The sequence below is a fragment of the Candidatus Gastranaerophilales bacterium genome, from assembly GCA_028696075.1.
Lineage (GTDB): Bacteria > Cyanobacteriota > Vampirovibrionia > Gastranaerophilales > JAILCC01 > JAQVHS01.
In genome coordinates this window covers 153,044-210,714 of sequence record JAQVHS010000002.1, presented here as the reverse complement: position 1 = coordinate 210,714, position 57,671 = coordinate 153,044, and the positions used below count along the sequence as shown (strand labels likewise).

60 protein-coding genes (2 of these 60 running past the window's edge) are annotated in these 57,671 nt (G+C 36.9%); 38 read left to right on the top strand and 22 right to left on the bottom strand.

The annotated features are described in order from the left end of the window. From PHX18_02475 to PHX18_02460, 4 genes are all read left to right on the top strand, one after another. Positions 1–638, top strand: the 3' portion of a protein-coding gene (locus PHX18_02475; GenBank protein ID MDD3593472.1) for a PBP1A family penicillin-binding protein. 1,429 nt of this gene lie to the left of the window's left edge; the window shows 638 of its 2,067 coding nt (coding positions 1,430–2,067); the start codon falls outside the window, past its left edge; its stop codon occupies positions 636–638. 89 nt (positions 639–727) lie between these two features. Continuing rightward, positions 728–1,756 carry a hypothetical protein gene (locus tag PHX18_02470; GenBank protein ID MDD3593471.1) on the top strand — a complete coding sequence of 343 codons (1,029 nt, stop codon included), beginning with the start codon at positions 728–730 and terminating at the stop codon, positions 1,754–1,756. A gap of 76 nt (positions 1,757–1,832) precedes the next feature. After that, a complete protein-coding gene (gene hisG, locus PHX18_02465) occupies positions 1,833–2,699 on the top strand; it encodes an ATP phosphoribosyltransferase (protein MDD3593470.1) in 867 nt (288 codons plus the stop codon). A gap of 10 nt (positions 2,700–2,709) precedes the next feature. Further along, positions 2,710–5,367: a valine--tRNA ligase gene (locus PHX18_02460; protein ID MDD3593469.1), complete on the top strand. Its 2,658-nt coding sequence runs from the start codon at positions 2,710–2,712 to the stop codon at positions 5,365–5,367. Here PHX18_02460 and PHX18_02455 read toward each other — a convergent pair. After that, positions 5,364–5,504, bottom strand: coding sequence for a hypothetical protein (locus PHX18_02455; GenBank protein MDD3593468.1), 141 nt, complete (start codon positions 5,502–5,504; stop codon positions 5,364–5,366). The two genes, PHX18_02460 and PHX18_02455, sit on opposite strands and share 4 nt — an antisense overlap. Before the next feature lie 87 nt (positions 5,505–5,591). Here PHX18_02455 and PHX18_02450 point away from each other — a divergent pair, with 87 nt between their 5' ends. The 5 genes from PHX18_02450 to PHX18_02430 all read left to right on the top strand — a co-directional run bounded on the left by PHX18_02450 (position 5,592) and on the right by PHX18_02430 (position 10,067). After that, positions 5,592–5,807 (top strand): helix-turn-helix transcriptional regulator, encoded by a 216-nt coding sequence (locus tag PHX18_02450; GenBank protein MDD3593467.1) that lies wholly within the window; start codon positions 5,592–5,594, stop codon positions 5,805–5,807. Between the two features lie 100 nt (positions 5,808–5,907). Next, positions 5,908–6,639 (top strand): hypothetical protein, encoded by a 732-nt coding sequence (locus PHX18_02445; GenBank protein MDD3593466.1) that lies wholly within the window; start codon positions 5,908–5,910, stop codon positions 6,637–6,639. 90 nt (positions 6,640–6,729) lie between these two features. Further along, positions 6,730–8,067 (top strand): diaminopimelate decarboxylase, encoded by a 1,338-nt coding sequence (lysA, locus tag PHX18_02440; GenBank protein ID MDD3593465.1) that lies wholly within the window; start codon positions 6,730–6,732, stop codon positions 8,065–8,067. A 96-nt stretch (positions 8,068–8,163) separates the two neighbouring features. Further along, a complete protein-coding gene (gene cdaA, locus PHX18_02435; protein ID MDD3593464.1) occupies positions 8,164–8,946 on the top strand; it encodes a diadenylate cyclase CdaA in 783 nt (260 codons plus the stop codon). A 2-nt stretch (positions 8,947–8,948) separates the two neighbouring features. Next, the gene (locus tag PHX18_02430) at positions 8,949–10,067 is read left to right on the top strand and encodes a glycosyltransferase family 4 protein (protein MDD3593463.1); all 1,119 of its coding nucleotides are present in this window, start codon (positions 8,949–8,951) and stop codon (positions 10,065–10,067) included. On the opposite strand, the gene PHX18_02425 is transcribed toward PHX18_02430, so the two are convergent. Then, positions 10,057–10,359, bottom strand: a complete 303-nt coding sequence (locus PHX18_02425) for a hypothetical protein (GenBank protein ID MDD3593462.1) — start codon at positions 10,357–10,359, stop codon at positions 10,057–10,059. The genes PHX18_02430 and PHX18_02425 overlap by 11 nt on opposite strands. A 68-nt stretch (positions 10,360–10,427) precedes the next feature. Next, complete coding sequence (gene cysK, locus PHX18_02420) at positions 10,428–11,390, bottom strand: cysteine synthase A (GenBank protein MDD3593461.1); 963 nt, start codon at positions 11,388–11,390, stop codon at positions 10,428–10,430. 80 nt (positions 11,391–11,470) lie between these two features. Here cysK and nadA point away from each other — a divergent pair, with 80 nt between their 5' ends. The 12 genes from nadA (at position 11,471) to mnmA (ending at position 21,540) form a co-directional block, all read left to right on the top strand. After that, positions 11,471–12,391, top strand: a complete 921-nt coding sequence (gene nadA / locus PHX18_02415; protein ID MDD3593460.1) for a quinolinate synthase NadA — start codon at positions 11,471–11,473, stop codon at positions 12,389–12,391. A gap of 105 nt (positions 12,392–12,496) precedes the next feature. After that, positions 12,497–13,081, top strand: a complete 585-nt coding sequence (gene rpsE, locus PHX18_02410; GenBank protein ID MDD3593459.1) for a 30S ribosomal protein S5 — start codon at positions 12,497–12,499, stop codon at positions 13,079–13,081. Between the two features lie 13 nt (positions 13,082–13,094). Next, positions 13,095–13,283, top strand: coding sequence for a 50S ribosomal protein L30 (gene rpmD / locus PHX18_02405; protein ID MDD3593458.1), 189 nt, complete (start codon positions 13,095–13,097; stop codon positions 13,281–13,283). A gap of 19 nt (positions 13,284–13,302) precedes the next feature. After that, positions 13,303–13,752 (top strand): 50S ribosomal protein L15, encoded by a 450-nt coding sequence (gene rplO / locus PHX18_02400; protein MDD3593457.1) that lies wholly within the window; start codon positions 13,303–13,305, stop codon positions 13,750–13,752. Positions 13,753–13,763: 11 nt separating this feature from the next. Further along, positions 13,764–15,092, top strand: coding sequence for a preprotein translocase subunit SecY (gene secY, locus PHX18_02395; GenBank protein MDD3593456.1), 1,329 nt, complete (start codon positions 13,764–13,766; stop codon positions 15,090–15,092). After that, a complete protein-coding gene (locus tag PHX18_02390; protein MDD3593455.1) occupies positions 15,089–15,739 on the top strand; it encodes an adenylate kinase in 651 nt (216 codons plus the stop codon). The genes secY and PHX18_02390 overlap by 4 nt, the downstream gene beginning before the upstream one ends. A 125-nt stretch (positions 15,740–15,864) precedes the next feature. Next, positions 15,865–16,320, top strand: a complete 456-nt coding sequence (locus tag PHX18_02385; protein ID MDD3593454.1) for an Hsp20/alpha crystallin family protein — start codon at positions 15,865–15,867, stop codon at positions 16,318–16,320. A 96-nt stretch (positions 16,321–16,416) separates the two neighbouring features. Beyond that, the gene (locus PHX18_02380) at positions 16,417–17,202 is read left to right on the top strand and encodes an alpha/beta hydrolase (protein MDD3593453.1); all 786 of its coding nucleotides are present in this window, start codon (positions 16,417–16,419) and stop codon (positions 17,200–17,202) included. 29 nt (positions 17,203–17,231) lie between these two features. Continuing rightward, a complete protein-coding gene (locus PHX18_02375; protein MDD3593452.1) occupies positions 17,232–19,733 on the top strand; it encodes a DUF3536 domain-containing protein in 2,502 nt (833 codons plus the stop codon). Continuing rightward, positions 19,730–19,873 (top strand): hypothetical protein, encoded by a 144-nt coding sequence (locus PHX18_02370; protein ID MDD3593451.1) that lies wholly within the window; start codon positions 19,730–19,732, stop codon positions 19,871–19,873. Before PHX18_02375 ends, PHX18_02370 begins: the two co-directional genes overlap by 4 nt. A 7-nt stretch (positions 19,874–19,880) precedes the next feature. Next, entirely contained in the window at positions 19,881–20,495 is a 615-nt protein-coding gene (locus tag PHX18_02365) for a hypothetical protein (protein MDD3593450.1), read from the top strand. Continuing rightward, positions 20,485–21,540, top strand: a complete 1,056-nt coding sequence (mnmA, locus tag PHX18_02360; GenBank protein MDD3593449.1) for a tRNA 2-thiouridine(34) synthase MnmA — start codon at positions 20,485–20,487, stop codon at positions 21,538–21,540. Before PHX18_02365 ends, mnmA begins: the two co-directional genes overlap by 11 nt. A gap of 1 nt (position 21,541) precedes the next feature. Here mnmA and PHX18_02355 read toward each other — a convergent pair whose 3' ends face one another. Further along, positions 21,542–22,387, bottom strand: coding sequence for an alpha/beta fold hydrolase (locus tag PHX18_02355; protein MDD3593448.1), 846 nt, complete (start codon positions 22,385–22,387; stop codon positions 21,542–21,544). 124 nt (positions 22,388–22,511) lie between these two features. Here PHX18_02355 and PHX18_02350 point away from each other — a divergent pair, with 124 nt between their 5' ends. After that, positions 22,512–23,327, top strand: coding sequence for a 1-acyl-sn-glycerol-3-phosphate acyltransferase (locus PHX18_02350; GenBank protein ID MDD3593447.1), 816 nt, complete (start codon positions 22,512–22,514; stop codon positions 23,325–23,327). On the opposite strand, the gene PHX18_02345 is transcribed toward PHX18_02350, so the two are convergent. The 7 genes from PHX18_02345 to PHX18_02315 are packed head-to-tail and all read right to left on the bottom strand — an operon-like array spanning position 23,320 to position 29,450. Beyond that, positions 23,320–24,093, bottom strand: a complete 774-nt coding sequence (locus PHX18_02345) for a hypothetical protein (protein ID MDD3593446.1) — start codon at positions 24,091–24,093, stop codon at positions 23,320–23,322. The genes PHX18_02350 and PHX18_02345 overlap by 8 nt on opposite strands. Before the next feature lie 2 nt (positions 24,094–24,095). Next, positions 24,096–24,725 carry a hypothetical protein gene (locus PHX18_02340; GenBank protein ID MDD3593445.1) on the bottom strand — a complete coding sequence of 210 codons (630 nt, stop codon included), beginning with the start codon at positions 24,723–24,725 and terminating at the stop codon, positions 24,096–24,098. A gap of 15 nt (positions 24,726–24,740) precedes the next feature. Continuing rightward, positions 24,741–25,580 carry a hypothetical protein gene (locus PHX18_02335; protein MDD3593444.1) on the bottom strand — a complete coding sequence of 280 codons (840 nt, stop codon included), beginning with the start codon at positions 25,578–25,580 and terminating at the stop codon, positions 24,741–24,743. A 57-nt stretch (positions 25,581–25,637) separates the two neighbouring features. After that, positions 25,638–26,474 (bottom strand): pantoate--beta-alanine ligase, encoded by an 837-nt coding sequence (gene panC / locus PHX18_02330; protein MDD3593443.1) that lies wholly within the window; start codon positions 26,472–26,474, stop codon positions 25,638–25,640. Further along, the gene (gene panB / locus PHX18_02325; protein ID MDD3593442.1) at positions 26,461–27,303 is read right to left on the bottom strand and encodes a 3-methyl-2-oxobutanoate hydroxymethyltransferase; all 843 of its coding nucleotides are present in this window, start codon (positions 27,301–27,303) and stop codon (positions 26,461–26,463) included. Before panB ends, panC begins: the two co-directional genes overlap by 14 nt. An 8-nt stretch (positions 27,304–27,311) precedes the next feature. Continuing rightward, the gene (locus PHX18_02320) at positions 27,312–28,631 is read right to left on the bottom strand and encodes a YvcK family protein (GenBank protein ID MDD3593441.1); all 1,320 of its coding nucleotides are present in this window, start codon (positions 28,629–28,631) and stop codon (positions 27,312–27,314) included. Between the two features lie 9 nt (positions 28,632–28,640). Continuing rightward, entirely contained in the window at positions 28,641–29,450 is an 810-nt protein-coding gene (locus tag PHX18_02315) for a LamB/YcsF family protein (protein ID MDD3593440.1), read from the bottom strand. Between the two features lie 111 nt (positions 29,451–29,561). On the opposite strand from PHX18_02315, the gene bioA reads away from it, so the two are divergent. Further along, positions 29,562–30,896 carry an adenosylmethionine--8-amino-7-oxononanoate transaminase gene (bioA, locus tag PHX18_02310; protein ID MDD3593439.1) on the top strand — a complete coding sequence of 445 codons (1,335 nt, stop codon included), beginning with the start codon at positions 29,562–29,564 and terminating at the stop codon, positions 30,894–30,896. Between the two features lie 152 nt (positions 30,897–31,048). Further along, positions 31,049–32,704 (top strand): tetratricopeptide repeat protein, encoded by a 1,656-nt coding sequence (locus PHX18_02305; protein ID MDD3593438.1) that lies wholly within the window; start codon positions 31,049–31,051, stop codon positions 32,702–32,704. Here the strand turns inward: PHX18_02305 and PHX18_02300 are convergent, their stop codons facing one another. Beyond that, entirely contained in the window at positions 32,705–33,430 is a 726-nt protein-coding gene (locus PHX18_02300) for a hypothetical protein (protein MDD3593437.1), read from the bottom strand. Positions 33,431–33,599: 169 nt separating this feature from the next. Between PHX18_02300 and PHX18_02295 the strand changes: the two genes are divergently transcribed. Together PHX18_02295 and PHX18_02290 are read left to right on the top strand one after the other, a co-directional pair. After that, a complete protein-coding gene (locus tag PHX18_02295) occupies positions 33,600–33,809 on the top strand; it encodes a hypothetical protein (GenBank protein MDD3593436.1) in 210 nt (69 codons plus the stop codon). A gap of 297 nt (positions 33,810–34,106) precedes the next feature. Next, entirely contained in the window at positions 34,107–34,466 is a 360-nt protein-coding gene (locus tag PHX18_02290) for a hypothetical protein (GenBank protein MDD3593435.1), read from the top strand. On the opposite strand, the gene PHX18_02285 is transcribed toward PHX18_02290, so the two are convergent. Further along, positions 34,463–35,842, bottom strand: a complete 1,380-nt coding sequence (locus PHX18_02285) for a hypothetical protein (protein ID MDD3593434.1) — start codon at positions 35,840–35,842, stop codon at positions 34,463–34,465. The two genes, PHX18_02290 and PHX18_02285, sit on opposite strands and share 4 nt — an antisense overlap. A 199-nt stretch (positions 35,843–36,041) precedes the next feature. On the opposite strand from PHX18_02285, the gene PHX18_02280 reads away from it, so the two are divergent. The 7 genes from PHX18_02280 (at position 36,042) to PHX18_02250 (ending at position 41,997) form a co-directional block, all read left to right on the top strand. Continuing rightward, on the top strand, positions 36,042–37,073 hold the full coding sequence (locus PHX18_02280) for a hypothetical protein (GenBank protein MDD3593433.1): 1,032 nt from the start codon (positions 36,042–36,044) through the stop codon (positions 37,071–37,073). Between the two features lies 1 nt (position 37,074). Further along, positions 37,075–37,299 carry a hypothetical protein gene (locus PHX18_02275; GenBank protein ID MDD3593432.1) on the top strand — a complete coding sequence of 75 codons (225 nt, stop codon included), beginning with the start codon at positions 37,075–37,077 and terminating at the stop codon, positions 37,297–37,299. An 83-nt stretch (positions 37,300–37,382) separates the two neighbouring features. Next, complete coding sequence (grpE, locus tag PHX18_02270) at positions 37,383–37,964, top strand: nucleotide exchange factor GrpE (GenBank protein ID MDD3593431.1); 582 nt, start codon at positions 37,383–37,385, stop codon at positions 37,962–37,964. An 8-nt stretch (positions 37,965–37,972) separates the two neighbouring features. Continuing rightward, positions 37,973–39,109, top strand: coding sequence for a molecular chaperone DnaJ (gene dnaJ / locus PHX18_02265; protein ID MDD3593430.1), 1,137 nt, complete (start codon positions 37,973–37,975; stop codon positions 39,107–39,109). A gap of 19 nt (positions 39,110–39,128) precedes the next feature. Further along, positions 39,129–41,168, top strand: a complete 2,040-nt coding sequence (locus PHX18_02260; protein ID MDD3593429.1) for a YncE family protein — start codon at positions 39,129–39,131, stop codon at positions 41,166–41,168. After that, positions 41,152–41,724: a class I SAM-dependent methyltransferase gene (locus PHX18_02255; protein ID MDD3593428.1), complete on the top strand. Its 573-nt coding sequence runs from the start codon at positions 41,152–41,154 to the stop codon at positions 41,722–41,724. Before PHX18_02260 ends, PHX18_02255 begins: the two co-directional genes overlap by 17 nt. A 93-nt stretch (positions 41,725–41,817) precedes the next feature. Beyond that, positions 41,818–41,997, top strand: coding sequence for a ferredoxin (locus PHX18_02250; GenBank protein ID MDD3593427.1), 180 nt, complete (start codon positions 41,818–41,820; stop codon positions 41,995–41,997). Between the two features lie 102 nt (positions 41,998–42,099). On the opposite strand, the gene PHX18_02245 is transcribed toward PHX18_02250, so the two are convergent. After that, complete coding sequence (locus PHX18_02245) at positions 42,100–42,324, bottom strand: helix-turn-helix transcriptional regulator (GenBank protein MDD3593426.1); 225 nt, start codon at positions 42,322–42,324, stop codon at positions 42,100–42,102. 70 nt (positions 42,325–42,394) lie between these two features. Between PHX18_02245 and PHX18_02240 the strand changes: the two genes are divergently transcribed. Further along, entirely contained in the window at positions 42,395–42,571 is a 177-nt protein-coding gene (locus PHX18_02240; protein MDD3593425.1) for a hypothetical protein, read from the top strand. Positions 42,572–42,602: 31 nt separating this feature from the next. Here the strand turns inward: PHX18_02240 and pheT are convergent, their stop codons facing one another. The 7 genes from pheT to PHX18_02205 all read right to left on the bottom strand — a co-directional run bounded on the left by pheT (position 42,603) and on the right by PHX18_02205 (position 54,201). Beyond that, positions 42,603–45,065: a phenylalanine--tRNA ligase subunit beta gene (pheT, locus tag PHX18_02235; protein ID MDD3593424.1), complete on the bottom strand. Its 2,463-nt coding sequence runs from the start codon at positions 45,063–45,065 to the stop codon at positions 42,603–42,605. 10 nt (positions 45,066–45,075) lie between these two features. After that, the gene (pheS, locus tag PHX18_02230) at positions 45,076–46,110 is read right to left on the bottom strand and encodes a phenylalanine--tRNA ligase subunit alpha (protein ID MDD3593423.1); all 1,035 of its coding nucleotides are present in this window, start codon (positions 46,108–46,110) and stop codon (positions 45,076–45,078) included. A 66-nt stretch (positions 46,111–46,176) separates the two neighbouring features. Beyond that, complete coding sequence (locus PHX18_02225) at positions 46,177–49,728, bottom strand: zinc ribbon domain-containing protein (GenBank protein ID MDD3593422.1); 3,552 nt, start codon at positions 49,726–49,728, stop codon at positions 46,177–46,179. Positions 49,729–49,758: 30 nt separating this feature from the next. Further along, positions 49,759–51,243, bottom strand: coding sequence for a leucyl aminopeptidase (locus tag PHX18_02220; GenBank protein ID MDD3593421.1), 1,485 nt, complete (start codon positions 51,241–51,243; stop codon positions 49,759–49,761). A gap of 105 nt (positions 51,244–51,348) precedes the next feature. After that, positions 51,349–52,167 (bottom strand): hypothetical protein, encoded by an 819-nt coding sequence (locus PHX18_02215; GenBank protein ID MDD3593420.1) that lies wholly within the window; start codon positions 52,165–52,167, stop codon positions 51,349–51,351. A gap of 8 nt (positions 52,168–52,175) precedes the next feature. After that, positions 52,176–53,213 (bottom strand): alcohol dehydrogenase catalytic domain-containing protein, encoded by a 1,038-nt coding sequence (locus PHX18_02210; protein ID MDD3593419.1) that lies wholly within the window; start codon positions 53,211–53,213, stop codon positions 52,176–52,178. Between the two features lies 1 nt (position 53,214). Further along, positions 53,215–54,201 (bottom strand): alcohol dehydrogenase catalytic domain-containing protein, encoded by a 987-nt coding sequence (locus tag PHX18_02205; protein ID MDD3593418.1) that lies wholly within the window; start codon positions 54,199–54,201, stop codon positions 53,215–53,217. Positions 54,202–54,444: 243 nt separating this feature from the next. Here PHX18_02205 and PHX18_02200 point away from each other — a divergent pair, with 243 nt between their 5' ends. Together PHX18_02200 and PHX18_02195 are read left to right on the top strand one after the other, a co-directional pair. Further along, positions 54,445–55,332: an RNA polymerase sigma factor RpoD/SigA gene (locus PHX18_02200; GenBank protein ID MDD3593417.1), complete on the top strand. Its 888-nt coding sequence runs from the start codon at positions 54,445–54,447 to the stop codon at positions 55,330–55,332. A gap of 285 nt (positions 55,333–55,617) precedes the next feature. After that, positions 55,618–56,868, top strand: coding sequence for a hypothetical protein (locus PHX18_02195; GenBank protein MDD3593416.1), 1,251 nt, complete (start codon positions 55,618–55,620; stop codon positions 56,866–56,868). Between the two features lie 48 nt (positions 56,869–56,916). Here the strand turns inward: PHX18_02195 and PHX18_02190 are convergent, their stop codons facing one another. After that, positions 56,917–57,132 carry a hypothetical protein gene (locus tag PHX18_02190; GenBank protein ID MDD3593415.1) on the bottom strand — a complete coding sequence of 72 codons (216 nt, stop codon included), beginning with the start codon at positions 57,130–57,132 and terminating at the stop codon, positions 56,917–56,919. Between the two features lie 180 nt (positions 57,133–57,312). Here PHX18_02190 and PHX18_02185 point away from each other — a divergent pair, with 180 nt between their 5' ends. Further along, positions 57,313–57,495, top strand: coding sequence for a hypothetical protein (locus PHX18_02185; protein MDD3593414.1), 183 nt, complete (start codon positions 57,313–57,315; stop codon positions 57,493–57,495). Positions 57,496–57,565: 70 nt separating this feature from the next. Continuing rightward, positions 57,566–57,671: the beginning of a F0F1 ATP synthase subunit beta gene (gene atpD / locus PHX18_02180; GenBank protein ID MDD3593413.1), read on the top strand. The gene runs 1,328 nt beyond the window's last position; 106 of the gene's 1,434 nt are visible here — the first part of the coding sequence; its start codon is at positions 57,566–57,568; its stop codon lies off the right edge, out of view.

The following is a 57,671-nucleotide window of genomic DNA, read 5'->3' as shown; positions in this document are numbered from 1 at the left end:
AACCTTATTCCGTTGAAAGAGTTGTTACGGCTTCAGGCAAAGAATTATACAGCGCATATCCTTCGTACAAAAGAGTTTTAACTCTTGATACCGCCGCAAAGGTAGTTGAAATGATGAAAGTTGTAGTACAAAAAGGTACGGGTCAAGCGGCTAAGATTGGACCTCACATAGCAGGTAAAACGGGTACAACTGATGATTACAGAGATGCCTGGTTTGTGGGTTTTTCTCCCGATATTGTTACGGGGGTATGGGTCGGCAACGATGATAACCTTCCTATGGGCGGACTTACAGGCGGTACTCTTCCTGCTAAAATTTGGGCAGACTATATGAGAGTCGCAACTCTAAATACCAAAGATAAAGAATTCCCGTTCCCTAAAATTGAGCTTAACGCTAACGAATTTAAAGAAGAAGAAATTGTTGTAGAAGAAACTTCCGAACAATCAGAAATCGATGACGCTCAACAGAATACGACAGAAGCCGGATACACAGATGAAACAGGCGAAGTAAAATCAAACAGTCCAAAAACTTCTGACGCTGAAAAATCTGCGCAGCAAGCGCCTTCTATGCCTCCGATGCCGGCGCCGAAAATCATTCAGCCGAATTTTAAAACACCTTCCGGAAATACCGAAGGTCAATAAATAATACCATTGCCCCGGAGTTTAAACGGGGCAATTTTTTGGGCTGAAAATTTTTTATTAAAGTAAGGGTAATTATTAAGGGATATTCAGTGGTAGATAAGATTAAACCTACGGGCATAAATAATTATGCTGAAACAGGAAAAGCTTTAGTAGCTTCAACAAAGCCTGAAAGTTCAGCTACAAGTATATTCAGTAAAATATCAAAGTCCAAACTTGTAAAAGGCGGGCTTTTAGGAGCGGGTCTTTTAGGCGGCGCAGCGGTAATGATATTTTTCGCGCCAAAAATCAGCCGTTATTTTGATAAGAAGAAAGCGGAAAAAGAAGAAACAGCCGCAAAAACCGAGATAGAAAAATTTGTCAAAACCCACATCGGCGAAGGAAAAGACAATTGTAAATACTTGGCGCAATCTTTGATACGGGCGCACGAAGAATACCGAAGCGATATTTATAAAGATGCAACCGGTAAATACACCACCGGCTACGGACATTTAATAACAAAACAAACCGGCGATATAGAAGCAAATCTTGAAAAAGATTTAGAAACCGCAAAACAACATACAAAAATTCAAAATATCTCAACCAAAATTGAAAAAGGAAAGCCGAATACCAATCAAATCTTAATGCTTTTTTATTCGGATATGTCGGCACACGAAAAAAATGCAATAAGTTTGGCAGGTGGAAAAGAGAAATGGGACAAAATACCTGCCGCTAAGCAAGCTGCTATTTTGAGCCTTTGTTTTAATGTAGGCAAAGGAAAAATAGAAAAGAAAAAAGACGGAACACCGACAAATTTCATAACCAACTTTAAAAACGGCGACTGGGAAAAGGCTCAGGATGAATTGGATTTTTACTCTGCAGGCGGTACAACATTGTCAGGACTTATAAAAAGAAGATACGTAGAGAAACTCCTCATTAATGACGGAAAACTAACCGAAACCTCAAAAAAACAACTGACAACAGCTTATAACAAATATATAGAACAAATGGGATTGTTAAACAAAGCGGTAAAAGGATTCCCTGCGAAAAAATCTTCGTTTGAAGAAGTGGAAAAAATCCTTCTTGATGATAAAAATTCAACGTTAAAACAAAACTATTCAACACTTCTTGGCTGGGAATAAAGCGATTATTTGATTTTTTGTGCTGTTTTCATACTTTTGTCTTATAATGTCATTGTAGATTACAAGAGGCAAATATATGGACGGCTTAAAAATTGCTATTCCAAACAAAGGCAGGATGTCTGATGATATCTTTGAATTGTTGAAACGTGCAGGCTTAAATTTTGAAGGTAAATCAGAACGCACACTAAACGTCAAAACCGAAAACGGTAAATACGAGATAGTATTCGTAAGAACAAAAGACATTCCGAACTTCGTCCATTCAGGCGCTTGTGATATAGGTTTTACTGGACAGGATGTCGTTTATGAGGCGGGGTTAGCGGTAGATGATATTTTAACGCTCGATTTTGGACATTGCAAAATGGTTGTAGCCGTTAAAGAAGAGGATTCTTACAAATGTGTAGCTGATTTGCCTGACGGGATAAGACTTGCAACTTCTTTTCCCAACGTTGCAAAAAAATACTTTGCCGAATTCAACAAAACACCTGAAATCGTAACTGTTTCAGGAGCTACAGAAATTATGCCCCGTATGGATTTAGTAGATGTAATAGTCGATATAACTTCAAGCGGCTCTACTTTAAAAGCCAACAAGCTAAAAATTATAGGTGAAATTTTTTGTTCAAGCGCCGTTGTTATAGGCAAACCCGATATAAAGAAAGAAAAATCATCTGAAATAGAAGCCTTTGTAAGAGCAGTGAAATCAGCTCTTGCGGCAAAGGAAAAGAAATATTTGATGGCTCATATCCCCAAAAGTGTTTTGGATGAGGTAAAATCTTTTCTACCGGGGCTAAGCTCTCCGACTGTTACAACTTTGCACGGAAATGACAATGCGGTCGTTGTTCATGTTGTTGTAGATAAAAATAAAATTTATGAAAGCGTAGATAAACTGAAAAAATTAGGCGCATCAGGTATCTTGATTTTGACGGTTGACCAGATGATTGAATAAGGCAAAAACCATGGAAAGTACAAAAATGCAATATGATATTAATTCAATGCCTACCGCTTATGAAGCGTTGGAAACCGAGGCGGAAATATACAACCTGTGGGAAAAGAACGAGTGCTTTAAAGCAGACGCAGAATCTGAAAAGCCGCCATACTCCATAGTCATCCCTCCGCCGAATGTTACGGGTGTGTTGCATATGGGACATGCACTTGACGGTACTTTGCAGGATATTTTAATACGCTATCACAGAATGTCGGGTTATGAAACCTTATGGCTGCCGGGTACTGACCATGCCGGCATTGCAACCCAAAATGTCGTTGAAAAAAAACTCAGAGAAGAGGGCAAAAACCGTTTTGATTTAGGCAGGGAAAAATTCCTTGATATTGTTTGGGCTTGGGCTAACGAGCATAAAAGCGCTATTTTAAGCCAGTTCAAACGGCTTGGTGCATCTTTTGACCTTTCAAGAGAGCGTTTTACTTTAGATGAAGGCTGCAGCGAAGCTGTTAAAGAAGTTTTTGTTTCTTTGTATAATAAAGGTTTGATTTATAAAGGCGCCTACATTGTTAACTGGTGTCCACGCTGCCGCAGTGCTATCAGCGATATTGAAACGGAATACAAAACAGAACAGGGGCATTTGTGGGAAATATCATATCCCCTGAGCGACAAAGTCGGTGCGATTGTAGTAGCAACAACTCGTCCCGAAACAATGTTCGGAGATGTTGCGATTGCCGTTAACCCTAACGATTATAAATACAAAGACTTAATCGGCGAAACCGTTATTATACCTTTGACAAACAGACGGATTCCAATCATAGCCGATGAATATGTGGATTCTTCCTTTGGAACGGGCGCTGTTAAAATCACACCTGCCCATGACCCTAACGACTACGAAGTCGGCAAACGCCACGGGTTAAAACCATTGTGGATAATGGACGAAGATGCTAATATGCTGGATTGTGATTTAGTACCCGACTCTATAAGAGGATTATCAAGAGAAGAAGCGAGGAAAGAAACTATCGGACTTTTACGCTACAAAGGCATTTTACTTGATGAAAAACCGCACGAACATAACGTAGGGCATTGTCAGCGCTGCGGAACGACTATTGAACCTTATCTGTCGGAACAATGGTTTGTTAAGATGAAACCGCTTGCTGAAAAAGCAATAGAGGCTATCCATACAGGAGAATTGAAGTTTATCCCCGAACGTTGGACGAAGATTTATTTGGACTGGATGGAAAACGTACGTGATTGGTGTATTTCTCGTCAATTATGGTGGGGGCACCAAATTCCCGCATACTACCGCAAAGACACGGGCGAAATGGTCGTAGCAAAGGAAAACCCCGACCCTAATCTATACACGCAAGATGAAGATGTTTTAGATACGTGGTTTTCATCAGGATTGTGGCCGTTTTCTACAATGGGATGGCCGAGTACGGATAACGCCGATTTTAAAAAATTCTATCCTACTACAACCCTTGTTACAGGCTTCGATATAATTTTCTTCTGGGTAGCAAGAATGGTCAATATGGGCTACGAATTTACGGGCAAATCACCCTTTGAAACCGTTTACATCCACGGTCTGATAAGAGATGAACACGGTCAAAAAATGAGCAAATCAAGGGGCAATACCATTGACCCTGTCGAAATCATAGACAAATACGGCTGCGATGCGCTGCGATTTACTTTGACAAGCATGTGTACTTACGGCGGTCAGGATATTAAAATAAGCGATGAAAAATTTGAGTACGGGCGCAACTTTGCCAACAAAATCTGGAACGCTTCAAGATTTGTACTTATGAACCTTGAAGGCGTGGACGATAAAGAAATTGATAAAGAAGCGCTTAGCGTAGCGGACAAATGGATTTTGCAAAAACTGTCAGAAACCTCCAAAGAAGTGAACAACAATATGAAAAATCACAGAATAGGCGAAATCGCTTCTGTGTTATATGATTTTTTCTGGGGTACTTATTGCGACTGGTATGTGGAGCTTGCTAAAATCCAGCTTGCTGATGAAACTAAAAAAATTAATACCCAAAGGGTTTTGCGCTATGTTTTAGAGCGTTCTTTGAGGTTATTGCAGCCTATTATGCCGCATATTACAGAAAAAATCTGGCAGATTATACCTTTTGATACTTATAAAGACGGTGAAAAATTCCTTTTAAAAGCGCCTTACCCTCAGGATTTGAATTTGAATTACCAAGAGGCTGTAGCTCAAATGGACAAAACCATTGAAGCTGTTAAAGGTTTACGCAATTTAAGACAGTCGCTGAACGTTGCTGTAGGTACCAGGATTAATATAAGTATATATGGCGATAAAGCGTTATTTGAACAAACGCAGGCATTTTTAAAACGTATGGCAAGGGTTGAGAATGTTGAGATTTCTGATGAAAAAATTTCTCAAGTTCCGCCGCAAAGCGCTTCTTGCGTTGTAGGTGATACTACTATCATAGTACCTTTGGCAGGCATTATTGACTTGGACAAAGAAATAGAAAGACAGAACAAAAAAATTACAAAGCTCGACACCGAGAAAAAATCCCTGGTTGGGCGCATGTCTAATCAAAACTTTGTTAAAAATGCGCCAAAAGAAGTCGTAGACCAAACTAACGCACGCATAGCGGAACTCGACAAAGAAATCGAAGCTTTGCAGGAAATTTTGAATAATCTGATTTAAAAGTATTCCAAACATTCTTTAAGTTTGAGTTGTATTTTTTCCGTAATATAGCTTCTGCCTTCTAATATAAGATTATTTTCTTCAACGTATTTTAATGCGTAAGTTAATACTTCATTTAAGAAAAAAATATTAGTCATATTTTTTCCAAATCATTATTCATAACCGGTCTACCCTATTGATATTTATCAATGACATTATTTTGACAATAAAACATAATTGAGAAAATGCAATACGATAAATTGGGCTTATACATTAAAAATAAAAGACTGAAAGCAGGTAAATCTCTAAATGGTTTTGCGTTAGAGAACGGCATTGAACCTGCTGTTTTATCGAGAATAGAAAATCTTAAGCAAGGGATTAAGCTTGATGCCCTTTTTAAAATAGCAAAGGGATTTGGACAATCTCCCGCTGAATTTTTACTGACGTTTGAAACAAAATAACGGTTTAACTCCGTGACCGTTAAATAAATTAATTAATAAATAGCAAATTTTGTTTTTATGAGTTTTAATACAGTGCTATGCAATGAAAAGGTTAGTTCTAATGAATAGTATCAATGCTGTATACCATTTCCAAGCTTTCACTCCGCCTGCAAGAGTTCAACAGGATAATATCTCCCCGCCTGCAAAAGTTCAGCAGGAAAATGTCCCCCCGCCCGCAAACAAAAATGATAATACAACACCGACAAAAGCAATATTAGGCGGACTTATAGGACTTGCCGTTATTGGTGCGGGAGTTTATTTTGCCGTCAAACATAAACAGTCCGGCAAAATAAAAAAAGCATTTGAAGAAATCATGGGAGACGGTTCCTCAAAAAACCTTTCTCTGAAAAAAATCTTTAATAAAAAATATAACAGCTACAATATTATTGCAAAAGACAAAGCTACCGGTCATTCTGTAAACACTCTTGTTTTCAGGGCTGATGATTCGTTAAGACAAGTTATTAAATACGATGAGCTCGGCAAAATTGCAGAAAAAACAACGCTGCAAAAAGACGGCTCCAAAATAGTTACCAGCTATCAGGATGGCTTAAGGTATAGCGTAGACAGATTAAAGAACGGGAAATATTTACAAAAAACCGATTTAAAAATCGGGGAAAAAGGCGTAAATAATATCAAAGAATTTGATATCAATACAGAAAGTTGTGTAAAAGATACATGGTTTAAAAAAAACGGAAAAACTAAAGATTTAGTTGTGGAATTTGAACCGCACAATCAAACCACCTTCTTTAATGATGACGGTACAATAAAAGAAGTTCTGAAAAATAACATTTAACAACTACAAGGTTTACAGCCGCTTCTGTTTTTATTATAAAAATATTCATGTTAAAATCTGATTGTTAAAGTAGATAATCAGAGAAGAGCTATGCAAGAAACAAAAACGGATAACCAAAGTATTATGCCTTACACGGCTAAAATCAACAAAGAAAATCATTTAGAAATCGGCGGTTGTGATTGCGTTGATTTAGTTGATACATACGGCTCGCCGCTTTATGTTGCGGATGAGCAGACAGTAAGAAGAATTTGCAGGCAGTACAAAGAAGCCTTTGCCTCATATAAAAATATTAATATGATGTATGCAAACAAAGCCTTTGCCTCCCGTGCAATGTGCAGACTTATGGCACAAGAAGGGTTTGGGCTTGATGTGGTTTCGGGCGGAGAGCTTTATACAGCGTTAAAATCCGATTTTGATTGTTCAAAAATCCTTTTCAACGGTAACAATAAAACACAAGAAGAGTTGGAAATGGCTATAGATAATGGCGTGGGACGCATATCAGCAGATAATTTCCTGGAACTTGCGCTTTTAGACAATATTTTGAAGTCAAAAAACAAAACACAGGATATTCTGCTCAGAATCACCCCCGGTATTGAATGCCATACCCATGAATATATTCAGACAGGACATTTGGACAGCAAGTTCGGATTTGATTTAACCCAGCTGAAAGAAGCTGTGGAATTAATCCGTGACGAGTATACAAACCTCAATTTAAAAGGACTTCATGCCCATATCGGTTCTCAAATTTTTGAAACGCAGGTTTATTATGACGAAGTTCAGGTGTTTTGTGAAACTTTCAAAAAAATAAGAGATGAGTTTGGTATTGAATTAACAGAGATGAATATCGGCGGCGGATTAGGCGTAACATATATAAAAGAAGATACCCCGCCTTCAATTTTTAAAATAGCCGATGTAATTATTAAATCTATAAAAGACGGTATGCAAAAATATGATATCAAAGAAGAACCCGTCATTTACATTGAGCCCGGCAGAAGTATTATCGCAACAGCAGGTGTAACTTTATACACAGTGGGGTCGTCAAAAGTTATCCCGCAAACAGGCAAAAAATACGTGGCGGTAGACGGCGGTATGGCTGATAACCCCCGCCCAAGTATGTATCAGGCAGAATACAGCGCGGTTGTTGCCAATAATGTTAATGATGACAATAAAGAAATTGTAACTATTGCGGGTCGTTTTTGTGAATCAGGTGATATTTTAATAAAAGATATTGAACTGCCGATAACTCAAGAAGGCGATATAATCTGTGTTTTTAACACCGGGGCTTACGGTTACTCCATGTCCAGCAATTATAATCGTGTACTTAAACCTGCTATGGTATTGGTAAATAACGGACAATCTGATATTATTATAAGAAGGCAGTCTTATGACGACTTAATTTGTCATGATGAAATTCCGCAGCGATTGTAAAGGAGAACCAAGCTGGAAGCTCTTAACAGTATTATTCATACCAGATTTGCAGAAGCCGTTAACAGCTTTAGCCAGCCTACGGTAATATTTGAATTATTGGTAATAGCCGTTATTATCATAGGGTTTTACCTCAATTTTATTAAACGCTCCGCTTCAAAAAAGCTCTTCAACGGAATATTCAGTATCATTGCTTTATTTATCTTTTCTAAAATACTGATTATGCTTAACTTGCTTATTTTAGGCAGGTTTTTGGAAGGAATAAGTACAATTTTGCTATTCTCTCTGGTGGTAATTTTCCAGCCGGAGCTGCGAAAATTCTTAGGTTATTTAGGTCAGCACAGTTTTATTCATAAAACCCTGTTCTCAATGCCTAAAACCTCAAACCCGAATGTTAACTTTACCAAAGAGCTGTTTGAATCGGTTAAATATCTAAGCAAATCTAAAATAGGCGCCCTGATTGTTATTCAGGATGATGAAAATATGACGGGATACTCGGAAGTCGGCACAAGGCTAAACGCCGCTATTTCGAGCGAACTGATATTAACTATTTTCCATCCCAACACCGCTTTGCATGACGGCGCTCTTATTATGACAAAAAATAAAATTTTAGCTGCAGGGGTATTGCTGCCTCTGACTGACGACCCTGAATTAAGCTGGCAATACGGTACAAGACACAGAGCCGCTATCGGTATTACAGAAATTACGGACGCGGTTTGTATCGTCGTATCGGAAGAAACCGGGCATGTTTCGCTGGTAGAAAGCGGGAGAATCAAAAAAATTGACTCTCTTGAACTCTTTACACTTGAACTGCAAAAAATTTCAAACGAATTTGACGCTCAGGGTAAAAAAGGATTTAGCTTTAAAAAAAAAGTTAGTTAGAGATGAAGAAGTTAGCACTTATTATTGATTCTTTGGATAAATGTTTCCCGCAAGACGGTAAAATAAGAGGCGGCGCTAACAAAGTAAGTGCGCGGCTTATTGAAAATTTCATTGCAAACCCCGAGATTGAACTGCATATCTTCTGCGGACTGTCTTCCGTTGATAAAATAGAAGGGGTTAATGACATTAATATTTTAGGATTTTGTCCTTTTAGTGATATGGCTGGATTTTTTGAAAAAATAAAAAAACTGCTTGACGAAAGTTCTTACGATATAGTTTTATCCAGTGATGTTTTGGCGCCTTACGGCAATATCATGGTGCATTCACACAGTGTTATTTATAAAAATAAAAACTGCAAACCCCTATGGCTGACGGCAATACTTAATATTTTAAACCGCAAAAAAATACTAAAATTCCAAAACCAATTCACCGGGCTAAACCAAAAAGTGTTTGCAATGTCTGATATGGTAAAAAAAGATTATATTGAGAACACCATCTTTGATGAAAGCAGTATTTTTGCGGTCTATCCCGGAGCAGATGAGCCTAAAAATCTGACAAGGCGGCAAAATAAAGTATGTACTTTCGGCATTGTAGCAGGCAGTGCAATAAACAAGGGCGGACACATGTTTGTGGCGGCGCTTTGGCTTTTAAGCCTAAAAAACAACAATTTTAAAGCAAAAATCATTCATTCTAAATACAAAAAAGATGTTCTGATGAAATTTCTTTTGTCTTTATTTAATTTGGGCAAAAGAGTTGAAATCCTCGACTATAATGTTGACATGGACGAGTTTTATAACGAACTGGATTGCCTTGTTATGCCTTCTGTAAACGAAGCCTTCGGGCTTGTGCTGCTTGAAGCGGCATCATATTTTGTACCTACCGTCGCAAGCTCTACTGCAGGCAGCGCCGAATTATTACAAGACGGCAAAAACGGGTTTATTTTCAGACGGCAAAAACATGGGATTTTTAACCTTGCAGCCAAAATGAATACTGTCCTGAATTTGTTTTACAAAGACAAAAACCGCTACAAAGAAATTTGTGCAAACGCACAAGAACTAAGCGCAACCTATACTTGGAAGCGTTTTGCAGACGAAGTCTGGGAGATTCTCACTACTCGTTAAAAGAATAATAAAGGTTGTTTATGATTTCTACGCTTACTTCTTTTTGAGTTTTTAAATCAGCGTTCCTTAAGTATTCAAAGGCGTTATAGACTTCTTCTATTTCGTCATACCAGCGCTGCTCAAACACTCTGAACACTACAAACTTATCGGTTTTTTTAATATTTAACTTTTTCAACTTTTTTATAATAAAAGCAGCACACTCTTTTTGTTTGCTTTCATCGGAATTTTTGATTAAACTTACGGCTAAGCTTACCGTAGGGTCTATATCATACCAGCGTTTTGGCTCGTTCAAGGTTCTGTTCCTTATATATCTTTTTTTATAATCTAAGCATATTATATCTGTAAAAAATATTCAATATTTTACTTATTGGAATCTTCATGAAAAAGTTCTGTGTTTAAGTATCTTTCGCCGTTATCAGGCAAAATACAGACAATAAGTTTTCCTTTATTTTGTTCTTCTTTCGCAAGTTCAATAGCAGCAGCCAGAGCAGCGCCTCCTGATATGCCGCATAAAATCCCTTCTTTTTTGGCAAGTTTGCGCGCCATACCTATAGCAGTTGTGGTATGCACCCTCATTATAGTGTCAAAGTAATCCAAATTTACAATTGCGGGAATAAAACCCGGTCCTATCCCCTGTATGCCATGCGGACCTTTAGGGTGTCCTGTAAGTACCGAACTTTCATAAGGTTCAACAGCCACCGTTTCAAGCAACGGTTTTTTAGATTTAAGCTCTTTGGCAATCCCCATAAGGGTTCCTCCCGTGCCTATTCCCGATATTACTATATCGACTTTGCCGTCAGTGTCATCCCAGATTTCACGTGCCGTTGTTTTTTCATGAATCTCAGGGTTTGCCGGATTTTTGAACTGATTTGGGATAAATACATCAGGAATGGTTTTTGATAATTCAACAGCTTTATTTACAGCGCCCTGTCTTCCTAAAGCAGGGTCCGTCAAAATAATCTCCGCACCGTAAGCCTTCATAAGCCTTCTGCGTTCTACACTTACGCTCGATGGCATAGTCAAAATCAACCTGTATCCTTTTAGTGCGCATATCATTGCAAGAGCTATGCCGGTATTCACGCTTGTAGGCTCAACTATAGTGGATTTGCCGGGTTCTATAAAAAATAACCTTTCTGCGTGTTCTATCATATTTAAAGCAGCTCTGTCTTTAACAGAACTTGACGGATTAAAACATTCTAATTTGACAAAGACTTCCGCCTCACAATCCCGGGTTAATTTATTAATTTTAACAAGAGGAGTTTTTCCTATAAGTTCCAAAATGTTTTTGTAAGCCTTCATCCAAAGCCCCTTATAGCAGTCCATCGAATTATTATAGCATATTTTTTGAGTTTTTTCTGTCAAAAAATATCTTTAATGTATAATTTTTACATAAGGACAAGTACATGACAGATAAAACGTTTTTTATTAAAAAAATAAATAAACTTAAAGAAGAAAAAAATGCGGTTATTTTAGCCCATTGCTATCAAAATATTGAAGTGGATAAAGTTGCCGATTTTGTCGGTGATTCACTGTATTTAAGCCAACAGGCGGCTTATACCCGCGCGGAAATCATTGTTTTTGCCGGCGTATATTTTATGGCAGAAACGGCTAAAATTTTGTCCCCCAATAAAAAAGTCTTATTGCCCAGATTAGAATCAGGCTGCATGATGGCTGATATGATTAATCTGGAGCAAATGAGAGAGTTTAAGGCTAAAAATCCCGATATTCCCGTCGTCTGTTATGTTAATTCCACTGCGGAAGTTAAAAGCGAATCTGATATTTGCTGCACAAGCTCTAACGCTGTTGCGGTTATCAAATCATTAGGAGTGCCTAAGGTTTTGTTTGTGCCTGATACGTATTTAGGCAAATTTGCCCAGTCGCAGCTTGATGGCGTGGAAGTCATCACTTACCCCGGATTTTGCCCTACGCATTTGCGCATTTTGACCAACGACATAAAAACAATGAGAGAAAAATACCCTGAAGCAATGGTTTTAGCGCACCCTGAGTGTCATCAAGAGGTTGCAAAAATGGCTGATTTTGTCGGTTCTACCACACAGATTATGAACGAGGTTAAGAAATCTTCTCCGGATGAATTTATTATTGCAACGGAAAAAGGAGTTGTAGACAGGCTTGAGAGAGATTTACCCGATAAAAAATTCTATTTGGTTACACCAAAAGCCCTTTGCCACAACATGAAATGGCATTATCTGGAAGATATTTACAACGCACTTTTAAACGAAGAGCATGAGATTTTTGTGGATAAAGACGTAGCAGCAAAAGCCTATGCCCCTATCGAAAAAATGGTTAATTTAAAATTAAAATAATTGCTAAATTATTTGACATAAAATCATGTTTTAGATTAGATAATAATGCCAGTATTGCAAAAAGTATATTGCAATATAATTACAAAACTAAGAAAGGTCAACATCGTGGTAGAAAACATTGAAAACACGCAGAGCGAAGAAAAAGTTGAAAGACTTGAAAGAGTAGAAAGAACAAAACGCTCCAGAAAAGAACCAAAAGTTGAAAAACCTGCTTCTGATTGGACAGAAAGGGTTGTTCAAATTAGCCGAGTCACCAAAGTAGTAAAAGGTGGCAAAAAGCTTAGTTTTCGTGCAGTTGTAATCGCAGGCGACGGAAAAGGTCGTGTAGGCGTAGGGTGCGGAAAATCAAGCGAAGTAATCGGTGCAATTCAAAAGGCAGTAGTAGATGCCAGAAAAAATTCCATTTCCGTTCCTATATTCAAAACAACTATTCCTCACATCATAACAGGAAGGTCAGGAGCCGGAAGCGTAATATTAAAACCTGCCTCAGTAGGTACAGGAGTTATCGCAGGCGGTGCTGTAAGGTCTGTACTTGAACTTGCGGGAATTGAAAATATTCTCAGCAAATCATTGGGTTCCAAATCACCTCTTAATGCAGCCAGAGCTACAATAGATGCTCTTGTTAAATCAAGACCGTTTAAAACAGCTGCTCAAAGAAGAGGACTGTCAGTAAAAGAAATGTTAAGTTAAGAGGATTAGAAAAATGGCAACAGCAACAAAAAAAGTTAAAGTACAATTAATCAAAAGCCTAATCGGGTCATCTGACAAACAAAAAAAAGTGGTAAAATCACTTGGATTAAGCAAGCTTAACCAGGTAGTCGAACACTATGACAGTGCTACTATCCGCGGAATGATTAATAAAGTTTCGCATTTAGTAAAAGAAGTTGGATAATCAGGAAAGAGGCTAAACAATGGAAACTATAACAATAACAGATTTAAGACCGGCAGAAGGCGCTACACATTCTAAAAAAAGAGTGGGCAGAGGTCGTGCATCAGGGCATGGTAAAACCAGCACCCGTGGTCATAACGGAGAAGGACAACGCTCCGGAAGAAGCAAAAAAAGAGGGTTCGAAGGCGGACAAATGCCCGCTTACAGAAGAGCTCCCAAGCTAAAAGGCTTCGAAATAGTTAACAGGGTTGTTAATTATGAATTGAACGTGTCTAAGTTGGATAAAATTTCTGAAAAAGAAATTGACTTGGATTTATTAAAAGAGCTTGGTTTAGCTCCTAACAATGCACAGGCACTCAGAGTACTCGGCAACGGAGAAGTTAAATCGGCAAAAACTATTAAAGCCAGACATTTTAGTACTTCTGCTAAAGAAAAAATCGAAGCGGCAGGCGGAAAAGCTGAGTTAGTATAATGCAACAAAAAATGAAGTTACCTACATTTAATGACATAGTCGGCAATTGGGAAGCAACAGGATTAAAATCAAAGTTAATATTCACTTTCGTTATGATTGTTCTTTTCAGGCTGGGCGCTCAAATTCCTTTATTTGGTATAAACAATCAGGTATTTATGAATTTGGCGGCAGGTAACAACATTATAGGATTTTTGGACATGTTTTCAGGGGGCGCGTTAGGAAGAGTTTCTATCTTTGCCCTCGGAATCGGTCCTTATATCACAGCTTCAATTATTATGCAGTTAATGACTGCTATTATTCCTCATTTGGAAACCCTGCAAAAAGAAGACGGCGAAGCCGGAAGACGTAAAATTTCCCAGTACACAAGGATTTTTACGGTATTTTTAGCAATGTTCCAATCAACAATTTTTATAGCTTATCTTCATAAGCTTCCGAATTCTATAATGCCGCACGTAAACCCTGCATTATTTTCCGTAGGCGCTATCATTGCTCTTACAGCAGGAAGTATGCTTGTTATGTGGCTTGCAGAATTAATTACGGAAAAAGGCATCGGCAACGGCGGGTCTATGCTGATTTTTGTCGGTATTATAGCAGGTATTCCGCTATATATGGATAGAACGGCTACATTGATAGCGGCAGACCCGACTAAACAGTTTGCGTTGTTTTTGCTGCTTGTAATATTTCTTGCAACTTTGGTTCTTATTGTAATTATGCAGGATGCCGTAAGAAAAGTTGTAATCATTAACCCCAAAAGGCAGGTAGGCAACAAAGTTTACGGCGGAGTAAACACTTTTATACCCTTTAAACTGAACCCAAGCGGAGTTATGCCCATAATCTTTGCAATCGCTATCTTGCTATTCCCTCAAACTATATTAGGAGTTTTAGGCAACGCAAATATTCCTATTCCTTATTTCAAAGGCGCTATAACCTTCATAAGCAACCACATATTAAATCCTAATAAAATCCCTTATTACCTTATTTATTTTGGTTTAATATTTTCACTAACCTTCTTCTATGCTTCGATTATGCCGAATATGCAGCCAAAAGACATAGCCAATAACCTAAAGAAATCAGGCAGCTCTATTCCGGGAGTCAAACCGGGTAAACCCACTGCTGATGCTTTAGATAAAATTATAAGCAGAATTACATTCCTCGGAGCGTTAGGATTGGGCATTATAGCTTTAATTCCTAACATTGCCAGCGGTGTTACGGGGATTACTACTCTTCAGGGTATTGGGTCTACTTCCCTAATCATCATGGTTGGGGTTGCGCTTGATTTAATTAACCAAATTAAATCTTATTCGTTGTCAAAACAGTATGAAGGATTTTTGAAAAAATGAAGACAGAAATAATCTTTTTAGGACCTCCTGCGTCAGGTAAAGGTACGCAAACAGACAGACTTTCAACAGAGTTCAGCTTACCTCACATTGATACAGGTAAATTGTTAAGAGCAGAAATTGAAGCAGGCAGCGAAGAAGGTAAAATCGCTAAAGGCTTTATGTCCCAAGGTCAATTGGTACCTGCGGATTTGGTTTCCAAGATTATTATTAAAAAAGTAATGAGCGATGAAGCCAGGAACGGTTATATTCTGGATGGTTTCCCCAGAAGCATAGAACAGGCGGATATATTGGAAGAAGCGCTTGCAAACGCAGGGAAAAACAACTTTGATAACAGAATTGTAGTTAAGCTTGTAGTTGATGAAAACATGCTTTTAGACAGAATTATTAACAGAAGAATGTGCAAAAACTGCAATAAAATATTCAGTCTTAAAAATTATACTTCCGATATTTGTGATGAATGCGGCGGCGAACTTTACCAAAGAAGCGATGACAATGAAGAAACCGCTAAAAAGCGTTTCGACACTTACAATGAACAAACAAGTCCTTTATCGGAATATTATGCGCAAAAAAGTTTGTTAAAAGAAGTTGACGGCAACACTTCGCCTGAAGCAGTTTACCAAAATATTTTAAACGTTTTAAATAACTAATACTAACTAACCTGATAAGCCTATAAGAACTTATTTTTCGGTCTTTTTTTCATGCTCCTTTACGGGAATGAAAAGATGCTTATATTTTTCTACAATAATCTTGTGAAAATATAAGGAGATTTGTCATGAAATTTAGTTTAATAAAACAACAACCGTCGTATTTTTTTGAAAATATGCATGAAGATTTAAACAGGTTCCTAAGAGATTCATTCGGCGATAACGATTTTTTAAGCACGGCAAAAATGCCTCAATTATGGCGTCCTGCTTTGGAAGTCAAAGAAAATAAAAATGATTACAAAATCAAAGCTGAGCTTCCGGGTCTGAATAAAGAAGACATTCAGGTAGAAATTGAAAAAAATCAGGTAAGTATCAGCGCCGAAACAAAATGTGAAGAAGAAACTTCCGATGAAAATGTTCATTTGAGCGAATTCAGATACGGAAAATTCTACAGAAGCATTCCTCTTGATAACCCTATAGAAATAGATAAATCCGATGCGGAATTTAAAAACGGTATTTTAAAAATTACTCTGAAAAAAGCAGAAACCAAAGAAAACGAAACAAAAAAAATACAGGTTAAATAATACGCTAAATGCCCTTAATTATAAATAATTAAGGGCATTATTTTTTGTCTGCGTTAATGTTTTTATTAAATTTGAATTATATGCTAAAATACTATTATGAATATGAAAAACACAATAATTTTAATATTAATTTTAGCAGTTGGAATATGTTTTTGCGCTGATATTGCATTTGCACAATCAAAAAAACGCACCACCAGAATATTAGAAATTCAAACCGGCGACGAGCTTATCATATCATCAAAATTAACCCTGCCTGCCTCTGCAACCTCTAAGAATAAAGTACCGTTAGTAGTTTTCCTCCATTCTTTAGGCGGTGATATTAGCGTATATGATGTTATGGCAGAAGAGTTAAAAGCAAAAAATATAGCCTCTTTGGCAGTAATCTCCAGAGGGCATTCTCAAAGCCTGACCTATATGAGCGGGAAAAAATCTTATTGGCAAAATTTTTCCAATAAACAGTTTGCCCGATATCCTTCGGATATTATTACCTGTATAGACTTTATTAAACAAAATTATGTTTCAATAGATGTAAACAAAATAGCAATAGTAGGTTCTGATATTAACGCTAATGCAGCCATTCTGGCGGCTGTAAAAGGCGGGAAATCCAATATAAAAACATTGGTATTGTTTAACCCTTCTATATCATTTAAGGGTCTTGAAATCAGGCATAGTTTAGTTAAATATGGCAACAAGCCGATTATGATTATAGCCGGTAAAAAAGACAAAATCCATCACAGTGCCGCTATGGAATTGTATAAGTACGCTCAGGGACATGTAGAGCTTGTCATACTGGACAACAGTAGTACAGGCGATAATATTATAAAAACCAACATTGCGGTAAGAAATAAAGTCATAAGTTGGCTTGTAACTTATTTAAAATAAAAGTTTGATAATTTGATAAGGTTAGCAAAATGAGCACAAATAAAAAATATTTAACAATACACGGGCATTTTTATCAGCCTCCAAGGGAAAACCCCTGGCTTGAAGCAATTGAAGTTCAGGAAAGTGCCAAACCTTTTCATGATTGGAATGAAAGAATAGATTACGAATGTTATAACCCTAACAGCGTTTCACGTATAGTTGACGGCAATAACAAGATTATAGATATTGTAAATAATTATGAATATATAAGTTTCAACTTTGGACCGACTTTGTTATCCTGGCTTGAAGAATATGATTCAAAGACTTACGAAAGAATTATAGAAGCCGATACAGCAAGCCTGCAGGAACGTGACGGGCATGGGAACGCACTGGCGCAAAATTATAACCATATTATAATGCCGCTTGCAAATGAAAGGGATAAATATACACAAGTTATTTGGGGAATAAAAGACTTTCTATACCGTTTTGGGCGTAAGCCTGAAGGAATGTGGGTAGCAGAAACAGCTATAGATTATGATACCGTTGATGTATTAATTGACTGCGGTATAAAATTCACGATATTATCACCGTTTCAGGCTTTAAAAACAAAAGAAATGGCACCAACTGCCGCTTGGGTTGATGTTTCAGCAGGTAATATCGACCCTGCACGGTCTTATCGCTGCTACTCCAAGTCTGACCCCGAAAAATATCTGGATGTATTTTTCTATGACGGCTCTATTTCTAAATCAGTCGCATTTGATAACTTACTGCAAAACGGTGAAAAGTTCATTTCCAGATTAAAAGACGGAACATGCCCTTGCCGAAATTATAACCAGCTTGTAAATATTGCCACAGACGGCGAAAGTTACGGACATCATACTAAATTCGGTGATATGGCTCTATCTTACGTTCTTAGAAACAGAGCTGAAAAAGAAGGCTTTACAATCACAAATTATGCGCAATATCTGTCTTTAGAGCCGCCAAAATATGAAGTGGAATTGAAACCTGTGTCATCCTGGAGCTGCTTCCACGGTGTAGAGCGCTGGAACAGCGATTGCGGATGCCAAACAGGCTCACAGCCGGGCTGGAATCAAAAATGGAGAAAGCCTTTAAGGCAAGCATTGAATTACCTGCGTGACGAGTTAATTACTATCTTTGAAGAAGCAGGCGGAGTGTATTTCCAAAATGTTTGGAAAGCCCGAAATGATTATATTGATGTGTTATTAGACAGGAATCAAGATAATATAGAACAATTTATAGCTAAACATCAAAAATATACCCTGGAAAATGATGATGTTGTTCAGGCAATAAAATTGCTTGAAATGCAGCGCCAGTCTCTACTGTCATTTACAAGCTGCGGATGGTTTTTCTCTGAAATTTCAGGTATCGAAACCTTGCAGATAATGAAATACGCCGCCCGTGCCATACAACTAGCAGGTGAATTTTCAGACAAAGATATCGAAGGCGAGTTTTTGGAGATTTTGGATCAGGCGAAAAGTAATATCCCTGAATTCGGAACAGGAAAACAAATATATGAAAAATGGGTAAAACCCAGTGTTGTTGATGTTAAACAATTTATCAGCCATTGGGCTATCACGTCTTTGTATCAACAGCATGAAACAACCAGTGATTTATACTGCTATGAAATGGTCAAAAAAGATTACCGTATGGTAAACAAAAACAGGACCGACTTGATTGTGGGAAGAATAGAAGCAAAATCCAAAATTACAATGGAAAAACATGATATGATTTTTGCTCTTTTGCACTTTGGCGGAGAGGATTTCCAATGCGCCATTAAAGATTTCACAGGCATTACAGATTATAATTCAATGAAATCAGACCTTATAGAAAAATATGACAGATGTACACTTACAGATGTAGTCAGAGCTATTGACGAATATTTCGGCAAAGAATACTACACTATTACTAACCTGTTCACAAAGGAAAAGAAAGCTATTTTGAGCAATTTGTTAAGCGAAAAACTGGACAAATTTGTCAACACCTTTAACGAATTGTACTCTGACGGCAAACCTTCAATTTTACAGCTTAGAGAAATAGGGCTTGAAACACCCATGGAGTTCAAAATTGTTGCAGAGTACATTATAAGTAAAAAGTTTAATAACCTGATAAAAAATGCTGAAAATCTTATCAACGATGAATTGGTACAAAAATGCTTGTATTATATAAAAGAAGCGCAAACCTTAAGTGTCAAATTGCACAAAGAACCATCAAGAAAGATTTTTGAAGCTAAAATCCTCAGAAATATAAAGAGGCTTATTGAAAATACCGATATTTATCAGGCTCATAAACTTGTAAATATTTTAAGTGTCAGCAAACAGCTTGATATCAATCCGCAAATAAGAGAGGCTCAAAATATTTATTTTCAAAAAATATTTAAAATACTGCCTCTTATGATTAAAGATTTGGGCAGTTCTCATCGTTTAAAAAATGATAAAATTCTGTTAAATCATCTTATAAATATAGGTGAATTACTGGATGTTGATGTCAAAGAATTGTATATTAAACTAAGCAATGTGAAGGAACCGAGATGAGCTCAGAACAAGAACAAATCCAGCCTAAAGAATACATATTCAAATTAAAAAAAGGCGAATACGAAATAGAATTAAAATCCACGGACGAAGCTTTTATTCAGGAACAGATGGATATTTGGCGGAAACAAATGCTAAGGTAGGTATATTGTGGAAACCTATACTGTCAATATTACAAATAGTACGCTTAGCGTTTCTTTGTCAACAAATGATAAAGCGTTTATTTTACGCGAAATTGATGAACTGCTCAATCTTATGTACCCTGAAAGCCAAAAAAGCGAACAAAAACTAACCTTAAAAAAAACTAAAGAAGTTAAAACTGATATTCAACCGCAATCGGAACAGGAACAAATTAAAGAAGATACGCCTGCTGAAAGTCCGGCATCCGGTAATTTTGCGGATATTCTAAGCAAAAAACTCCAAAAAAATGTGCAAAATGTGGTGGAAAAACAAAATTCCGAACTTGAAAATGCTTATCAACAAATGCAGTCTATAATAAAGGACAAAAACCTGACAACTGATTTAGACTATATAATAACGGCCGCGCATTGTTTGCATCATTTTGAAAGCTTAAACCGTTTTACCCAAAAACAAATTAACTCAAAAGTTTATCCGTTTTTAATGAAAGATATTGATTCTGATATCTTCGATAATGCTATTAACGAAGATTATATAAGAATACTTCCTGATTTTACCGGTGTTTCGGATATAATTGAGTATGAAATCACGCAAAAAGCGGAAGAGTATTTTTCAAATGAATTATAAAAATAAAAAAGTTGCCGTTGCTTTAAGCGGTGGGGTAGACAGCGCTGTTACCGCACTGTTGCTTAAAAATCAAGGTTGTGAAGTATTGGGTATAACAGGATTAATGGTTGAAGACAGAGATACCCCTGCCTTCATCGCAGGTGCAAAAAAAGTTGCGGATGCGATAGGTATAGAGCATTTTGTCTTGGATTTAACTTGTGATTTTAAAAATGAAGTAATCGAGTATTTTAATAATTCCTACAAAAAAGCCCAAACCCCAAACCCCTGCGGTGTTTGCAATAAAAAAATCAAATGGGGCAGAATTTTTGATTATGCAATAAATGAGCTTGGCTGCGATTATTTCGCAACCGGACATTATGCTGACATCAACTGCCATAACGGCGTATACAGGCTTGAGCGCGCAGCTTGCGATAATAAAGACCAGCTTTACTTTTTATTTGATTTAACGCAAGAACAGCTTGCAAAGACTTTATTTCCTTTGGGAAAATATTCATCAAAAGACGAAATCAGACAAATTGCCGCAAAAAATAATCTGCCCAATAAATCCAACAAAGACAGTCAGGGTATCTGTTTTATAAAAAAACCGCTTAGTGTAAAAAAATATCTCTTAAACACCCTAAAAGTAACAAGAGGGAAGTTTGTTAACATTAAAACAGGTGAAGTCGTCGGAAAACATGACGGATATTTCCAATATACAATAGGGCAAAGAAGAGGGATAGGGGTATCGGATACTTACCCTTTGTACGTTTGTGATATAAACCCTGAAGAAAATACAGTTTATGTAGGGTACGAACAAGATACATATTCAAGTGAACTTAAAGCAAACAAGGTAAACTGGCAGCAGAGCGAATTTAAAGATAAAGAATTTAAAGCTCTTGCTAAAATCAGATATAATACAGAAGCAAAACCCTGCAGAGTTTTGCCTGACAAAGAAGGGTTCAGGGTCCTATTTGACGAGCCTGTATTTGCCATAGCTAAAGGTCAGATATGTGTTATATATGATGAAGACAACAGCTTCTTAATTTGCGGCGGCAGGATTGTCTAATCTACTTCAAAGTTTTTATAAATTTTAATATTTCCTGATTATGCCAATAAGGGTCTTCATGTTCGCCTTTTTCTGAAATGTACAATTTTGTAGCAGGATTTTTTTTGTTAAGCTCTATACTCATCTCATAAGGGATAAAAGAATCAGGCTTGGAATGGAGTATCAGAGTACTTGAGTTGATTTTGTCTATCTTTGCCAAATTATCAAATTTTTGTGTTACAGGCACCAGGGTAAATACAACACGGTTCAAAACATATTGAAAAGGGTTATTACTGAGCAGTTTTGCTCCGTATTTTTTCATATCATCCATACTTGTAAAAGCGGCTTCTATAATAACACCTTTAAATTTATGCTTTGTTGCGGCTTCGGTAGCAACAGCACCGCCCAAAGAATGCCCCCAAATAATAATATCATTTTCGGTTATGTTATAGTCGCTGCAAATATGTTCTATAAATTTGTCCAAATCACTGTATATCCCTTCTTCAGAAGGCTTATTGGTACTTTGTCCGTAACCCCTGTAATCATATAGAATAACAGGATAATTATTCTGAACCAGGAATTTAATTTTCTCCTGAAAGTAGCTCATATTACGAAAAGTACCCTCTGTATACAATATGGTAGGTTTATCTTTTTCTCCTCTTATATACCAGTAGGAAAGAACTGTATCATCATCAATTCTCTGTGAATTTGCCGTAAATTTATCAAGCAAATATAATTCCGGAGGCAGATAAGCTTTTTCAGGGTGATAGACAGACTTTTTTTCCACATCAAATGCGTATACATAAATATAAAATACGGATATTAAAAATAAAGTAAATAAAATAACTTTTTTAAATGTAAATTTCATCAGCTTCCACTCTTAATTCAATGATTCTTCATTAGTATTATAGTATAAAAGATTAATTATTACTTAATATTTGACCCCATGTTCAGATAATATAGTATAATAATTAAACTGAGATTTGATTTATATGTTTATAGTAAAAGATAAGATGAAAAAGAATTTTAGAGAAGAACTTTACGATTATATCCCGCCTTCACTTCGCCGTAAAAAAGCGGATCCTTTTATTAAGGCGAAATTTAGTCCATTTTGGATGATGATTTGGGATTTTTTTGTTAGCCAGATGATTAGCAGGCGCTTTTATTCTATCAGGATAAAAAACCTGAAACATTATGACGCGATTGACCCTGATGCGGCAACAATTTTTTATGCACAGCATAATTGCTGGTGGGATGGTATTATTGGCTATTATTTATGCAGAAATATTTTAAAAGTTCCTATGAATATTATGGTGGAGGATTTAATAAAATTTCCGCTTCTTGCTAATGTAGGTGCGTTTTCTGTCGATAAAAAATCGCCAAAATCCACTTTGCATGTGGTAAATTATTGTGCGGACTTTTTAACAAAAGAGAAGATTAACTTATGGCTGTTCCCCCAAGGTGTTATCAAACCACCAAACCACAGACCTTTGGAATTTCAGAAGGGTTTAACCTACATAGCGCAAAAATGTAAAAAAATTAATCTTATACCCGTTGCAGTTCAATATCCTTTTGTAAGGCAAGGGCTGCCGGAAGTTTTAATTGATATGGGCAAACCTATCTTTTTGGACAAAGATATTAATCGCAGTGAATACACCGCATTTTTAGAGAATGATTTTACCAATATGCTTGAGAACCAGCTTACAGAAATTTCCAACGGTGAAATATACAAGTATGAAATATTCTGGAGAAAAGCGGACGGCTTCGGCAAAACTCTTGAAAAAATCTTCAAAAACAGAATTAAGTAAGCGCTCTAATATCGTTTAAGAACGCTGTATTTGTGCGGATTTTTTTAATTTCCTCGACATCAACGGTTATCCGCAGAGCGGTTTGTTTGTCCTCAGCCTGAATAATTATATCTCCCCAAGGGTTGACCGCCATCGAGTGTCCTGCAAAATTATTGCAGCAGGCGCCGCACGATACCAAACAGCATAAATTTTCCAAAGCTCTTACCCTGTTTAGCAAAATCCAATGTTCAAGACGTTCCGCGCCCCAAGCCGCAGGAACAACAAATATTTCTGCCCCGTCTTGAGCCATTTTTCTGAACTGTTCGGGAAATCTTAAATCATAACATATTGCAAGCGCATATTTTATTCCTTCTATATCAACTATTTTTGTGTCAACACCGTTCGATACAAACTTCCCCTCTGTGCTTCCGCAATGCGAAAATGTATGAATTTTCCTGTATTTTGATATGATTTCACCTTTTCTGTTCAAAACCAATGTTGTATTATAAAATTTACCCTCATGAGTTTTTTCAAAAAAACTTCCGCCTATTATATTTGTATTGTATTTTTCGGCAATGCCGCTTAAAAACGTACTTATAGGTCCTATAGTATTTTGAGCTGTTTCGGGTATATGGTCATAATCAAGTCCTGTTATAAACAACTCCGGTAAAATAACCACATCCGGCTTAAAATCAACATTTTCTCTAAGCATTTTGCTTACGGTTTGATAATTTTTCACCTGATTACCGATTAACGGCTCAAATTGCAGTGCCAGTACCTTTACCATATTTAATTTCCCTGAAATTTGTAAGGAAGCTCCCTTGTCATGATAACTTTTGCTTTGTTATTATAATATTTGTCCTGATACCAGCGTCCCAAAAATTTGCCTTTATCATTATAAACAAATTCATCGTATTCGCTTTGCGCATATACAACAGAGCCTAATTTACCGTTCATATAATATTGGGCTGATGAAACGGGGTAGTCGTTATAATTTTTATCAAAAATTTCCACGCTGAACAAATTCCCGATTGCGTTGTAATAATAGCAATGTTTAGGATTTTTTTTATAAATTACACCATAAGCATAAAGTATTTTTTTCATATAAAACCCTGCTATTAATCTGTCCTGAAGATTAGTTTGACCGGTTTTCAGATAATACATATTCATTGGATAGTTTGGATCCTTTTGAAAATCATTGTATTTTTCTTTTAAATAATTCTTATCCATTGTTCTAACTAATTTGTCGGTAAAAAGCCGGTCTTTCAAATTTTGTATTTCCAAATCCCTGTCATTTTGAGTGAGTTTTGGCCAATTAAACTCAACTCCGCCTTCTAAAACAGCAGCGTTAGCGAGCATTAACGGTGTATAAACAAACATAAATAATATAAAAATTATTAGTATTTTAATTTTTTTCATAAAAACCGCCTTCTTTTAAATTAATTTCAATTTAAAAAGTTCTATTCTTTCCCCTCTTATACTGTACAATCCTTGTGATATAAAAGTAAGCCCTTTAATTAAGCCGAATTTCTGGTACCTTTCTTTAAAAGAATGTGTCGTATAAATACTGTCATGCTGGATACTGTTTATAATACGCTTAAGGATTTGAAGTACAAAGAAGTTCATTGCATTCGGCATCTGCGCATCTAAAACTGTCTTGCAAGAGATAGCATATCCGATAGAATTAAGGGCATTATTTTGTTTTTCCAAAAGTTTTTCAAAATTTATAAGAAAATTTATAGCATCTTCCTGAGCATAAAAAATTACCACCTTTAACTTATCATCTTCAATGTCATTTGAGGAGAGAGGATGACCTTTGTACATTCGTACGTTTAAAAAAAGCTCCTCTTCTGATTTAGCAAGCGTTTTTTTTATTTCCGTTTCAGGGGTGCTGCTTATTGTAAAGCGTTCAAAATTTAACTCCGTCATTAAATAGATTGTTTGTTGCTGGTATAAGAATGTTAAATACTCTTCCTCCTGTTTCTTGTTTGCTTCAATAGTTTTATTTATCGTCATAGTCTGATGTTGCCTTTTTGCAAGTTTTTCAAAATAATTTACGGCGCCTTCCAATGTGCCGATTAAGAAAAAGACCAAAATTAAAAATACTGTTGCTACCATTGGCGTTAAATCAATATTTTCGACAACATATACTCCGAAATTTGACACAAATTCTATAATAGGCTGACATACCGTACCCAGCAGCACACGATAAGAGTTTAAGTCAGGAGAATTAATCTGCAAAATTATCCAATATACAATCAAAGATGGTATCATAAGGATGATTAGCAACTGTATCAGCTTTATTAAATTTCTTGCAAGATTTCCCATATTTTACAAAATCACATTATCAATTAACCTAACATTATTTAATTTTACGGCTATAGCTATAAAAGTATTATGTTGTAATTTGTCCGAATAATCAAGATTATTAAGACTATGCGCTTCAAGATATTCTATTCTTATTGAATTATCAAGTAATTCCAGTGCTTGCTTAAAAACCTTATCCTTGTCGGTTACACCTTGCGTGTATAACTCTTGTATTTTGCCAAGAACAGCATTAATGGAAGCCGCTTTTTCTTTTTCCTTAGCAGTAAGATAGGAATTCCTTGAACTCAAAGCAAGCCCGCTCTCCTCTCTTATAATGGGGCATAATACTATCTCCGCGGGTATGTTAAGATTTTGGCACATTTGTTTTAAAATAATGAGCTGCTGCAAATCCTTTTGCCCGAAAAATGCATAATCGGGAGTTGTTATGTTAAAGAGTTTCAATACAACGGTTGCAACCCCGTTAAAATGTCCCTGCCTTGTTTTACCGCACAGTTTATCGTTATAAAATCGGGGAACCTGCACTGTAAAATTATGTTTACCTTCGTACATATCACTGACATCAGGGTGAAAAATCAAATCAACGCCCGCCTGTTCGCACAGTTTTTTGTCCCTGTCAAAAGTTCTGGGGTATTTATCAAAATCCTCATCAGGACCAAACTGTGTAGGATTAACAAAGATACTGACTACTACTTTATCACAGGAAGTACGGGCTTTGTCTATCAGACTTTTATGTCCGGCATGCAAAGCGCCCATAGTCGGAACAAGCCCTACATTAAAACCTTGTTGTTTCCATTCCCTGATTATTTCTCCGGTTTCTTTTACTGTTTTACATACGTGCATTTGAAAATTTTTCTTTCTCTTCTTCTGTGATATTAAATTTATGAACATCTTCAGGAAACTTGCCTTTTTTTACGTCTTGTGAATAACTCGAAACAGCTTGTGAAATTACTTCATTCAAATCAGCATATTTTTTTACAAATTTAGGGGTAAAGTCGCTGAACTTCCCGAGTAAGTCGTCAACTACCAGAATTTGACCGTCGCAATATTGTCCTGCTCCTATTCCTATTGTCGGTACGGTTAAGTTTTCGCTTATATATTTTGCGGGGATTTCGGGAACCATTTCAAGCACCAAAGCAATAGCGCCTGCTTCTTCAAGCTGCTTTGCCTGCGCCAAAACATCCTGCGCCTGCGCAAATTCTTTTACCTGAACTTTGTATCCGCCAAGCTTATCAACATGTTGAGGCGTAAACCCCAAATGCGCCACAACAGGAATATTGAGATTTTTCAGCTCTCTTACAAGATTAAGTATATGTTCATTGCAAGTTTCAAGTTTAACGCCCTTAGCACCTGCCTCTATAAAAGCTTTTGCATTTTTTATTCCTGCTTCAAGCGAAGTTTCATAAGTCCCCGCAGGCATATCCGCTATTAAAAGGGCATTCTCCACTCCGTTGGCAACTCCTTTTGTAAATATAAGCATTTCATCCATACCGATTTGGCAAGTATCTTTATATCCCATCATGACCATTGCGGCAGAATCACCAACCAAAATCAAATCAATACCGGACTTGTCTATAATCTTTGCTGTGGAGTAATCGTACGCTGTTATACAGACAATTTTTTGTTGAGCTTTTTTCATTTGAATTAAAGTTTCTGATGTTATGTGCTGCATTTTTAACTTTACCTCGGTTCAAACGGCAAATCTACTTTATTTGCATCAAATTTTTTCTTATACCAAATGTATACAACCCGGGACAAACGGGTAGGACTATGGCGGACAAAACCGTTTTTGTCTTCTTCTATAAGTTTTCTTCTTATTACATTAAGCCCTAATTTCTGAACTTCTTCTTTATCGTATTTTACGGGGAACGAACCTGCTATCTGATATTTATCAGCCAGATTGTCAGGCAATTCGTTATTAATAAATACGGTATCTATAATATTTTTGTTTTTGGAATGATTTAAAATTGCTTTCAGATGGTCAGACACCGTATAATCATCGGTTTCACCGGGTTGTGTCATTACATTGCAAATATAAGCTTTTTGTGCAGAGGCGCCGGCTATAGCCTGTGTAATTTCTTCTACCAATAAATTGGGGATTACACTGGTATAAAGACTGCCCGGTCCCATTATAATTATATCGGCATCACTAATATTATCCAGAGCCTCTTTAAGCGCTTTAGGATGCTTAGGCTCGCAAAATAATCTTATTATTTTGCCCTGAGCCTCGGGAATGTTAGACTCGCCGTCTATTATCCTGCCGTCTTCCATTTCCGCTCTTAGGCGCATATCGTCCAAAGTAGACGGCAGTACCCTGCCTCTTATGGCTAAAACCTTTGAAGATTCTTTAATTGCGCTATACATATCACCTGTGATTTCACATAACACGGATAAAAACAGGTTGCCAAAACTATGTCCTTCAAGCCCGCTGCCTTTTTTAAATCTGTATTGAAAAAGCTCCGTTACCAAATCTTCTTCATCAGCCAAAGCCGCAATGCAGTTTCTGATATCACCGGGAGGAAGCACCCCGAACTCTGCTCTTAACCTGCCGGAGCTGCCGCCGTCATCTCCAACCGTTACAATGGCGGTAAGGTTATTGGTTATATTTTTAAGCCCTTTTAAAATTGTGGACAAGCCGGTGCCGCCGCCTATTACAACTATTTTCGGTCCTTTGTTAAGCATCCTTCTTTTGAATAAATTTTCTAAAACCAAATCTTTATTTTTAGGGTTGATAGCATCGAACATTGAAATATACGCTCTTCTTAACCCCAGATAAAAAGCCCCTGCACCCGCAAGTATCAGAGTAATACCGGCTATCTGCAGATTAAGTTTGGAGGCTATGGATTTCAAAAACGTTACTATTTCATACACAGGTTCAAGGGTAAAGAAAAATACCGCACCTACAAACAGAAAAAGTGCGCCTAATAATACCAGTAAAAACCATCTTTTAACCTGCAAACCCGGAATCAACCAGGTGGTATACTTATTAAATAATTTCAACTTATTCCCCTAAATCCAGCTCTTATCTTCCATAATACTCAATGCCAAAGGCACGGGACGCTCGAGTTTGTTCTTTACTGTTTGCGCTATATCAAGTGAAATTTCATTCTTCATATTAAGATGTATTGACTCAAATTTAACTTTGGTTAATCCGCCTTCTTCATTAACTACGGATTGGTTTTCCAGTAAATTTTCAAGCACTTTCACGCTGTAGTCTATATCTACAATATCCTTTGCCTCAAAATCAGGAGTACCGTCAATTTTATATTTTTTATCCAAAAATACTTCACCTGCGCATTTTATCCCTGCAAGCTCGGCTGCTTTTCTTAAATTCGGACATTCGCAAGCCAGCAAAACAAGCCATTTATCAGTTTTTGCAATAGCTTTTGCCATAGAAAGCATTGTCTGAAAATCATTTACGGCTTTTACATAAAGCGCACCATGCGGTCTTACATGCGTAACTTTTAGCCCATAAGCCTTTGCCAAAGATGATATTGCACCTATTTGAAACAGTACCAAGGCTTCCATTTCTTCCTCATTCAAATCCATTGTCCTGTAACCAAAACCCTGAATATCGGGATATCCTATATGCGCTCCGATTTCTACGTTGTAATTTTTGGCATACAATAAAGCGTTCCTGATAGTTAACGGGTCGCCCGAATGCGCAGCACAAGAAATATTGACTGCAGAAGCGTAAGGTAGAAGTTCAAGTTCAAGCTCATTGTGATAAACACCGAAGCTTTGCGCTAAATCACAGTTGGTGTTTATATAGTAAATCTTTTTTTCCGTATCTTTTTTTAAATCATTTATTGATAACATTATTCGTGCTCTCTATTTGTACGACATTATTATTATACAATATCAAAAATATTAGTCTAATATTAGTTAAGCAATTTCTTTATGTTATACTCCTAACGAAAGAGGAATATTATGGATAAAGAAGGAATAATAAAAAAGGACTTTGAAACTGTTTGGCACCCTTTTACACAAATGAAAGAATTAGAAGAAGATAAGCCTATAGTAATTGAAAAAGGAGAGGGAATTTATCTTTATGACATTGACTCAAACCGCTACATAGACGCCGTTTCTTCCTGGTGGGTTAACACCTTGGGGCATTGCAACCCAAAAATAAACAAAGCTTTAATTAATCAGGTTCAAAAACTGGAACATTGTATGTTTGCAGGGTTTACTCATGAAAATGCCGTAAAACTTGCCTCTGAACTTGTAGAACTTACGGATAATGCTTTCACTAAAGTTTTTTACTCTGATAACGGCTCTACTGCGGTAGAAGTTGCATTGAAAATGGCATATCAGTACCAATCACAAACAGGTCGGGCGGAGAAAACAAAATTTGTTGCTTTAAAAAATTCATACCATGGCGATACATTAGGAGCTGTTTCTGTAGGCGGGGTGGACTTGTACCACAAAGTTTACAAACCGATTATTTTTGACGTATTGCAAGCTCAAAGCCCTTCATGCTACCGCTGCCCTTGCTCTGAAACACCTGAAACATGCCATGAAGAATGCTTTGAAAGTATGCGAAATATTATAGAAGAAAATCATGCTTCCATCTCAAGCGTTATAATGGAGCCTTTAATTCAGGCAGCAGGCGGGATGATTATATACAAAAAAGAATACCTTGAGAAACTTCGTGAAGTCTGTGATAAATACGAAATTATTTTAATCTTTGATGAAGTTGCAGTCGGTTTTGGCAGGACAGGCAAGCTCTTTGCTTATCAGCATACAAAAGTTGTTCCCGATATTATTTGCCTTGCTAAAGGCATTACGGCAGGATATATGCCTCTGTCTGTAACGCTTACAAATGACAAGATTTATAATGCTTTTTATGATGACTATGAAAAAAACAAAACCTTTTACCACGGACACAGCTACACCGCTAATGCATTGGCTTGCGCCGTTGCCGTTGAAAATTTAAGAATTTTAAAAGAAGACAAAGTTCTTGAGAGCCTAGACAGCAAGATTGAAAAATTTAAAACAGAACTTGCAAAATTAAAAGACCTTGAGTTTGTCGGAGATGTGAGGCAGCTCGGTATGATATGTGCCGTTGAACTTGTAGAGGATAAAATTTCAAAAACACCCTTGGGTCATGACAAAATGAAACGTTTTTATAAAAACGCACTCAAATATGGCGCTATTTTGCGTCCTTTAGGCAATGTGGTTTATTATCTGACTCCGTATATAATTACTGATGAGCAAATTGAAGAATTATGTGAAATAACACGAAAAGCGATTTTAGAAATATAGCGCCGTTATATACTCCATTTAGATGTTTTTTTGCTTTGGAGGCTAAAGTTTCACGCTAAAAATCCGATAACACTAATGTTTAGTTGTTGTTTGTAAAATCAGGCAAAACTGAATAAATACTCGTGTCTAAACCATTATTGTAAGGATTTTTCATGCCTAATCAAAGGACGCTCGGGAATTTTACCGACATTAACGAATTTAAGAACACTAAAAAGCTGCTGTACTTGGCAAAAAAATCTCACGAAAATTACCTGTTAAAATCACAGGAAGCCGACCTGCAGAATGCTATTGACTATTATATCCAGGCAATGAAAATAGCCCCGCATATTTCAGAGCCTTATTATAAACTTGCCATTTTACTTTATACAAAAAATCAAATTTCCGTAGAGCAGGGAATAGAGCAGTGCAGAAAGGCGATAATGCTGTCGCCGTCCTGCCCTAAAGCACGTTTATTTTACGGTTATTTTTTGAATTTGGCGGGATATCACGCACAAGCAAGATACGAGTTTTTACGCGCAATAAAATCCAACCTGTTCACCTCTTCCCCTGCCAGAATTGCTCTGGCTTTAAGTCTTTTGGAAGGTATAAGAAACGGGGAGCTTTCCTTTAACAAGTTCTTAAATGCCATCTACTATTTATTCAGCGGAAGCGTGCTTACATTATTTGATATGCCGACGTTAAATTTATTTTACCGCAGCTTTATATGTAACCTTTCGGTGTTTTATTACAATGTAAAAGGGTTTTTCTTAAAGCAGGTAAAAAAATACGATTTGGCGACACAAAATTATGAATGTGCGGCGAAAAACACCCCGAAAACGGAACAGTTTTACATCAAAGCCGGCGATACGGCATTTAAAGCCAAAGATACAAACCATGCCATACAGTCTTATAAAAAAGCGCTGGAATATAACCCTTATAACACTCAAATAATTCTAAAACTCGCAACTATTATGCAAAACTACTGTGAAAACAAGGAAGACGAGTTAATTGAATGCTATACAAACCTCTTAAAAGCTGATCCTTGCAACGCAAGGATTTGCTATGAACTCGGGAACTTATACATCCGTGTGGATGACAGATTTTCAGCGTTAAATTCCTTCAAAAGGGCTGTTGATATTGAACCTAATAACCCGTTTTACAGAAACAGTCTGGCATATACTTACATACAGTTAAAACACTATGATGAAGCCCTTGTTCAATATAAAAAAGCAATAAACCTAAACCCCGACAACAAGTGGACCTCAATAGTCTGTCAGGCACAAGGAGCCATTTACTATCAGGTAAAGGAGAACTATGAAGCCGCCATTACCGCTTATGAGGCAGCAACGGTACTTGATAAAGAAAATTATGACGCTTTTTATTCTTTGGGCGAAATTTACCATGAAAAAGAGCGGTTTGATAATGCAATCGAAAACTACTGTCTTTCATTAAAAATTCAGGAAACACCCAAAGCCTACTGTGCTCTGGGTATTGCTCTTTGGCAGATAGACAAAACAGAAGAATCCATTATCGCATTTGAACAATGCCTGTATTTAGATTCTGAAAATTCAGATGCATATAATAATTTAGGCACGATTTATTTAGACAGCTGCGGAGAAGTTGAAAAAGCGATGGTATTTTTCAGCAAAGCTGTTGAATATAATCCGTCCGATACTATTGCTTATTACAACCTTGGCAGGGTGTATCAAATACTTCAAGAGCCTGACTTAGCAGCAAAAAATTATCAAATGGCAATAGACTTAAATAAAATCACGGATAAATTAGACCAAAACGAAATAGAACAAAGATTATATTCTATATTTGAATAACTAAAACCCCGGAAGATTTGGAATATCATCATTATTTTTAGGCTTTCTGCCGCGTTTTTTAGGCTTTATCTCCATAAAATCCACTTTGTAAGGGGTTTGTTCTATAGTTACCGATTTTGGCGTTTGCAAGGGTTGCTGCGCAGCAACCGGTTTGACCTCTTTAACAACAGACTGAGTAACAACCGGAGGAGCTTGTTGTTGAAGTATTGTATTACGCTGACTTTCTTTTACTATTGCAAAATCTTCAAGCACCCATGCTTTACCCTGTTTTTTAACAAATAAATTCATGCCCAAGCGCTCCCCATCAGCAGCCCTTAGTTGTTTTCTCGGATTATTAATATAGTTAGCCTTAACACGCCCGTCAATGTATTCTACTCTTTCCAATCCACAGCAATTATTTCTTTGCATGGAACGCAAATCGTAAGCATCTTGTCCCGTAAAAACGTTTTGTTTTATTATTGTTCCCTTTCCTACATGGGTTGATGATGAGTAAGGGGTAACGGAAAAATCAAAATCAGCTTTCTTCAATTTCTTTGCAAAATCACTGCCATAATCATTAAGCCTTCTTGTTAAAGCCTTAAAAACCCCGTCATGCGAAACGGTTATTCGCTCAAAAGTATCTGCCGCTCCGCCTGCAGCTTTAACCTTGTTCAATATATTATAAACAGGGATAACAGATGAGAAACTCGTTTTTTGGGACTGTGTATAGTTGTTGGAAATTTGCATGGATTTTTAACCTTTCAAGCCGTTATAAAAATTTTAATGCAAAATATAAAAAAAGTTGCCAATTTTGATAAAGAAATATTAAGAGTACTTTACAAAAAACGATTAAAATTTTTGTATTTTGCACAAAATATAATCATAATAAGGAAATGACTATAGGGGGTGTGCCGGCATGGCATTTCAGGTAGAGTATTTAACAAAAGCTTCAGATTATGACTTGGACACTAAACAGCAGGTGTTCTATGTTTTGGAGCGCCCAAAATTTTTATCTGAAGTTTTTAGCGAAAAAATCCCTGTTCCGCCGGAATATTACCTGAACAGACCTATACCGATAGACAGTCTGACGTCTTGGCGGATTTCCAATACTAAAAAAGATTTATAAACAGTTAAATAAAATTTATACCTAACCGGGTAGTTGTTAGTCTGTGAAAAAGATGGTTATATAATAGTATCTTTTTCATACTTCCAGCTATTCTTAATTCCAAACTATTACGGGCATCTGCCCGTTTTTTTTATATTATACTTTTGCAAAAGTATATACAAATTAATTACTTTTGATATTTATGTTACAATTTCTTAATATCATACAAACAGAGTAGCAAATTTTTAAAAAGCGACGGTTTAATATACTGAATGTAAAAATGGTAACTATGGTTAAATTTTAATAAAGGAGAGTAAAATGACGGATATACACAATCACAACATCAACAAGCTAAATCAGACAGGCTTGAACTTTGAAGGTATTCAACCTAAAGAAGCTAAACATGCTAATCAGGAAGCCGCCAAGGAAATTAAAAACCTTGATAAGGCTCACAGCGCTCTTGTCGGACGTTCTATGGTTAACAAAACCAATAAATTAGCGTTTGACGGCGCATTAGCAAAAAGTGTCAAAGCTGACCTTGCGGAATTGAATGCTAATCCGCAAGCAGTTGCAGCATCCAATGCAATTTTTGAAGCTGCACTCAAAAAAGGCTATTCGTACGAGCAAGCTGCCTCAATGTCAAGAATAGCATTTGAAGATTTTAAAGAAAAAATTTAAGCTAAAAGCTTTTCTCTGAGCCTTATTAGCCCATCTTGCAAGTTATTGCGTTGGGCTATTTTGTATGATTTTTGGTAAAAGTCAGCTGCACGTTTAGCATGCCCGCTGTCTTTCATAAAATCGCCCGCCTGCTCATAAATTTGGCTGAGAGAGGTTTCATCACCGAGTTTACTTGTAATTATGGCGGAATCTTTCAGGTATTTTAGCGCTTTTTCCGCAGCGCCCGTATTTTTGTGGGTAAGGGCTGTATTTTGGAAAATCTCACTCATTGCGCTCAGGTCAGAAGTTTGCTTTGCACCGTCCAGCGCGACTTTATAAAATTGGAGGGCTTCTTTTGCGCTGTACGCTTTTGTAAACATTTTGCCGATAGCCGTAAGCACACCTGTTTGACCTTGTATATTGTCATTCTCGCCGTTTAACCCTACGGATTTAAAATAATGGTTCATAGCAGCGTCCATATTACCGTTGTCGTCATAAATCCTGCCCATCAGAGTATGATTGCCGGCTCTTAGATAAGTATCGTTTATTTCATAAGCAAGCAAGGCGGAAGCGTTAAGGCAATCAAGCGCTTGTGAGAGATTATTTTGCGAGTTTTGCAGGTTGGCGATTTTTGAATAGATTTCTGCCATCGCTAACTTATCACCTGTTTTTTGTGCCATTTCAAAAGCTTTTGAATAAAGTTTTTGGGACTCTTGCGGGTTTGTCTTCGCAATATCATCGGCTTTTTTAATTGTGTTTTCAATCTCATCATTTCCGCTCTTAATCGTTTCTTGGGGAGGTGCGGTTTCCGAAGGGGCGGTTTCTTTCAGGGCGCTTTTCTTGGCAAGATTTTCTTTCGCTAACCTGGCGGTTTGCGGAGCTTCGCCCGTTATGGTTTCGAATGCGCCTTTTTTTATGCTTTTATCGGCCTTAAAGTCGATACTTTGCATAAGAAGTGCATCCACCCAGTCTGTAACTACTTTTGAGGATTTGTTAAGCGCCTTGGTAATATAGCCGTCCAATACCTCGGCTGCGCTTTTCAGGTTAGAGGTTATGATTTTTTTTGAAGGTAATTCTTTATCGGTTTGTTTTCCAACAAGGTTAAGGTAAGCGCGGACTTCTTCCTCTACATCCGGAGGCGCCCCTATTGCGTTGATTGTAGATTCAAAGTCTATTAAAAGCTGCGAAATATTTATTTTTTTGGAGCCGGTTTGAATAGGCACACTGTGATGGTAAGCCGTGCTTTGTCTTTGCCCCTTTTCCTGATAATTATTCGGGGTAACAGCCTGCTTTTGAGACTCTGTTGGAGCCTCCTGCTGTTCTTGAGATATGTTTCTTTTCTTTATCTGCGGGGTGTACGGACGGTATCCCGTTTGATAAATCGTATTGTTATACACTTCTTACCTTCATCTTACCTGTATTAGTGATATCGGAAAATTTCACTTAAAACTTTAGGAAAGCATGTGAAAATCCTTCATTTACACTAGATTTTAATGAAGGCATGGAATTTTTCTAAATTAAAAAATAATAATTGTTTTTAAAATCATGACTTTTATATTATAGTAGTTATAAGTTTGGACTTATTTGAGATTGAATATGGCAAAAGCAAAACCGATAAGTGTGTTTACTATCATAGGTAACGGAACAAAACTGTATTTCCAGAATTTAATAACCTTAACAATACCGGTTTTAGCCCCTGTTTTAGGGATGCTTGCAGGCTTAGCATTGATACTGCTGCCTGTTTTTTACGTCAGCAAAAACGCTGTTGAAATAGTACAAATTCCGATATTTTCAAATATTATAACCTTGCTTATAACAACTCTTATAGCTACAATACCCGGATTTATCGTATTTAAGCTTGCATTTTGGAATTATATGCTGAAGATGGTATCTCTAAACCTAATCACAAGCGATATTATCAAGAAAAAAATACCGAAACATCACTCCCACTATACAAAAATCATATCTTTGCGTACAAAAGATTATTTGATAATGCTGTTTATTTGGCTTTTGTTGTGGATTATGGCGATAATTTTACCGTGCGGAATATTTTTATTTGATGTTCAGCCGTTATTGGTTCCTTTTTTACTTGTAGGGCTTGAAGCTATAATGATATTTTTAATGATGATTTTGTCGGTATATTTAAGCCTTAGCTTTCAGGTGTTCGGGTTTGAACCGGCTTTAACTCCGATTCAAACTCTTGAGCGCAGTTTCAGCCTTATTGTCAACAATTTTTGGCGGACACTGTTAATCCTTATTGTATTGACCATAATTACCAGTCTTGTTGTTCCTCAAATTATCGTATGGTTTGCGGATATTTTAATGCTGAAAAATACAATTGCGGCGCCTTTTGAAAATATCATTTCTTCTTACGTTGCAAACAGCAAAATTGCAGCGGATTTTATGATTATGAACGACTGGTTTTCGTACGGTTCAAGCCAAAAGTTCGCTTCTGAAGGCGGTAAACAGGCAGCTGCAACAATAATCTCCATCGTAATTTCCATGCTGATGATGCCTTTGGGAATATGCTATTACGTTCTTTTATACAACAATGCTAAAAGCAAGCTGGAAGCAAAAAACCCGGAACAAATAATTACAAAACAAGAAAACAAGTCCAAGAAAAAATAATATGTTTAAATGTACAAAATGCAAAAAGATAGACAAGTTTGAACTTATGTTCAGTCCCGATTACAAAGGCAAAGGCGACATGTCTAAAGTCTTTAACGAAAAGGGGCAGATTGTAATAACCGTTGACGGGTATACATTTATTCCGGACCTTAATTTTATGAACGGACATGCAGTGTGCAGCTACTGCGGGGAAATCAACTGTTGGGAATACAGCTTTACAAAATAAATTTAATACTCATTTGACTATGGGATAATATTATTTTTATGTTTAAATGTTATTAGGAAATATTTTTTGAATGAGGAGTTATTATGTCAAAACATAAGCAACACAATGAAAAAAAAGGGCTCAACCCTTTCAAACAAAATAACGCGGAAGTTCAGGAAAATATAAACGAACAACAAACAGAACCTGAAGCACAAGCGCAGGAAGAAGTTGTTGAAAAAGATAATGCGCAGGCGCAAGAACTCGAAACGCTGAAAAATCAATATCTAAGGCTTGCCGCAGACTTCGATAACTATAGAAAAAGACAGGTTCAAGAGCGGGAGCAGCTTCTAAAATACGGCGCCGAAGACACCATAAAAAAACTTATACCTGTTTTAGATACTTATGAACGTGCCAAAAAATCTTGCGAAAATATGGAAGATACGGCGCAATTAAAGGAAAGCTTTGAAATGGTGTTCAAGCAATTGTTTGACATATTGGAAAAAGCCGGAGTTAAAAAAATAGAAGCGCTGGGACAGCAATTTGACCCTAATATACATGATGCAGTGATGCAAACCCCGACAAACGAACATCCTGACCAAAGTATAATAGATGAGCTGCAAACAGGCTACACTCTGGGGGATAGAGTATTAAGACCTACATTAGTTAATGTGGCAACGGGAGAGTAAATTTACAGATGCAACGAGATTATTATGAAATTTTGGGATTAGGCAGAGAATCAACGCAAGACGATATAAAAAAAGCATTCAGAAAAAAAGCCAGAGAATTACACCCCGATGTAAATAAAGCTCCCGATGCGGAAGAGCGGTTCAAAGAATTAGGGCAGGCATACGAGGTTTTGAGCAATGAAGAAAAACGCTCAATGTATGACCGCTACGGCTTTGACGGATTGAAAAATGCGGGATTTGATACATCAGGACCGTTTGACTTCGGGTTTGGAGATTTGGGCGATATTTTATCAAGCTTTTTTGGTGCAGGCTTTGCCGGCGGATATTCAAGAAGCAATCCTAACGCACCTCAACGGGGAAGCGACTTAAGGCTGGATATCAATATAGCATTCAAAGAGGCTGTTTTCGGCATTGAAAAAGAAGTGGAAATAGACCACCTGGAAACCTGCGAAAGCTGCGATGCAACAGGCGCAAAAAAAGGCAGTTCGCCTGTAACATGCCCGACTTGCGGCGGCGCGGGACAAATCAGACAAACAACAAGAACCATTATGGGTACTTTTACACAAGTAGGTATTTGCCCCGACTGCAGCGGTACGGGTAAAAAAATACTTGAGAAGTGTCCTGATTGCAACGGCGAAGGAAGAAAAACCGTTTCCAAAAAGATAAACATAAAAATCCCCGCAGGAGTCGATAACGGCGCTCAAATGAGAGTACAGGGACAAGGCGATGCGGGAACAAAAGGCGGACCTAACGGCGACTTGTATATAGTTATACATACAGCAGCCGACAAAAAATTCAAAAGAGACGATTTCAATATTTTCTCTACGGAATATATTTCTTTTTCCCAAGCTGTACTGGGTGATGAAATTGAAGTGGAAACACTTGAAGGCACTCACAAAATCAAAGTAGCGCCCTCTACCCAGACAGATACCATTATTAAAATTAAAAACCAGGGCGTTCCTTACCTTAACAACCCTTCAAAAAGGGGGGATGCTTATGTAAAGCTGGTACTTTCCACGCCCGTTAATGTTTCGGAAGAGGAAAGAAAGCTTTACCAACGGCTTTTTGAAATAGAAAATCACAAGAAATCCAAAGAATCAATTTTGGATAAAGTAAGAGATGCTATCTCAGGGAGTACCAAATAATACTGATTAGAGGTGCAATATGAAAAACTCAACCACGATTAAATTTAGTCCTTTGTTAAAGCTTTTTACAGCATTTTTTCTGTTTTTATTTTTAGCAGGATTTGCAGAGCAGGTATTTTGCTCTCAAATTCCCGAAAAAGAACTCGCCATATTCAAACAAAACTTCCCTCAGTTAAAAGTCAGATTTGACGCGTTGGTGGAATTGCCCGACGGAACTTTATATGTGCCAGTTTACCCGTTAAAAAGTGAGTTCCCTAAAGAAGAGGTAAAAGTAACAAAAGTATTACCTGCCGGCAAGCAGCTAAAAGACCGTCCTGATTTTTTCATGTACAATACAAATTTTGCATTCTTTAAAATTATAACAAAACCTAATCAAGCTCCGACTCTCTTATCAAGCGACCAAATCCCCTCCGAAGTAAAAATGGGAATGCTTCCGCAGGATTTGCTCGTACCGACAGGGCTTAAAATCCCTTCTGATTTAAGAATTATTTTAGGTGATTTAATTATCTCCATAGCACCAAGCGATGAGTTTAAAGAAACTAATATTGTTACAAACAAGCCCGTCACTTCTAAGCGTTCTTCCCAAAATACAGCTGACACGCAGCCTGTAAGTTCAATTAAAGAACTTGCAAATAAAAATTTCTACTCAACAAGTTTTGACAAAAATACATTAACCGTTTTAAATACAGCAAACGGCAAAGCTTTTAGAGAAATAGCCTTTCGCTCAATTCCTTCCGACGTGAAAATCATGCACTCGGGACAGTATATTTTGCTCACAACAATGAGTACAGACTCTTTATTTATTATAGACAGTGAAAAAGCAAAAGTAATCAAAGAAATTAAAGTAGGCAAAAAACCCTTTAGCATTGCAATAGCAGACCGGCAGAATAAGGCTTTTATCGCAAATAAAGACGACGGTACCATAAGCATTATCGACTTAACAAAAATGGAAGTTCAGGAAACAATAAAAGTAACCGGAAATCCAAGCTATCTTGCCGTATCACCCGACCAAACAAAATTATACTATCTCGACAGCACTGCAGGCAGTGTTTATCAGATTGTAAAAGCGGAAGACTACTTTGAAGGGTATAAATGTATAAATTTATTCACTTCTTCTAATATTCAAAAAATCATTGTCGAAGAAGATAAAATTATAACTTTAAACAGAGGACAAAATGAAGTTGAAGTATTCTATTTTAAGCCGCAAAAAGAATTGACGCTAAAACCTTCGGATGAGCTTGTAGAAATTTCAACCCATAAACAAACCGATAAAACAGTAAAACCTTCCGATGAAGAAAAAATTCAGGCAACAAAAACAGAAAAGACTAAAGCGGCTCCAAGTAAGGACGCGCCAAAAACAGATATTCAGGCGGGCAAAAATATAGAAGCTAAAGTTACAAAAATTCTTGAAGAAAAAAGCAACGAAACTTCGCAAGGAGTGACAGAGGCAGACCCCATAAAAGAAATATCAAACATTCAGGAAGTAACCCCTGCACCTGCCAAAAAATATAATTCGGATAAAAAGAAAAAAGAGCCTAAAGAAGCAACAGTACAAAAAACAAAAGAAGAAATAGCAGCTGAAAAAGAAGAAGAACAAAGACGTGTAGATATTGTAAGCAGAGATTACAACCCTGTTAACCCTGATTTGGTTAACATAGGAAGCAATACAAGCGGCGCCGGTCCCAAACAAGATACTTCATCAACAAAAACCGCAGATTATTCACAAGTTCAATTTATCAAAGTATCTGAAAAATCGAATGATTTCGCTGTTTATCAGGAGAAATTGTACACTATAAATCCTCATGAATACACTGTTAATATCTACAATATTAAGTCGGGCGATTTAATTAAAACCATTCCGCTTGATAAAAAAGGGTTTTATAACAGTATAAAAATCAATCCTGATATTAAGTTCGGAATGATTACAAATATTTCTTCAAAAGAGTTAAATATTATTGACGTCCAAAAAGATACCATAATAACTAAACTTCCGTTGTTAATTAACGTTCATCATGTACTTGTAGTAGATAAAGCGCCTAAATATGGAAAAGATTTGTAATAAACTGAAAGAGCTTGAAATCACCAAAAAAGACTTTTGGAATATAGACCATGATTGTGCCAATTTTCTGAATATGACAATAAAATCAAACGGTTATAAAAACATTCTTGAAGCAGGAACCTCAAACGGATATTCGGGTATATGGCTTGCGCTTGCAGCTAAAGAAACCGGCGGTAAGGTTATTACAATAGAATTTCACCAAAAACGGGTTGTAAAAGCGGAAGCAAACTTTAAAGAATGCGCCTTGGATGATGTTATAACAGTAAGACAGGGAATGGCTTGTGAGGTTATAGAATCTTTATCAAAAGAAGATTACAACTCTAGTGAAGAAGCTTTTTTAGATTTTGTTTTTGTCGATGCCAATAAAGCTCAATATATAGATTATTACAGGCTGATTGACCCAAAATTAAGAAAATACGGTATGATTGCATTTGATAATATGATTTCTCATAAAGAAAAAGTTGCCCCTCTTTTGGAAGCAATTCAAAACAACCCAAAATATCAGATACAAATGCTGAATTTTGATACCGGGTTATTAATCGCTCTAAAATTATAGCCATGTGCTAAAAATTTAATTCCTCAACTAACTATTGCCTTGTTTCATTTATTTTATATAATGGTGTATGTGAAACTTAGTAAGGAGAATCAAATGAAAGTTACTATTTTAGATGGATGTATATGCTGCGGCGCTTGCGAATCAATTTGCAGCGATGTTTTTTCAATTGAAGATACAGCAATCGTAAACGAAGCCGCTGTTGCCGCTAACGCAGATGCCGTCAGAGAAGCTGCTGACGCTTGCCCTGTAAGCGTAATTGAAATAGAAGAATAATCTATTAATAATTATTTCAACAATAAAAGGATGGTCTAAGAACCGTCCTTTTTGGTGTAAAAATCCCATTACATTCAACCCGGGTCTAAAGCATCATTTGTATTAATCTAAATCAAAATCCAACAAATCTTTCGGCTCAATACCCAGGGCATTTGCTATTTTTAATAACGAAATAAGACCCGGTCTATTTATATTAACCTCAATTTTACCCAGGTAATCAATACTTATTCCTGCTTTCTCCGCTAAATTTTCTTGAGTTAAGCCGACTTCTTCTCTTAGAAATTTTATCTTCAAACCCAGTTTTTTATAAAAATCATTAAAATCCATTTGATTATTTTACTGGATATAGTAACATTTATTTACTGGCAAATATCCAGTAAAAATAGGGGTTAATTTTATGAATAAAAAACAACTTAATAAAATTGAGGCAGAACTTTTAAATATAGCCATGCTGAATGAAATATTAATGTATGCACTGGCTTATGCAGAAGACAAAGGTCTTATACTTGAAAGCGGTAGTTATACAGCAAGAAAAATGCAAAAGAAATTAGAAAAATGTTTGAATTATTTTTAATTGCAATGGTTGTTTTTCAGTTATATTGTCTTTACTCTCTAAAAGCCGCTTCGGGGTAAACTTTTTTGAGGCTGTCTTTTAATTTTTTAATCTCAGCGTCTACAATTTCATCTGTCAAAGTAGCGTTTTTATCCTGCAAACAAATGTGATAAGCTACGCTTTTGAAGCCTTCTTGCATTTTATCGCCTTGATATATGTCAAAAATATCAACACTCTTGAATAAAGCAGGGTTAATACTCTTCTTGATATTTTTTGCAATATCCTGTGCTGTAATATCTTTGGGTATGACAAACGCAATATCTCTCACTACAGCGGGAAAAATTGGCAGTTCCTTGTAAATAACAGTCGATTTTGGCGCATTTTCAAGCAATAAGTCAAGGTCAATTTCAATAAGGTAAGCTTCCTGATTTAATTTTAACTTGTCCTGAATCAGCGGATGAAGCTGCCCGAAAACAGCCGCAGGTGACTTGTTTTTGCCAAGCAAAACAGCGTTTGCGCTGCGCTTCGGATGAAAATAAGAAGCTCCGTCCTGCGCTTCGTAAACAATTCTGTTATCAAGTTTTAAAAGCTCAAAGATATCTTCTACCAAGCCTTTTATAAAGTAAAAATCAATATTTTGCCCCTCAAGCCAGCAGTTTTTATCAATGTTTCCGGATATTACGGCACAAAGCATTCTTTTTTCTTTAACACCGGGATTTTTGGTATCTGAGGGTTCTTCAATTGAAAACGTTTTGCCGAATTCATAAAGCCATACATTTTTGTTGCCGTTATCAATATTATTTTTCAAAACACTAAGCAGATTAGGTACAACACTTTGGCGAAGCATAGTATGGTCTTCCGATTGAGGGTTAAGGACTTTAACAGCCTTCTCGTCAATGTAATCCACACCCGCAAATTTATAAAGCGGCTGCCCTACCAAAGAAGACGTTATAGCCTCGCTTAAACCCTTACCCAAAAGAAGCTGATGCAGCTTGCCTATAAGCGTATCATCAAAATTTTTCTCAGACGAAAAAGTTTTGTTTGGCAAAGTAGGCGTAACCTTGTCATAACCGTAAATTCTCGCAACTTCTTCAATCAAATCAATTTCTCTTGTTACATCAACCGCTCTGAAAGAAGGGACTATAAACCTTGCTGCCATCTGGTTTTGACCGTTTAAAGCAAAACCCAGTTTTTCAAGAATTCTTACACATTCCTCCTGCGGAATATCAATGCCCAAATAACGTTTAATTTGAGCAAAGCGCAAAGTAATCACCTGTTCTTCAAGCTTATCATCACCTGCTTCACAAATACCGTCAAATTCTCCGCCTGCAAGCTCAATCAAAAGTTGAACCGCACGGTACAATGCTGATTTTACGGATTCAATATCTATCCCGCGCTCAAATCTTGCATTAGCTTCAGAGCGCAGACCAACGCTTTTTGAAGATTTTCTTGTTGTTGCAGGGTTAAAATACGCGGATTCAAGCGCAATATTAACGGTATTATCATCAATTTCGCTGTTAGCTCCGCCCATCACTCCTGCTAACGCCACCGCTTTTTCTTTTGCAGCAATTAAAACAGAGTCATTTGTAAGCCTTCTTTCGACATCGTCAAGAGTGACGAATTTTTCGCCTTCATTTGCACGTCTTACGCACAGGTATCCGTTCAGTTTATCAAGGTCAAAAGCGTGAAGCGGCTGACCGTATTCCAACATAACGTAGTTTGTTATATCAACCACATTACTGATAGAGCGAACACCGCAAGCATTCAGACGTCTTTGCATCCATTGGGGAGATTTTTGCACTTTTAATTTTTTTAAAACGCCTATTGCATAGTATTTACAAACACTTTCATCCAAAATATCCACCTCAAAATCAGGTGATTTTATTTCTGATACAGAGGTTAGTTTACTGAATTTAAAATCCCTGTCAAAAACAGCCGCAATCTCTCTTGCTATACCGATAACAGACATTTCATCACCACGATTGGCAGTCGGTGCAACATGAATAATGACATCTTCAACTATGTTTAAAACTTCTCTTAAATCCTTGCCTAACCCCAAATCAGGATAAATACGGTTCAAAATCAAAATGCCGTCTTCTTCTTGAAGTTTAAACTCATCCAACCCAAGCTCATCTTGAGAGCATAGCATACCTTGTGATTCTACCCCTCTTATAACAGCAGGTGTAAGTGCATATTGCTCGCCGGTTTTTCTGTCCAATACTTTTGAACCGACAGAAGCATAGGGTATAATTTGCCCCGCTTCAATATTTTGAGCGCCGCAAACTACGGTTTTTATAACACTTCCTGTATCAACTTTTACCAAGTGGAGTTTATCCGCATTAGGGTGAGCGTTAACTTCCAAAATCTTTGCTGTTTTTACATCGGTAAATTCAGCGCCCAAAGTTTCAATCGCTTCTACCTCAAGCCCGCTCATTGTAAGCCCGTGGGCAATTTCTTGCGGTGTTAAACCCTTTATATCAACAAATTCACTTAACCATTCTAACGAAATTTGCATTATAACCTCTCTAAAATTGTTCTAAAAATCTAACGTCATTGTTGAAAAACAGCCTTATATCAGAAATAGCGTGTTTCAACATTGCCAAACGCTCAACACCCATACCAAAGGCAAAACCCGTGTATACTTCAGGGTCTATGCCGACACCTTTAAGCACGTTAGGGTCAACCATACCAGCGCCGAGAATTTCAAGCCAGCCTGTTTGAGAACAGGTTCTGCAGCCTTTGCCGCGGCACATAATACATTGTACGTCTATTTCAACGCTCGGCTCTGTGAACGGGAAAAAGCTTGTTCTAAATCTTGTAGGACGCGCTTCGCCAAAATAAATTCGTGTAAACTCGTTCAAAATGCCTTTTAAATCGCCAAAAGTAATTTCCTTGTCGACGACCAACCCTTCAATCTGATGGAAAAGGTTATTTTTACGAGCGCTCACGGCTTCGCAGCGATAAACCCGCCCCGGAGATATCACACGCAAAGGCGGTCTTTTATCCTCCATCGTACGAACCTGGGAGTTGGATGTTTGGCTTCTTAACAGCACATTCGGCGCGACTTTTGTATAGAAGGTATCCTGCATGTCTTTTGCGGGGTGGTCTTTAGGGAAATTAAGCGCATCAAAATTGTAGTATTCTGTTTCAACCTCAGGCGACATAGCGTTGTCAACAAGCGAAAAACCCAAAACCTGAAATATATCGACAATTTCATTAACGGTCTGAGTCAAAGGATGCAGCCTGCCTGCGGCTACTCTTCTGCCGGGAAGCGTAACATCTATCTTTTGTGACTCCAGTGTTTCGTTTAATTCTTTTGCATAAAGAATTTCTTCTTTATTTCTTAGTTCTGTTTCTATTTTTTGGGCAATTTCATTTGCCAAAGCGCCTATAATCGGTCTTTCTTCGTTTGATAAATCTTTAAGCCCTTTTTTAATAGTGTTCAAATCGCCTTTACGGCTTAAAAATTTGAGTTCAATTTCTTTAATATCATTTAAAGCAGCTGCCTTTTCAATTTCTTGAAGGGCAATATTACAAATTTCTTCCAGTTGCTGTTTCATAATACCCTCAATAAAATCCATCCGGAATTATTATAAGATAAACAAAAATGTTAAACCATAAGATTATTAAAGTTTAATTTGGTTATCATTAGCAATTGTCGTAGTTATGTTCATTTTTTGCTGAAGCTCTATTGTTAGGTTTTTGTTTTGCGAATTTTTCAGACATTCCTGAGCCGCGCACAGCAACTTATAAGCCTTTTGTACATTAGCAGCAATCAAAGAAGGGTTTGTCTTAACTTCATCAAGACAAATTTGGGCATAAAGCAGGCTTATTATAGCCTGCTGATAAATATTTTCATTTTGCATCGCAATTTTTAACGCCATTTCAAGATGTATCTTTGCCATCTCGGGGTCATTTTTCAGGTAGAAAATTTCAGCAACCTTAGCAGACAACAACGATTCAAAATACAAGCTTCTTATTTTAGGGTTTTGTGCCACTTCAAGGGCATTTTGGGCAACATGCAAAGCGTTATCATAATCCTGCAATAAAATATCGGCTTCGCTGTGGAAATGCCATCCCAAAAATGCTGCAGTAGCAAGTTTTTGGTTGGTAGCTTCAATAATAATATTGTAAAGATAATTTTTTGCATCCTGAGGATTTTCAGAAATCATTAATTTCCCGATTAAAGCTTTAATAATTGCCGCATAAGAAAATTGGCGGATATTAACGGCAAAATTCAAAAGCATATTTAACTCATCTTTTACTCCCGTAGAAATACCTTCAAGAATTGCCGCTATATTTTTAAGAAGATACCATTGCAGGGTATTATAAGAAGAATCAGGCGAGGCGGGGATAAGCCCCTGCAGCGTGAGCAGAATATTTTGAGCTTCAGGGATATCACCCTGCAAAACTCTCAGTGTCGCCATTGCAAGCTGTGCTTTTATCGAAAAATCATCGTAGCCGTATTCAACAGCAGAAGCATAGACATTTTCAAGCATAGCTACACAATCGATATTACCCTGCATCGCAAGTGCAAAACCGCATAAATATTTGGTATCAAGCTCGATATAAGCAATTTCCTCGGGTTTCAGGGTGGTTTCTTCCTGTTGGGAGAGTTTTCCGATATTTGCAACGGCAGGCAAAATTGCAGTTGTGGCAAGATTAATCAACTCTTCATAAGTACCTGAATTGAGCAGATGTTCAAGCTTTGAATAGCACAAAGTCATATAAGAAACAGGGTTTGTGGCGATATTAATCTTCTCGATTGCCTTATCTACGCACTCTATAGCCACGGTATAGTTACCGAAATTCTCAAAAGCACGGCTCATAAACCCTAATAATTCAATTGTTTTAGGTGTATTTACAGGCTCATAATGAGTTATCAAATCTTTAAAGTAACTGACGGACTCCTCGCTGTGCGCCAAATAAGTCATTCTTGCCAGTTCTTCCTTGATAGAGAGAAGAATTTCCGTTTTATTCTCATATTCCGATTGTTCAACTATTTCGAGGAGTTTTTTCTTGTAATATATGTATGAAACCTCATCACCTGCGATATAAGCTTCTTTGGCTGCACTTTCAACAAATGACAGTAAACCCGCAGGAGGGGTTTGTGCATCTTCAAGGTTTTTCACTACAAGAGGGAACCCGCCCGTTGTAGCTTTGGCTATTATATTAGTGGCGGTTATAAGGCTAAAGTTTTTGTTTTCAGGGCTTAATTCAAGATTTCTTACAACGGTCCAGATTGTTTTGTTTTTAAAAGCATAATTAAAGCTGTCAAAAGCATAAATGAAATTATTCATCGCAAGATAGGTAATAATATCGTTAAATTCACCCTCTTCAACATTCAGGATTTCCCGCAATAAAGGCGGTACAAACTTATACCCCAAAATAGCCGCATAATAAAGCGCTTTAAACGCATTAGGGTTAACCTGAGAAACAGTATTCAGCCTGAGCTTAATAATCCCTTCGGCATTTTTAGGCAGCGTAAACTGCTGCGCCTCAGGCGCGATGTTAATTTTATTTGGAATTTCCCGGTCAAATTTAATAATTCCTATCTGAAGCAATACATACAAAAATTCTTCCATATAAATAGGCAGCCCGTTTGCATTTGCATAAAGCTGATTGAGCAGATTATCACCGAGAATATCTTTATTTTGAAGCAAACCGTTAATAAAATTATCTATTTCGTCTTTTGTTAAAGGCGGAAATTCGTAAAAAGCGGAATTTTCAGCGGTTAAAGCTTCAACTGCAAATATCTCATTCAGACTCTTTTGTGTATTTGAAGAAATTAAAATTTTAATATCATAATTTAAAATTCCGTCAGCAAACATTCTCCTTAAAATATACAAAGAAAGCTCATCTATATATTCAATATCTTCGATTTGCAAAAATACCCTGTTATCAAAAAGTAGTTTCATCAAAATTTTTGAGATTGCCATATAGATACGATTTTTATTTTCAAAAATATTGTGAGCCAAATAACTTTCATCATAGAAAAGAAAAGTAAAAATATCCTGCATTACGTCTTCATCAGCAATACCGAGTTTTTGGGCAATAGCTTCATACACTCTGTTTTTCATATTATCAACGTCAATATTCAGAGCAGGCAAATCAAACATATTACGAAGAACATCTTTAAAATACGCACCTATATCATGCCGGCAGGCAAGCGAACATTGCCCCATAAGCCAAATTTGTTTTTTGTTATCTTCAAGCGAATTTCTAAAAAGCGCAAAAATATTGGTTTTACCCATCCCGTCAGGTGCATTTAAGCAGGCGACGTAACCTTTGTCGGTTTTTTCAAGCTGCTGTAAAAGTTCGCCGAAAACGTTATTTCTCTGAACTTCAACGTCAGGCGCAGCTTCTATATTTTCTTTATTAATAACAGCTGTTTCACTGTCAGGCTGCAGCTTGTATAAATCAAACGAAAGACTTGCGTCTGTTTTTTCGAACGTATAAGTATTATTTAACAAGTTATAAGCTTCTTCTCCAACCAAAACATCGTTAACTACCCCGTATTGCAAAATTTCCTGAAGTGAAGCTTTTAACGGCGTTATATCAATAAAAATCCTTGATTTATAAGAGGTTCTAAGCTTAGTTTCAAGCGTAAAATTCACCTCTTTTATTTGCTCCCGCAAATTATCCGCAAACTTCAAAGCTTCATCCAGAGCCGCTGTTATTGAAGGGTATCCACGAAATTCCAAAGTTAAAATATTATCACTTATTTTTTTAGGTTTAAGCGCAAACGCCTGCGCCTCTTTAACAAAAATCTGATAGAATTTCATAATTATTTTTTTTGCTGTTTCAGGTGATTTAATTTTTGATTTCAACACCGAAAAATTTATAAGCTCAATAGCAAGAACCGGCACATTTTCAATATTTCCTGCCGGTTTAGGTTCAGCGGTAGCCGGAGCCTCAGCCTCAGTATGGGCAATTGGTGCATCAACGGCAGCAGAGAAGTCAATTCCGCATTTGCGGCAAATTTTTGCCTGTGCAAAATTAACCGCCTTGCATTCGGGGCAAGTTTTCAGTAATTTAGTTGAACAATTAGAACAGACTTTTGTACCTGTGGTGTTATATGTTCCACATTCAGGGCATTTAAGTTTGAGCTTAAAGTTACAATTTTTACATACTATTGCGCCGTCATCATTTTCTGCTTTACATTTCGGGCATATCATTCTTACTTTTACCTTTTTAACCGTCGGTCTTTAACTGCAAATATAGTTTATTAAGGTTCTTACCCCAACTCCTGTTGGTCCTTTTTTGTTTTCCCGCAGGTCTTTAGAAATTATAGAAGTACCTGCTATATCAAGGTGTACCCATGGAATTTCTCCCACAAATTGTTTTAGGAACAAAGCAGCGCCGGAAGCACCGCCTCCTCTTGAGCCGGAATTTTTAAAATCGGCTATATCACTTTTTAAATCTTCAAAATATTCTTCATCCATAGGCATTTGCCACAAATGCTCGCCGGCTTGTTTAGAGGCTTCAATAATATCGTCAATTAATTCCCGGTTATTGCCGAAAACACCTGAATTAAGCGCGCCTAAAGCAACAGAGCAGGCGCCTGTAAGGGTAGCTATATCAATAACTTCATCAACATTCAAATCAACGGCATAAGAAAGCGCATCCGCCAACGTCAAACGTCCCTCTGCATCTGTGTTATCAACTTCTATTGTTTTACCGTTCATAGCTGTTAGAATATCACCCGGTTTGTAAGCTCTGGAGCCAGGCATATTTTCGCAAGCTGCAATAACTCCATGGACTTCAACGTTAGGGTTTAATTCTATAAGCGCTTTAAAAACACCTAAAACACAGGCAGCGCCAGCCATATCTCCCTTCATTGTCGCCATACCCGCAGTAGGCTTCAAGTCCAGACCGCCGCTGTCAAAAGTTATGCCTTTGCCGACAATTGCAATAGATTTTTTCTTTTTTGAAGGTCTGTATTTCATATGAATAAACACGGGAGATTTACTGCTGCCTTTTCCTACAGCGAGAAAAGCACCCATACCCATTTGTCTTGCTTCATCTTCGTCAATAATACGTGTTTCAATTTTTTTCATATCGGTAGCAATCTCGGCTATCCTGTCAGGAGTCATATAAGAAGCAGGTTCGTTTACCAAATCTTTTGCAAAATTCACCGCATTAGCTACAGATTTTGCATTTGCCATACCTTCTTTAATCTTCTCTACTTTAGCCGGGTCTTGCTCAACAATAATAACTTCATCTATGCTTTTATCTTCCTGTTTTTCTGATTTATACTTATTAAACTTGTAAGCACCAATCATTAAGCCTGTAGTAATGGCTTTAGCACAGCATTTAGCATCAAGCGCAGCCAATCCGCCGCCATGAAGGATGGTTGCTATTTTTTTTGCATTCAGTATTCCCTCGCATTTTCTTATCATTTTAGACGAGAGAATAATTAATTTATTCAAATCAAAATCTTCCTGCTTTCCAAGCCCGATAATTAAAACTTTTTTAGCGGGAATTTTTCCGTTTGTATCAAGCACATAAGTATCGGCAAACTTACCGCTAAATCCTTGTTCTTTAATCACATAATTTGTAATAATACCGCCAAGTGTATTATCAACTACACCTGTAGCCCCTCCCGGGATTTTGACCCCTTCAAAAAGATTAATTATCAAAACATCACAAGCTACGTCTATTACGCTTGTTTGTTGAGCCTTAATTTCCATTAAAAACACCTCTACATAGTACTCCTCAAGTATAAAATATTTAGAACAAAATGTCCATCAGAATACCGGAAAAATCGCCAAAAGCCCAATCTGTTTCAAAATTTATCACAGCTGTTCGAGTTTCGGCTCTTCATGCTCAAGTTTGAACTCTGCAAGCGCCTGCGCATCAGGGTTAATTTCAAGCGCTTTCAGGTATTCTTCCCGTGCCTTATTGCTTTCGGCAAGTTTATCATAAAGCGTACCCAAAATATAATGAACGTAATAGTTTCTATACGGTGTTTTTTTAATATATATATTAAAGTTATTAAGAGAAGAAATGTAATCTTTATTTATTAAATAAATTTGCCCCAAATAATAATAAGTCTCAGGATAATTAATATTTAACTCCTTAGCCTCCAACGCCTTTTCAAATGCATCCGGGTAATTTTTGGTTTCTATAAAATACTTTACCATAGCCAAGACGGCTTCAGGACGGGCAGGACTTAATGTCATTGCGCTTGTATAACAAATTTTCGCCCGTTTTAAATAAAACTCCCTCCACTCTTCGGTTTGCGATGCCATAGCCTGATTTAAGTAAAAATCGCCCCATAAAAGACCGGTTTCATACCCTTTATTACTGATTTTTTCAAAAATTTGAACAGCGGATTTTGCCGCCTCAAAATTATTCTCCCGGATAGCAAGTTCATACAACAAAACATAATAATCAGAATTGTCTTTAAATTTTGGCTTAAGCTGCACTGCAAGCTGAACTGCTTCTTGCGGCTTATCGTTTAAAATCAGATTTTTCAAAGCCAGCAAAGACTTGTCCTGATAAACATAAGATGTATCAGAAATATAGATTTTTAACGCAGCGGAATCACTCTCTTGGGCATAAGCCGAAAACGGCAGCAACATAACTAAAAATATTAAAATAATTCTAATCATAATCCCTCTTAAGGTTTCATTAGTACTTTTATAGCTTTGCCTTCATCATGGAGTTTAATCGCCTTATCAATATCTTTGATTGACAAGGTATGTGTAATTAACTTTTTGACATCAATTTTTTTCTCTGAAATCAAACGCAAGGATTCTTTGACAAAAAGCGGGGTATGGTGAAAAACACTCATCACTTTAATTTCATCGTAATGAAGCCGTCTGGTATCTATTTTTACCTGCGTTCCCTGTTTGCAGCCGCCAAACAAGTGGATTGTACCGCCCTTTCTTGTCAGCGAAAACATTCTTTCCCAAATTTCAGGCAAACCTACAGCCTCTACAACTATGTCCAATCCTTTTTTTTCAGGCGTTAAATCTTTAAACAAATGTTCCGGATTTTCATTTTCGGATAAATTAATAATATGGTCGGCACCGCCAAATTCCTGCGCAAGTTTAAGCTTCAACGGGTTTCTGCCCGCAGCTATAACGGTAGCGCCTTTAAGCTTTGCCATTTTAACAAACATCAATCCGATAGGCCCAAGCCCCACGATACCCACTGTCATACCGGGTAAAATCTGCGTACGCTCGGCGCCATGTACCACATTTGCCAACGGTTCTACAAAAGCAGCTTCTTCAAAACTCACACCCTCAGGTATTTTTAAAAGATTATGCTTTACTATTCTTGCAGGGATTTTAACATATTCTGCGTAAGCTCCGTTTAAAAATTCTATATTCTCACAAAGGTTATATTCACCGATTTTGCAATAAAAACACTCTGCGCAAGGTGCGCTGTTAGCCGCTACTACCCTGTCGCCGATATTGAAGCCCCGAACATTTTTGCCCAACTGTTCTATAGTTCCGGCAAACTCATGCCCAAAACCGGACGGAATAGTTTTAATCAATACGGGATGACCGCGTTTATAGGTTTTTATATCAGTACCGCAAGTGAGTGCGCTGTCGACTTTTACCAATACTTCGTCGTCATTAATTTCAGGCACATCAACCTGTTCATATCTTACATCGTTTGGTCCGTAATACATTACGGCATTCATTTTCATTCTATTCACTCACTCTCACAAATGCTTTTAATATCCTGTTATCCAAAGTATCTTTAAGTGCATGTTCCAGTTCTAATAAATTATACACACAAGAAAGACTTTTAACGAGAATTTTTTTATCTTTTATCATTTCAAACGCAAGTTTTAAATCCTCTGGACCGGGGGAATAGCTCCCAAGCACTGTAAGCTCTCTGTAATATATTTCATTATTTGAAAAAGCGGTCTTATCATCGTTAACACTTGCGAATACAATGATTTTACCGCCATTTCGGACGCATTTCAGAGCTAAATCAACCGTAGCATCAGCTCCTGAAGTTAAAAAGACAACATCAGCCTTTAATTCTTCGTCAAAAGAAAGCGAATTAATAACTTCATCAAAGCCATGCTGTTTTGCAATTTCGAGCCTATCTTCTCTGATATCAAGCCCGACGACCTTTGCCCCAAAGACTTTAGCCGTCTGACCCATTAAAACCCCAATAGACCCCAAACCGACTACAGCCGCTTTATCACCTTTAAGAAAATCCGCCCTGCGCACAGCTCTGACGCAGCATGCTACAGGCTCCGTAAAAGACGCCTCTGCTAAGCTCAAATCATCAGGAATCTTAAAAACAGTATATTTAAGGTGGTTTTCATCAACCGTAATATATTCACAAAAACCGCCGGGGGTTATGTTCGAATTCTTAAACACAGCGCACATGGAATAATTCCCATGCCTGCAAAAATTGCACTCAAAACACGGGTAATGGTGGGCAACAGCCACTTTATCCCCGACTTTTAAATCACTTTCAACATTAATTTCGGCAATTTCGCCAACAACTTCATGCCCGAGTACTGTGCCGTCTTTTACCAAATTATGCTTGAATTTTACAATATCAGAACCGCAAAGCCCGCAGCCCAAAACTCTTATAAGCGCACCTTTTTTATCAAGAACAGGCTTTGGAATATCTTCTGCTATTAATCGTTTATTTTTTACTACAATCGCTTTCATAACTACATTATCCGACAAAAAATAAAAAACAGATGAAGAAAATTTTATTAAGAAATATTAAGCCTTTTTGTCATTTTTGCAACGATTTCTTAACATTTGTTACAAAAACACTTGTGATTTGTTGACTTATCTGATATATTTATTATATAAGGTTGATATACTATATTGTTTTTATCCCTATAAACAAGTATTTTCAGGGGCTTATTTGTTGTGTGTTTTTCTGGTTGTTAAGGAGATCTGGTTATGAAGAAATGTAAAGTTGCTATGCAAAATCCTGCAAAAGTCGTTTACTTTAATTCAAAAAGTGAAAATTTTACCCAAAAGTATCTTAATGAAATTTCAAAAATCACCATACTTACTACAGAAGAAGAGATTGAACTGGCTAAAAGAATTAAACGGGGCGATATGAACGCCAGAAAAAAATTAACCGAAGCGAATTTAAGGCTGGCGGCAAACATTGCCCTGAAAATCAAAAATCCTAACATGAGTTTATTTGATCTAATCCAGGAGGCGAATGTCGGACTAATGGTGGCTATAGACAAATACAATTATAAATACGGCTACAAATTCAGCACCTATGCAACCTGGTGGATTAAACAGGCGGTACTCAAAGCAATCTCGGAACAATCAGGCTGCGTCAAGGTACCGGTTTATGTTCAGGAGATTTTAGGCAAGTATTCAAAATTAAAAGCCAAAATAGAAAAAGAAACCAATACGAGCCTATCCGTGAGAGATATGGCAAGCAGAATGAAAATTTCCGCTGAAAAACTCGAGGAATATATGGGCGCATTTAATCAATCCGTATCTTTGGAGACTCCGAGCGATACATCGTGTGATAAAGTGTTAACGCTGGCGGAAATCATTGCTGATGAAAATGCGAACACCACTGTTAACGCAGAATTTGCCAATCTAAAAAGGGATATTTATCAAATAATGGGCTGTTTAAAAGACAGGGAAAAAGAAGTTATAAGATTAAGATTCGGATTAGGTGAAACCGCCAAAAAAACACTGGATGAAATCGGCAAAATCTACGGCATCACAAAAGAATGCGTAAGGCAAACAGAAATCAGGGCATTAAGAAGACTAAAAGATTTATGCCTGCAAAATGATATTTATGCATACTGTTCGTAGAACCTGAAAAATTTTCGGCTGTTAATTATTATTAAAGTTTCTAAATAATCCAAAAGTACACTAGCAAATTTTTTTATCTTCTTGTATTATTATAGACAGGTAAAGGAAATTAAAAGCATGATTAATTTACAACAAAATCAAAAAAATAACTCTTGGTGGTGGCTTGCAAACAGTGCAAGCGGATTTTGTTGGCGTTAAATATTAACAAAACAGTTTTTTAAAAACAGCTTGCACTTTTTTGCGCAAGCTGTTTTTTTGTCGATTATTTAACGAAAGAGTTTAAGAATGCAACCAGTAAATTTAATAAATAAATTGCCATATACAACAAAATTGATTACAAAATTCCTGATAAAACAAGAAGCGGGTTCGAATTTATCAAACACAAGATTTGCACAGGATACACTTACAAATCTTGCTCCCAAAGCTATTTTTGCAAGAAGCAGGGCAGACCTGGCTGAAACATCATTTTTAGAACTTACGGAAAGTTTCTTAGTTTACTATTGCCCGAAAATTTTGGGCGAAAATGTATTTAGAAAAATTTATTCCAAGAAACTGGCACAAAACTTAAAACCTTTGGTTTCTACTCCTTATACAGAATTGGTAAAAACAACTTCCAAAGAAAACGCGGACAAAATCATGCCTGTAAAAGCGGCTATAGCGCTTGGAGCTATGGCAATCCCGCTGCTTGAATATTCTTTAACATTTGCAAAAAATCTCTTTACTTTAAAACTTTTCAAGCAAGGGGATTTTAATAATATTGCAAACCTTAACAAAGATAAAACCGAAACCGAGCAAAGACAGAAAAAAGTTAAAAACAGTGCAATAAAAAACATAGCGGGCGCAGCGGCTGTATTTGGCGGATGTCTGGCAACTTCTTTGCTTTTGGTTAAAAAAGGTCAAAATTCCAAAGTATTAAAACACATAGGTGAATTCATTTTAGCACCGGGAAATAAATTATTTGCCGGTTCACCTAAAAAAGCCGCATTTGTTAACAAATACTTCAGCCTTGATTTTGCGGAAAGAAACGGTAAACTAGCACTAAGCAACGGTCAATTGACAGCTTGTGTTCTTATAGGCGGCGCAGGGTACTTTAAATCCGCCAAGGACAGGGGAAAACAAAACTTCCTTGAAACATTGTTCAGATTCCCGCTCGTAGGTTTTTATGTAATTACGGGCAGTGAGTTATTGGAAAAAGGATTTAAAACACTGCTTAAAAATAAAGAAGGGTTTAAAAATCTTATTGCCAAAGATTTAAGCGTTCCAAAATTCGCAGACCTTGGCGAAATAGCTAAAAATCTTGCCGCAAAAAACAAAACCTGTATAAATGATGAATTTAAAACACTTTGCAAAAATAAAATTCTGATTACATCAGTACCGTTCTTATTCAGTATAGGGGTTATGGGTTTATTTGTATCAGGTGTTTCAAGATTCTTCACAAAATTCAGATACGACAAAGAAGAAGCAGCAAAAAGATTAAAAGCCGGAGAATCACACTCTGAGCGTCAACTGCCTGACGTATACAAAAATTTTATGTAACAAAACTCCACTCAGGCTGCTGTAAACAGGCACAAAAAAAGCTGCTCTTTATCTAGGCTGCTTCGCTTTTAGTATTCCTATGTTATAGTTTGCCCTTGCATTCAAGCCGTCAAACTTTAATATATTATCAGGCTGTGTATGCGGTTGTTTATAGCTCGATACTATACTCTCCCGGGGTAATGCAAACTTAACACTTTTTTTGCCAACCCCTTCATATATTCCGAAATATGTTCCCATTAAAGCCATAAGCTTTAAACTGTTCATTCGAAACTCCGAATATCTTCCCATCGTCATTCTAACATGAAAAAAATTTTTTGGCTCGATATATAGTACAAACGACTTAACAAAAATTCAAAGATGGAGGAAATTACTCCGAAAAACGGATTAATCAAGGCTTGAAAATTATTTATAATGTAAATAATTACTTTACAAATCGGAAAGCCCATGTCAGAGTTTCGAGGAAGAAAATATTTAGGAATACAATTTGATTGTTGCGGAGTATATTCCAGAATATACCAAAATAAAGAAGGCAGCGCTTATGTGGGAAGATGCCCGGGCTGCCTGAGAACAGTAAGAATAAAAATCGGCGAAGGCGGTACCAGCGCAAGGTTTTTTAGAGTAGTATAAAAAATTCTTTGATTTAAAATAATATAGACGATATAATTAATAAAGAATTATTTTAATTTGAAGGATTATTATGAATACTGTAGAAAAAGTTTCCGAAGGCAAAATAACCCAGATAATCGGGCCTGTAGTAGACGTAGCATTTGAAGACGGGCAATTGCCTGAAATTTATGATGCGC

Coding starts and splice junctions, on each gene's coding strand:
- secY (MDD3593456.1), top strand. CDS start 13,764: ATGAAGTTACCTACATTTAATGACATAGTCGGCAATTGGGAAGCAACA.
- PHX18_02355 (MDD3593448.1), bottom strand. CDS start 22,387: ATGAAATTTACATTTAAAAAAGTTATTTTATTTACTTTATTTTTAATA.
- PHX18_02205 (MDD3593418.1), bottom strand. CDS start 54,201: ATGAAAGCGATTGTAGTAAAAAATAAACGATTAATAGCAGAAGATATT.
- bioA (MDD3593439.1), top strand. CDS start 29,562: ATGGATAAAGAAGGAATAATAAAAAAGGACTTTGAAACTGTTTGGCAC.
- PHX18_02345 (MDD3593446.1), bottom strand. CDS start 24,093: ATGGTAAAGGTACTGGCACTGCAATTTGAGCCGTTAATCGGTAATCAG.
- PHX18_02370 (MDD3593451.1), top strand. CDS start 19,730: ATGAGCTCAGAACAAGAACAAATCCAGCCTAAAGAATACATATTCAAA.
- PHX18_02240 (MDD3593425.1), top strand. CDS start 42,395: ATGAATAAAAAACAACTTAATAAAATTGAGGCAGAACTTTTAAATATA.
- cysK (MDD3593461.1), bottom strand. CDS start 11,390: ATGGACTGCTATAAGGGGCTTTGGATGAAGGCTTACAAAAACATTTTG.
- PHX18_02445 (MDD3593466.1), top strand. CDS start 5,908: ATGAATAGTATCAATGCTGTATACCATTTCCAAGCTTTCACTCCGCCT.
- PHX18_02280 (MDD3593433.1), top strand. CDS start 36,042: ATGGCAAAAGCAAAACCGATAAGTGTGTTTACTATCATAGGTAACGGA.
- PHX18_02200 (MDD3593417.1), top strand. CDS start 54,445: ATGAAGAAATGTAAAGTTGCTATGCAAAATCCTGCAAAAGTCGTTTAC.
- hisG (MDD3593470.1), top strand. CDS start 1,833: ATGGACGGCTTAAAAATTGCTATTCCAAACAAAGGCAGGATGTCTGAT.
- PHX18_02300 (MDD3593437.1), bottom strand. CDS start 33,430: ATGCAAATTTCCAACAACTATACACAGTCCCAAAAAACGAGTTTCTCA.
- PHX18_02385 (MDD3593454.1), top strand. CDS start 15,865: ATGAAATTTAGTTTAATAAAACAACAACCGTCGTATTTTTTTGAAAAT.
- PHX18_02215 (MDD3593420.1), bottom strand. CDS start 52,167: ATGATTAGAATTATTTTAATATTTTTAGTTATGTTGCTGCCGTTTTCG.
- PHX18_02380 (MDD3593453.1), top strand. CDS start 16,417: ATGAATATGAAAAACACAATAATTTTAATATTAATTTTAGCAGTTGGA.
- PHX18_02305 (MDD3593438.1), top strand. CDS start 31,049: ATGCCTAATCAAAGGACGCTCGGGAATTTTACCGACATTAACGAATTT.
- PHX18_02450 (MDD3593467.1), top strand. CDS start 5,592: ATGCAATACGATAAATTGGGCTTATACATTAAAAATAAAAGACTGAAA.
- PHX18_02250 (MDD3593427.1), top strand. CDS start 41,818: ATGAAAGTTACTATTTTAGATGGATGTATATGCTGCGGCGCTTGCGAA.
- PHX18_02260 (MDD3593429.1), top strand. CDS start 39,129: ATGAAAAACTCAACCACGATTAAATTTAGTCCTTTGTTAAAGCTTTTT.
- PHX18_02390 (MDD3593455.1), top strand. CDS start 15,089: ATGAAGACAGAAATAATCTTTTTAGGACCTCCTGCGTCAGGTAAAGGT.
- mnmA (MDD3593449.1), top strand. CDS start 20,485: ATGAATTATAAAAATAAAAAAGTTGCCGTTGCTTTAAGCGGTGGGGTA.
- PHX18_02210 (MDD3593419.1), bottom strand. CDS start 53,213: ATGAAAATGAATGCCGTAATGTATTACGGACCAAACGATGTAAGATAT.
- grpE (MDD3593431.1), top strand. CDS start 37,383: ATGTCAAAACATAAGCAACACAATGAAAAAAAAGGGCTCAACCCTTTC.
- PHX18_02340 (MDD3593445.1), bottom strand. CDS start 24,725: ATGAAAAAAATTAAAATACTAATAATTTTTATATTATTTATGTTTGTT.
- pheS (MDD3593423.1), bottom strand. CDS start 46,110: ATGAAACAGCAACTGGAAGAAATTTGTAATATTGCCCTTCAAGAAATT.
- PHX18_02220 (MDD3593421.1), bottom strand. CDS start 51,243: ATGGAAATTAAGGCTCAACAAACAAGCGTAATAGACGTAGCTTGTGAT.
- nadA (MDD3593460.1), top strand. CDS start 11,471: ATGACAGATAAAACGTTTTTTATTAAAAAAATAAATAAACTTAAAGAA.
- rpmD (MDD3593458.1), top strand. CDS start 13,095: ATGGCAACAGCAACAAAAAAAGTTAAAGTACAATTAATCAAAAGCCTA.
- PHX18_02275 (MDD3593432.1), top strand. CDS start 37,075: ATGTTTAAATGTACAAAATGCAAAAAGATAGACAAGTTTGAACTTATG.
- PHX18_02185 (MDD3593414.1), top strand. CDS start 57,313: ATGTCAGAGTTTCGAGGAAGAAAATATTTAGGAATACAATTTGATTGT.
- PHX18_02225 (MDD3593422.1), bottom strand. CDS start 49,728: ATGATATGCCCGAAATGTAAAGCAGAAAATGATGACGGCGCAATAGTA.
- PHX18_02290 (MDD3593435.1), top strand. CDS start 34,107: ATGACGGATATACACAATCACAACATCAACAAGCTAAATCAGACAGGC.
- lysA (MDD3593465.1), top strand. CDS start 6,730: ATGCAAGAAACAAAAACGGATAACCAAAGTATTATGCCTTACACGGCT.
- PHX18_02195 (MDD3593416.1), top strand. CDS start 55,618: ATGCAACCAGTAAATTTAATAAATAAATTGCCATATACAACAAAATTG.
- PHX18_02350 (MDD3593447.1), top strand. CDS start 22,512: ATGTTTATAGTAAAAGATAAGATGAAAAAGAATTTTAGAGAAGAACTT.
- PHX18_02190 (MDD3593415.1), bottom strand. CDS start 57,132: ATGAACAGTTTAAAGCTTATGGCTTTAATGGGAACATATTTCGGAATA.
- rplO (MDD3593457.1), top strand. CDS start 13,303: ATGGAAACTATAACAATAACAGATTTAAGACCGGCAGAAGGCGCTACA.
- panB (MDD3593442.1), bottom strand. CDS start 27,303: ATGCAGCACATAACATCAGAAACTTTAATTCAAATGAAAAAAGCTCAA.
- dnaJ (MDD3593430.1), top strand. CDS start 37,973: ATGCAACGAGATTATTATGAAATTTTGGGATTAGGCAGAGAATCAACG.
- PHX18_02430 (MDD3593463.1), top strand. CDS start 8,949: ATGAAGAAGTTAGCACTTATTATTGATTCTTTGGATAAATGTTTCCCG.
- PHX18_02455 (MDD3593468.1), bottom strand. CDS start 5,504: ATGACTAATATTTTTTTCTTAAATGAAGTATTAACTTACGCATTAAAA.
- PHX18_02460 (MDD3593469.1), top strand. CDS start 2,710: ATGGAAAGTACAAAAATGCAATATGATATTAATTCAATGCCTACCGCT.
- PHX18_02315 (MDD3593440.1), bottom strand. CDS start 29,450: ATGTTATCAATAAATGATTTAAAAAAAGATACGGAAAAAAAGATTTAC.
- pheT (MDD3593424.1), bottom strand. CDS start 45,065: ATGCAAATTTCGTTAGAATGGTTAAGTGAATTTGTTGATATAAAGGGT.
- PHX18_02335 (MDD3593444.1), bottom strand. CDS start 25,580: ATGATACCATCTTTGATTGTATATTGGATAATTTTGCAGATTAATTCT.
- PHX18_02245 (MDD3593426.1), bottom strand. CDS start 42,324: ATGGATTTTAATGATTTTTATAAAAAACTGGGTTTGAAGATAAAATTT.
- panC (MDD3593443.1), bottom strand. CDS start 26,474: ATGCACGTATGTAAAACAGTAAAAGAAACCGGAGAAATAATCAGGGAA.
- PHX18_02295 (MDD3593436.1), top strand. CDS start 33,600: ATGGCATTTCAGGTAGAGTATTTAACAAAAGCTTCAGATTATGACTTG.
- PHX18_02375 (MDD3593452.1), top strand. CDS start 17,232: ATGAGCACAAATAAAAAATATTTAACAATACACGGGCATTTTTATCAG.
- PHX18_02255 (MDD3593428.1), top strand. CDS start 41,152: ATGGAAAAGATTTGTAATAAACTGAAAGAGCTTGAAATCACCAAAAAA.